Origin of the sequence: Lactobacillus sp. (genome assembly GCF_051893255.1) — a bacterium.
Lineage (GTDB): Bacteria > Bacillota > Bacilli > Lactobacillales > Lactobacillaceae > Lactobacillus.
Map to the genome: position 1 here is coordinate 1 of NZ_JBJFHB010000028.1, position 41,362 is coordinate 41,362.

A 41,362-nucleotide genomic window follows, 5' to 3' on the forward strand; every position below is an offset into this window, starting at 1 on the left:
ATCTTCCGTCTTAGCGGCTTCACTAGTGGCCGTGCTAGTCTTGTTTTCCGTGCTGCTCGTTGCATTAGCGGTGCTAGTTGACGTAGTCGCAGTAGTAGTAGCAGTACTTGTCTCTTCACTCTTAGTAGCCGCACTGCTTGCCGTGCTGGTCTTTGCATCCCCGGCCTCGCTAGTCGCAGTTGCCGCACTAGTCTTGTCCACCGTACTGCCGGCCTCACTGGTGGCGGTAGCCGCAGATGCACTAGCCTCAGTCGCACTTGCCACCGACTTATCCTCGGTCGACGACGTCGTTGCCGTTACCGCAGCCTCCTTAGTTGCGCTGTCCGTGGTATCCGCAGAAACGTTGCCCGCGCCAGTGAACATCAAGAAGGACATCCCCAGCAAAACGGACGTCATCCCAAAGCTGTACTTTCTAAAGCCAAAGCGTTGCTTGGCGTCTTGCATCTTTTCTTCCCGAAGGCGACGATTGTTCTTTGACACCATTACTTTTCCTCCTAATCCTCTATTTAACACATTAACTTATAAAAAACTGCTTCTCTACTTACAAGCATATGTGATGCCTGTAAAATCCATATACTAGCTTCTGTTAATTTCCTATTCCACTTTATTTATCTCAGTAAAGAAAAAGCCAACTCACTCTTTCAAGTAAGTTGGCTGTCTCTCTATTCTTGAGGCTTTCTCCATTCACCGCCTTGTGCAAGTTGGTTCTTGCCCAATTCGCTAACGATCACTGAGATATGTTCCTTTGGTGCGCCAGTATCTTCAGAGATGACTCTGGTCACGTCCTTCATCATCTTCTCCAGTTGTTCTGGACTGCGCCCAGCCAACAATTCAATATGTACAAATGGCATGAGTTATTTACCTCCCTTTTGTCAAAAAGCTATACAGCGTTTACATACCCTTATTATAAACCTTTTGGTATGGTCTTGCCTATACCTTTTTTCAGAGTTTCATATTTTTACTATTTAGGTTACACGTGAAACTAGTGGTTCAATTTTTCTTTTAAAAAATCAATCAGCTCTGACTTGCAGTTTTTCTTGAGCAGCAGCATCCCCTTATCCTGCTCCACCATCAAAACCAGCTCATCCTCGCTTTCGATAAAGTACTTGATATCACTGTAGCGAATCTTCCCCTCACTTTTGTTGGTGATGACTGATACGTAATTTGGATAAAACTCATAGCGGATATCCTGCTCTTGCTGGTGGGTTGGCATCTCCGCGTAAATCTTCTTCAGCTTAGACTTATAAAGGTAGACGATCACCGATGGATAAGCTACGATGACGATCGCCATCAGGGCGGTCAGGTAGTATTGTTTCATGAGAAACGTTATCACCCCCGCCACGATCCAAACGGCTTCGGCGATCATTACGATCCTTCTTCTGCTCTTTTCCGTCACCTTCATCGACATCCGAATGTACTCATCCAGGTTCATGTGCAACTCACTTACATATAACAACTTGTCCACGATTTCTCCTTCACTTTTTTCATTAAAAAAGCGTGCCAGCTGACACGCCCTTGTTCTCATTTTTTCTATTTATTAGTCTTCCCGACCGGCCTTGGCCTCTGCGTAAAACTCCGCGTTAGCCAATGACTTGTATGGTTGCAGCCAGATTCCCAGAATGCCCAGGGTAAATGGCATCAAAATGAACCAGCCAATAAAGGACAGGTTCAGGCAAAATAGTTGCCAGCAGCGGCCCTTCATCAATTGCCAGCTGTCCAAGATCTCGCTCCACACGCTTCGCTGCCGGTTCAAGCGGACATCTTCATCGATTTCATACACGACAAAGGACAAGCGCAGCTCAACCCAGATAATCACTACGGTAATAGCGACTGCCAGCAGCCACATGAATACCGATGAGGAGTTGACTAGCAAGCTGCCCAAGGCAAGAATCAGCAAGATGGCTAAAAGTCCTGCTTCAATCATTCCGTAAATCAGCAGCTTCCACAGGTGCTGACTGGATAGTCCGCACCAGGCATCTGGCTCCTCGCTGCCTTCATGAATGGCCATCCGCCAGCGGTTAAAAAAGATTTGACCGTTTGACGTTAAGAATGAGGCAATTACTGATAAGATAAAAGAGATCCACCAGTCTCTGCTGTTTTGCGTGGACATCTTGTCTGTCGCATGCGTCAGGACTGTGGCTAAGACCATGACCAGTCCCATTAACAAGTAGGTTTTCTTCGGTATGGCTGCTAGGTCACCCCGAGCGCGGGCACGATAATCTTTTGCTTTCATTTTTACCACTCTTTCTACTCCGTAAATCCCATGTTTTTCCTTTAATTATAGCATTCCCTTTTGGAGGCAACTCAATGAATCCCACTTTTTCTGAGCCACATCTTTTAACCAACCGCCAAGCCAAGATCTGGCAGTCTCTCCGCCAGGAGCTCTATGCCTGCCGGTCTTTTACCTGGGCTGTTGCCTTTATCTCTGCCGACATCCTCCCTCCTTTTAAACTGGTGATGGAGGAATTAGCTGATAAAAAAGTTTCCGGCACCATCATCACCGGGACCTACTTAGCTTTCAACCAGCCCCGGGTCTTTCAAGAGCTGCTGAAGATTCCGAATCTAAATGTCTTGATTGCGCCCGGTCCCCTCCACGCCAAGGGCTACCTGTTTGACCACGGCGACTATCAAACGGCCATCGTCGGCAGTGCCAACTTTACCCGCAGTGCCCTCCTGGCCAACCAGGAATGGTGCCTCAAGGTTGATTCAGAAACGAATTCTTCCTTAGTAAAGCAGCTGCAGACAGAATTTGCAGATTTGCAAAAAGACTCCGTTCCCTTAACCCCGGCTTGGCTAGCGGACTACGAGGCTAGTTGGGTCCCTGCACCTAAAATCAATCAGCGTGTTACACGTGAAACAGAAAAGATTGTACCCAACGCCATGCAGACCGAGGCTCTGGCCAGCCTGGATCGCCTAGTTAAAAATGGCGCCAAGAAAGCACTGGTGGTTTCTGCCACTGGGACTGGCAAGACCTACCTAGCTGCTTTTGCAGTGAAGGCCTACCAGCCAAAACGTTTCCTTTATTTAGTCCACCGGGAAGAGATTGCCCGCAAGGCCCTAGAGAGTTTTTATCGAGTAATTGGTGGTGACAAAAAGGACTTTGCCCTCTTAACTGGGAACTCCCATCAAGAAGCCCGCTATACCTTCGCTACCATCCAAACAGTTAGTCAAGACTCATTTTTAGCCGGGAAAAAGGCTGACGCTTACGACTACATCCTGATCGATGAAGCCCACCGGAGTGCGGCCAAGAGCTACCAGAAGATTTTTGACCATTTTAAGCCTGATTTTTACTTAGGCCTGACTGCTACACCAGAGCGGATGGACCAGCAGGACGTCTTTGCCCTCTTTGACTACAACCTGGCCTATGAGATCCGCCTGCCCGATGCCTTGAGAAACAACATGCTGACGCCCTTCCACTATATCGGGATCCGGGACTATGAAGTTGACGGTGAAGTGATCGATGACGCTAGTCAATTGTCCCAGCTGACTGCCAGCGACCGGGTTCACTACATCTTAAAGGAAATGGACTACTACGGCTATGACGGGGACCACCCATGTGGTTTGGTCTTTTGCAGCCGGCAGGACGAGGCAAAAGAACTAGCAGAGGAATTTACCAAGCTGGGTCAGCCTGCCCAGGCCTTGACCAACCAGGACTCTCCTGCTAAAAGGCAGGCAGCCATCAAGCAGCTGGAGGCTGGCAAGCTCCACTACCTGATCACGGTTGACCTCTTCAACGAAGGCGTCGACATTCCCGCTTTAAACCAGATCGTCATGCTCCGCAACACGCAGTCAGCCACGGTCTTCATCCAGCAGCTGGGCCGGGGCTTGCGCCTTTTTCCAGGGCAAGATTTTGTAACGGTCCTCGACTTTATCGGGAACTACCAAAACAACTACCTGATCCCTCTCGCCCTGTCCGGCAAGCGGGTTTCACGTGACCAATTGAAGTACCAGCTCCGCAGCGTCAGCTTTGCTGGCCTATCCACGATCAACTTTAGTCAGATTGCCGCCGAAGAAATCCTGCATTCACTTGACCAGGTCAAGCTAGACTCCTTAAAAGAGCTCCGCGAAGCTTATGAGGAAAAGAAAAAGCAACTTGGGAGAACGCCGCTCCTCTACGACTACCGGGACAAGTACTCGCCCCTCTTGTGGATCGAAAACGGGCGACTGCCGCACTACGGCGCCTTTTTGACCAAGATGGGAGAAAAAGTTACACTCAGCCCACTTGAGAGCAAGATTCTTTCCTTCGTTACTAAGGAACTGGCACCAGGACAAAGGCCGCATGAACTGTTGCTACTCAAGGCTTTACTGACCAGTGAAGATGGTAGTGTCTCAGATTCTGACTTTCATAGGCTCTTGAGAGACCACGACTGCTACGATTCAGCTGAGCTAGAAGAGTCGCTCGAGAAAATCCTAAACTTAGACTTCTTCGATGTTAAAGTCGGCAAGACAACCCAGAAGGAAAAGTATGGTAACACGCCTTTGGTTTCACATGAAACATCCTGGAAATTAGCACCAGAAATTTTGTTAGGCAGTCCTGATTTTAAAAAGCTGCTTTTTGACGCGATCCATACTGGCCTCTATCTAGCAAAAGACACCAATCCTCAAGAGCAGTTTACCCTTTACCACTACTACGACCGCAAGGATGTCTGCCGCTTGCTCAACTGGCCCCTAGACGTCAGCCGGCCAATGTACGGCTACCGCCTCTCTGGCGATGTCTGTCCAATTTTTATCACCTATAAAAAGGAAGATACTGACCAAAAAAACAGCCGCTACGACAACCAGGCATCTGGACAAGTCCTTACCTGGTACACCCGGTCGCCGCGTCACTTAACTTCGCCAGAAGTAGTCGGCCTCTTGCGGGGCGTTGAAGCAGGTGCGCAAGTAACTAGGCTGCCGATTTTTGTCAAAAGAAGCGATGCCTATGGGAAGAAGTTCTGCTACCTAGGCCTGGCCAAGATTTTGCCTAACTCAGTTGCGGAAGTTACTTTAAAGGGCAAAAGCACCGTCAAGATGGACCTGCAACTAGTCACTCCCCTACCAGCTGAGCAGGTTGAACAGTTATTTGGTAGTTAAAAAGAAAAAACACCCTAGAAGCACTGTTAAATCACGTTCTAGGGCGTTAGTACTGGACTAAGATTCTATTTTGGCAACCTAGCCAAGAATTGACGAAGACGAGATGTATCTTCATCGCTTAACTTACCAATATAATCAATTCTAGTTGATTTTTTAATTAGAGAATATCTATTATAGGTATCTATCCATGAATGTTTCTTAAGGCCAGTTGACTCGTAATCTTTGATTTCAAAGTACCACTTTTTGATATAGTCTGATTTATTTACATATTTTGTCGTAATGTTATAAAAAGTAATTTCCCTGTCGGTTTCAGAAACTATAAAAATTGGTCTTCTCTTGCCACCAGCAATTTGGACAAAGCGTACATATGCTGTTGCAATATTTCTACTCATCCTCGTCCATCCATTTCTGTATTTTTTCAGGAGTATCAAGCGCAATAAGTGGCCGTTTTTCACTTAACTGTCTAATTGCCAGTTCGTCTTTCTCTCTTTGAGTTAATTGAAGTGAAAATGGCAATCCTCCTTCTGCGACTAGTCGCTTGTAGAACATTGTAATTGCACTTGTAGGTGTAAGCCCCAATTCATCGAGAACTGCATCACCTTCTTTAGCCAACTCACTATCCACTTGAACCTGAATTCTCTTTTTAGTTGCTTGTACCATTATGATCATCTCCTTCTTACTTGTACTCATATTATAGTACAAAATGAGCATAATGCTACTGATTAGCACTATTATATATTACTTTTTACTACTTTTTATCAATCTAACATTTACTGCTATACATATTAATACTAAAAAAGGAAGTTCCACGTGGAACTTCCTTTTGCTTTTCTAGATTTGATTTTAAATTTTCCCTTACCGGGCTCTCTTCAAAACGTGGGTCAAGCCATTCTTGAAGGCAAAGTACAGGATCGGAGTAATAATCGCGGTTGAGCAAGAATTGATCACCGTCGCCAGCATACTCATGAAGGCGGCTGTCAAAGCCGGCGCAAAAGCCGTACCCGCCATTAGGGCTTCAACTACCGTAGTCGCGTACGAAGTAAAGATCTTGGTCACCCCAGCCACAATCGCCAAGATGATGATGTTTTTCGTACTGTCATTGTACTTCATAGCCTTGAAGATGGCTGACAAAACGATTGCCACAACCAAAGTTTCCAGCATGGTCAACCAGCTGGTTGCCGCGTAGCCGTTCAAAATGTCAAAACCGCCTAGACCAATCACACCGGCCAGGGCTCCGTTGCGGAAGCCCAACAGCAATATTGCAACTGCCGTTAGGGTGTTGCCAAAGTGGATGAAAGGCCGGCCGACAATGGCTGGCAAAGGAATTCTTAGCAAAACTCCCACATAAATCATGGCTGCAAACAAGGCAGTCAACACAATCGCTCTTAATGAATTCTCGTCATCGCGCATTCTTTCTTTTCCCTCCTTATAGTAGATGCACTATTGATTAAACTGGTCAAGCAGCCACGGCAAGGCCGCCGCATAGTTAGGCCCGAAGCGCTGATCTTGCATGGGCGAAGTTGCCTGAATGGCCTTGGCTACGAACTGGCCGGCTGTATCAGCTGCTTTTTGCAAGTCAAACTCATGCATGAGCCCTGCTAGCAAGACGCTGGCAAACAGATCTCCGGTCCCAAAGTAGTTGTAAGGCAGGCGGTCCTGCACGCTCTCCCAGACTTGCCCGCCCCGGGTCAAGCCAAAGTTGGCAATCCGGTTGTCTGGCAGGTTGACGCCAGTCAAAACTACCTTAGATAAGGCAAATTTCTGCGCCAGGCGCTGGGTAATCACGCAGGCCCGGTGGGCATCAACTGGGCTGTCTGGCGCTTCGCCCAGCAAAAGCAAGGCTTCGGTCAGGTTTGGCGTTAAGATCGTCGCCTGCTTGGCTAGTCGCTGCATCTGCAAGACATAGCTCTCGTCAAAGCCGCGGTAGAAACGGCCGTGGTCAGCCATGGCGGGGTCCAGCAGGATCAGCTTGCCCTGTCTGGCATAATCGCTAAGCCCGCTCTCCCATGCCCGGCTGGCTGCTTGTCCTAAATAGCCCAAGTAGATTGCGTCAAAAGTAATATTTTCCGACCGCCAGTGCTGCCAGATTTTTGGTAGTTCGCTAGACAAGTCTAAAAAAGTATTGTCGCCAAATCCACCCGTGTGGGTCGACAAAAGTGCCGTGGGCAAGGCTGCGGTCGTCAGGCCGCTCGCGCCCAAGATAGGCAGAGCGACCGACATGGACACCTGCCCCACGCAGGATAGATCTTGACTGATTAATACTGACTTCATACGCTGCTCCTTCAGACTTTTAGTAGCTCTATTATAGATTAAATTTAAATAAAAATGAAATACTTACACTTATAATTTTACATTACAAATATTCACTGCTGGCATACTTTTTTTCAATAATGAAAAAAGCAGCTGTAACAGAAAAAACAGGACAAAAAAGAAAGCCAGCTGTTTACTGAAAACAACTGACTTTGGTTAGGAATGTGTTGTGTATGTATAAAATCAATGTAATGCTACATTGAGGAAAGAAAAATAAAAGAAATTTGGATGTTGCAACTTGTGGCTCTCCACAACCTCAAGCTACAAATTGTAATATACTCAATAAGTATGACTAAAATGTGAACTTTTCTTTATAAATCTTAAAATGTCTATTTTCAATTAAGTATTAGTTAATACTATCTTTTAGTTAGACTTGCTAACCAGTAACGAGCTCATAGACATAGCTGGTTTCGTTTGGCCGGTAGACCCCGTGCAGGGTGCCCACGCGCTTGAAGCCACTCTTTTCAATGAGGTGCTGCATTGGCAGATTGTCCTCGTGAGTATCCACCCGGACAGACTTCACGTCGTTGAAGCCGCTGGTGAAGTAGGCAATGACCGCCTGGTAGAGCTTAGAAGCGTAGCCGTGACCGGTGTGGTCGGAGTGGATGGCCACCCGGTGGATAGTAACATAATCGTTGGTTTCCACCTGCCAAGCCCCATCCAGCTGATCATAAGTTGTGTCTGGTGCAGGGACAATGCTCAAAGTGCCCACCGTTTCGCCATCTTCAGACTTGGCCAAGTAGGCATAGCCATGCTCGATATCCTCTTTGACGTGGTCTGGATTTGGGTAGTCGCCCTGCCACTGGTCGATCCCCCGCTCAGCGAGTTGGTTTCTCCCGTCCTTTAAGATGGCCATGACTTGGTCAAAGTCTGCCATTTCTGCTTTTCTAATCTGCATCCCCATGCCCTCTTTCTGTATAACTGTACTCAAAACAATAGATACAATTTTACCTAACTTTGGTCCGCAAAGCAAATAACGCGCTTTTCAAGCAAAAGTTAGACTGACTTCGGAAGCTGAAAGTTATATTACATTTTTTCTAAAAAAGAGAAAAGTTAGTGTCAAGGTTTTGTAATATTTGCGCTATATAATAGGAATTATCAAAAATCTTTCAATGGGAGTATCGCAGATGTCAAAAAACAAACTTTTCGGATTCATCTCAGCCCTGGCCGTTTCTCTGGCCTTCGCCGGCACCGCTAACGCCTCAACTACAAGCGCTAAGAGCCGGTCATACGGCGTGGATGTTTCCAGCTATCAGTCAACCAGTACCACTAAGTACAGCAACGCCAACGCGCAGTTCGTTATCGTTAAGGTCAGCGAAGGTACCAGCTACCGCAACCCGAACGCCAAGGCTCAAGTAGCCAGCGCCAAGGCTAACAACCTCTTGCCAATGGCTTACCACTTCGCCAACTTCAGCTCCAGCACCAGCCGGGCTAAGTCAGAAGCAGCCTACGCCATTGCCAGTGCCAAGGCAGTCAGCGTACCTAAGGGCTCATACTTGGCCCTGGACTGGGAAGCAAGCTCTAACAACGTGACGACTGGCAGCACGAGTGCCAACACCGCTGCAATCCTGGCCTTCATGGCTAAGATCAAGGCAGCTGGCTACCAACCACTGCTTTACTCAGGCGCCTACCTGCTCAACAACAACATCAACACCAGCAGCGTTGTTGCCAAGTATCCAAACTCTCTTTGGGTTGCATCTTACGCAAGCTCTGGCCGGATCGACACGGCAGACTTTTCATACTTCCCTTCAATGAACGGCGTCATCATTTGGCAGTTCACGGAAAACTGGAAGGGTCTGAACGTCGACGGCAACATCTCACTGCTTCCTTTGTCAATCAGCAGCTCATCAACCTCTTCAAGCTCAACTAAGAAGGCTTCCAGCCAGGCCCCAGTAGCCAAGACCAAGAAGACCGTGATGTCAAAAGCCTACGTTTACACGTCAGCTGGCCAAAGAACTGGCAGCTACAAGAGTGCCTACACGACTGTTTACGTAATCGGCGGGATGGTTAAGATCGGCACTAAGAACTACTACAAGATTGCTGACAACCAATACATCCGCGTAAGCAACGTTGACGGGACTGCCAAGAAGCTGTCCCACAATGCCTGGACTTACAACAGCAAGGGCAAGCGGGTTAAGTCAGTTGCAACCCTGAAGAAGGGCAACCAAGTTATCGTTTACGGCGGCAAGCGCACGATTGGTAAGAAGACTTACTACCGGATCAACAAGGGTCGCTACATCAAGGCTACAAACGTTAAATGAAGCAAAAAATAAGCTAGACGAAAGTCTAGCTTATTTTTTCGCAATTTACTTGTTCTGTTTTTCTAGCCAGAAAGTAATTAGGGCAAAAACGATATTGCCTAGGGACCAGTAGTCAAAAAACTTCCCGTACATTCCATTGTAGATGAGCTCGGCTAGCGCCATGATCAAAGTCGCCACCAGTAAAAGGTTGGTCAGCTTGTGGTACTTAGCATTTCCAATCAAAACCATGGCGGCAATGAAGATCAAAATGGTCAACAGGTTGAAGCAGAGAAAAACTTCTGCGGATTTCGCTGCTTCAGTCGCATAGCCAAAGGTATAGGTTGGCCCGAGTGCGACCAGCCAGATGATCAGTAAGATTCGGTAAATCCAGTTTTTGTTCTTTTGTGTTAGCATCATGATTATGCTCCTAGTAACTTGTCACCTTATATACATATGATGGAGTAAAGCTATCTTTAAACCAGTGCCACATACCATGAGGTAAAATTACAGCACTTGGACCAGGAATTGGATACAACGCTTTGGAAGTTGCTCCTCTTTGATATGCAATATAAACATATTTCGAGCAATAACTTGGTGACTTTTGATACATGCTACTTGGGAATAAGTACCAAGGATTATCGTGGATGTACATATGGTGATAGGCATAAGATGCCGCATCATCTGCATACTTAGGATGATTCTTAATTCTAAAAACAGCTACATACTTTTTATTCCCTGAGTTTCGCTTAAAGAATGTTGCTTTTGAGGTATGCTCTGCTCGATGTCCTGGCCCAGTCATTTCCATAATGTATTTACTAGAAGATGCAATTGCCGCATGTCCAACATACTTACTAGTAATATTTCTACCGTAGCAAATTAGGATATCCCCTGCCTTCATTGAATACCCCTTTCGAGCCGAAACAGTTGAGAAAAAGCTAGTAAACAATGATGACGCATTGCTTTTATCCCCTGTAGCACTAACTGTTTCAGGCTCATCTGTCGCTTTCTGAAGCGGAACTTCATAATTATCCTCGGCAATATAATCAGCAAACGTAGTTCCAGGATGATTTGTACTGTATTCTACATATGAAGGAAAAACAGAGTCCTTACATAGGGAAAAAAACTCATCTTTAGTCATATTTTGGTCTGTCAAAATGCCTTTGCTTCTGCCTACTTCATAAGCTTGTTCAAACTCGTTTTGAGTAGTATCAGCCTTAACACTAGTTACCGAACAAGTAAGGCAACTAACGGCTATGCATACGGACACAGCCAACTTATTAATCTTCATGATTTACTTCCCATCTACAAAATTACATTCATACATCAGCATGCAAACAACATATAGTATCCTTTTCTTAGACTAATTATATGTCGTTAGAATTGATGTGGAATTAATTTTACATAAATGAAAATATTTTTGGATATGCGCTATACTTCTATATCAGTTGCTATTTTTTGATATCCCAGCTTTCTCAAGATTTTACTGATATGTTTGCTCTTTGCCTTGTCATGAAGTAGGATGGCTACATAATACTTTTCTAGCAACTTAATCAGGAACAACTTAGGTGTTCTTGGTAATTTATCTAGAAAAATAAATATTTCTTCCATTAAGCGATAATCTCCTCTAAAACTACACTCTCTAGCATAGCTAATAGAAATCATGCCTAGCACATACTGATATTCTGGATCTATTTGTTTTTCTCTTCCACTATATTCAGTCAAAATTTCTTTTATCCTTGCGCTTAAATAAGGCATAGAAAGAATGGGCATAACGTCATAAAAAAGCTTTAGTAAATTGAGATCTTTCACCCAATTGCTATCGCAAAGCACATCCAATTCGTCCATGGATACTGTTGACAAACAATCAAGGTTATTTTTCAATTTAGCAAGAACTATATTTCCGCTTAGCTTTAATTCTTTTGATTTACTCTTCTCTTGAATCACTTGATTAATTATTTCCATATCCTGAATATTGTTTTCGTAGAAAGCACAATCAAGGTGGTAACGCCATTTACCAGCTTCAGTATCTTTTTCATCAAGATCAATATCAAGATCATGTACGAATTGCACCATGGAAATACGGTTTGCATCTAATATTGCAAATAAGTCTCTTGCTTTAATATCTTGTAAATTTCGCTCTACCCTTGAATAACTTGCAATTGAAATTATTCCATTAGTCATTTCTTTTTCTGTCAGATTCAACTTTTTCCGTTCAAACTCCAAAGCTTCCCCTATCGTCATTTTCTTTCTCCTTACACTTACTTATTGTCTTCGCTTTCATCAATCACAAAGCAAGTATACAACTATAATTTTTTGATTTCCAGTTTTTCCAGCTTATTAAACTTTCTCTTATTCTACCGTGTTATTTTCTCAACTACATAGGCCATAATTCCACCACAGAGTCCGGCCACAATTATTCTTAAGGATGCACTCGAAATATACGGAGCAATTAAGTGATTAAAGACCACAGTAACCGCCATATAGCCGATAAAATAGATAAGCAGTCTATACTTTTTTCATAGGATTATTGCCATCCAACTCTATTTACTGATCGAATAAAGGTGATATAGCAATACTCCATTTTATTGCTCCAATTTATACAATACGTAACCGACGGCTCCTCCAAGTAGGCCACTTAGTAGTATATTTACAAATAAGTTTGAAACATGTGGTGATATTACGAAAGAGTAAAATTCACATAACACTGTAAATACTACTACATTTATTGGTATACGATATTTTTTCATAAACTACTGCCACCCCACTCTGTTTACTCGCCTAATAAAGAGATTATAGTCAACCCATACTCCGCTTTTAATACTATCCCCAACATATGATGCCACAGCAGGTGTAATCACTGCTATTGCTACAGTTGCTGCACCTCCAGTTACATATTCGCCAACTAGTGCTCCCAGTCCACCAATGACGCCTGATACGACAGCCTTCGTAAGTTTTTTATCCATATAAATCCGAATATAGTTCCAATGGTATGTTACCTTGTTAACACCATAATGGTACTTTTTCTTCTTCGCTTTTGCTCTGTTAAGAGAAATAACCTTTCTGCCATTTTCAGATACAGTGAATTCATTTGTTGCTTCTTTTGTTTCTTTATTAATTACAGAGCCAGATTTAGTTATCGAGGCATTAGTTTGCACAATTACTTGCTTTGCCGCTTCATATTCCTTTTCTGAGACTACAGACTTTGCCGCTTCATTCAATACATATTGATTATTTTCTACCGTAACATATTTGTCTAATCTATGTTGAGTAGATTCACTCAATATTTCAGGCACTTTTGACGTTACATTTTCAGTAGTAGCCGCACTAACCTCAGTTTTAAATGCTGGTACATTCGCCACTAACAAAAGAGCTGCAATGCTTACAATACCTAAATTTACAACTTTTTTATTTTTCTTCATAAAAGATTTCCTACTACTTCTTATTCTTGAGCCCAATATTACGCTCGCCAACATTAAAAGTCAATAATAAAATTCATCATTTCTTAATAAGAATGAAAAGGCGCACAATACTAGTTGATTGATTATAACCGTTTAGATTCAATTTTATTTTCTTCTTGTGTACTTTTATATTCATTATATACATCATTATCGCAGTTACTATACCATTATTGCATAAGTAAAAGAGATATACTTTCCTATAGAATGTATATCTCTTTTGTTTATTTTTTAGTGTGCTTTCTAATAACCGCTCGAACTGCCGCACAACTGTTGACTACGATTAGTGCAATACCAACAAAAATAATCTCAGTTTTCCAAAAATTATTAGTAGCTTCTTCAAAAGTTTCTTCCCCTGAAAGAAAAAAGCTATATGACTGATCTAGTACCCAAATAGTAATTACTATAATAGTAACAAGATTGATAATTAGCATGTCGCCGAGCCAACTATTACAGATCTTTTTAAATAGTCTTTTCATTAGGGAGAATCATCGTGCCTTTATGCCACATTTTCCAACTACCCATCCTAACGAGGCCCAACCGATTCCTGGAACTAATGAGCTTGCTATTTTTTCTGCTAGTTTTTTTGCGACCTTTTTTCCTAAACGTTTAGCAACTCTTTTAATTATTGCTTCTGATGCTTTTTTCCAGGCATGCGATCGTAGCAATTTCTCGATTTGGCGGCTATATAACGCTTTGGCAGTATTTTTCACTCCAATTATGCCGTATTGATTTAGGAGACATTTTCCAAATTTTTCTGCTGAAAAAAACGAAGATCCGTATAAAGCCTGAAGTTGTAGCTCCTTCTCTGTAGGTAATTCTAATTCTCCAGTCGCATATGAAAGCACCCCTTTTGATAATTCAACTTCGTCCATTCCTCTGTTGGCATCATATGCATCTTCAAAAGCTTGTGCTAACTTATCAATAGCCGAGTCTAACTGCTTTCTTGTCTCCTTAGTTGTATTATTTTTATTCACAGCTTTAGCATATGTAATATTAGTTAATCCACTGAAAAAAGCTGTTCCTAAAGTTACAGCTATAAGTATGCTATAAATAATCTTCTTCATGTATTTTCCTCACACATAATAAAAATATAATTTCAACAATACTTTTATCATACCATAATTAAAGCATAGCATACATTTACACAACAAAAAACCGGCACCTTCCGGTACCGGCTAAATTATGCTGACTAGAGGATTCGAACCTCCGACCCCTTCATTACTAGTGAAGTGCTCTGCCAACTGAGCTAAGTCAGCAACTTGTTGCTTAACACAGTTATTAATTAAACCATAAAAACAGGCCTTTGGCAAGTCTTTTTGCGAAAAAAGTTTCTATTTTGCAAAAAATGCCAGCAAAATCCAAATTACATTAATGCCCAACAAAATCAGACCAATGCAGCCCTTCCAGAAGTTGTACTTTTCCATCGGTGCCTTCTGATTCACCAAGTACTCCATCCCAAAGCCGCCGATCAAGTTTACAGCCACCATAGCCAGTCGATATCCCAGACTACCCCAGCTGCTCAGCAGGTTCAGTAGGGCTAATAGAGTAAAGACTAGCGTTACAAAATATTTTTTCGTAATTTTTTTTTCCATGATACGCCTCCATCACATTCATATCTATAATAATTTTATTTTTTCATTATATCACTCTTAGGAGACATAGAAGCAAAAAGATAACAAAAAACCGGCACCTTCCGGTACCGGCTTGATTATGCTGACTAGAGGATTCGAACCTCCGACCCCTTCATTACTAGTGAAGTGCTCTGCCAACTGAGCTAAGTCAGCAACTTTGTTGCTTAACACAGTTATTAATTAAACCATAAAAACAGGCCTTTGGCAAGCCTTTTTGGCAAAAAAGTTTTCTGCTCTTACACTTTTTCAAAAAAGTCTTACAATAAAGCTATGAAAGGAGCTGATTCCCATGTTTTCCCTATCCATCCAGCTGGGCCTCCTCGGCCGCTTGCTCTTGTCTGGCCTCTTAGGCGCCGGCATCGGCTATGAGCGGTCCAGCCAGCGCAAGAGTGCGGGTCTCAAGACCCACGTCATGGTCGCCATCGCTTCCGCCCTCTTTACCATCGTTTCCAAATATGGCTTCAGCGACGGCCTCCACCCCTCCTACGACCCGTCTCGGATCGCCTCTTTGGTCGTTACCGGGATTTCCTTTATTGGGGCCGGCACCATCATCGTCCATAAGGAGCAGATCTCTGGCTTAAATACGGCGGCTGGCCTCTGGGCAACGGCAGCCGTGGGCGTGGCCATGGGCAGCGGGCTCATCTATCTGGGGATTAGCGGCGCCATCCTTATCCTGCTCATCCAGTACATTTTTCGCGACGACCGCCTGGAGCGCTGGATCAAGAATGTCAGCTTAAACCTGCAGATCGAGGCCAACAACCAGCCCGAGATCCTAGCCCTAATCAAGAGTGAGCTCAACCGCAATCAGGTCCGCAATATTTCTGTTAAAATCATAGATGTAACCGATGAAAAAATCGTTGTTGCCTGCGAGGGAGTCATCGACAGCGCCATTGATGAAAATACCATCATCATGAACCTGCGCAAGTACCCTGACATTAAGAAGATTACCTATTCCCCAGGCAGCAAGTAGCATACAATGGAGGTTTAGATGGCAAACACAATCGACTACCTGCGTTGGCGCGGGGACTTAACTTTTAAGGAAAGAAAATTCAACAGCTTAGACGCATCCCTTTTTTCATCTTTCGCCTACCTGCCCTTTGACCAGAGCACGATCGGCCACTCCCTGGCCGAGGTCTGCCAGTCCATCTTAAAGCAAAAGGAGATCATAGACGATTCCTATGAAAAAAGCGAGCTCCTCTTGATCCCCAAATCCCCCCGCTACCGGGACATCCAGGTCCTGGACTGGGTGGACAAGATGGAAAGTGACCCTGAGCCCGTCCAATTCAGCGCTGGTGCCTTCCGCCTAGATGACCGCACCATCCTCGTTGCCTACCGGGGCACCGACCGCAGCATGATCGGCTGGAGCGAGGACATGGTCATGAACTATACGCCCCAGATCACCGGGCAAAAAATCGCTGCAAGATATTTAGATAAGGTAGGAAAAGCTTTTCCTAACGACCAAATTTTGATCACCGGCCACTCCAAGGGCGGCAACTACGCCCACTACGCCCTGGCCTTCGCCGACCCTAGCATCCAAGCCCGGATCATCCGCTCCTACAGCTTTGATGGGCCGGGCTACCGCCACCAGATTTACGGCACCAAGGGCTTCCAGGCTAACCAGCAGAAGATGAAGACCTACATGCCCGAGAGTTCGATCGTCGGCTGCATGCTTGACCACCCTGAGCGGGTCATGGTGGTCAAGTGCACTGCCCCGGCCACCAGCCAGCACGACCCCCGGGTCTGGAGCGTGGGCAGGGACAGCTATGTCTTGGCTAAGGGCTTAACGGCTACGGCCCGGATCATCCGCCACTCTTTGATCCAGTTCAACCACACCATTCCCGCTGAAAAAAGAGGCGAGATGTGGTCCGCCCTCTTTGATGCCTTTGGCAGCCTGGACATCACCAAGGTCCAGCAGATCAGCGGGCTGGCCGGCACCTACCGCTTTGGCCGGGCTTACTTTGCCATGGAGCCGGAAATGCGGGCCATTTTCCGGCAGATTTTTAACAAGATCATTGAAACGGCCAGCCAGAGCCTGTCCCTAGCCTTTAGCCAAAAAGCTGCCCCTTACCAGAACTTGCCAGAGTACAACGACTCTAAGAAAGGGCCGATCTTCTTTGACGCTTACGACGTCGTCCAGGAGGGAAAGGATGAGGATACTAATAACGGTGAGCAAAACAATAAAGAAAATAAAACTAGCTCAAATGAACTGGAATAAGTCAAAATAAAAGAGTGAAATCTTACGATTCCGCTCTTTTTTGCTTGCTATGAGTTTTCTCTATTTTGGGACAACATACTACCTTGAAGAGATCAAAAAAGCCACCGCACGCGCGGTGGCTTTACTGTTAGCCTTGATTGTTATCGTGGGCCTTATCCAGGTTGGAGAAGCGGTTGTAAGGCTTAGAGAACATCAAATTGGCTGTCCCCCGCCGACCGGATCTGTTCTTTTCGATAATGACTTCAACTTCAACGTTTTCTGGGTCTTCCTTAGGCTCGCTGTCGTCTTCATCTTCATCCCGGTAGTAGTCATCCCGGTACAAAAAGCCAACGATGTCGGCGTCCTGTTCGATTGATCCGGATTCTCTCAAGTCAGACAAAATCGGCCGCTTGTCTTGTCTTTGTTCAACTGACCGAGACAGCTGGGACAGGGAAATGACCGGCACGTGCAATTCCTTAGCCATCTTTTTCAGCTGCCGGGAGATCGCGGAGACTTCTTGCTGCCGGGATTCCGTCTTTGGCCCTTCAATCAGCTGCAAGTAGTCGATCACGACTAAGCCCAGGCCATGCTGCTCTTTTTGCAAGGCGAGACATTCTGACCGGATTTCGCTGATCTTGATGCCGGGCGTGTCGTCGATAAAAATCGGTGCCTGACTTAGGACGTTGGCTGCCATTTCCAGCTGCCCCCATTCCTTTTCTTCCAAAACCCCGGTTCTGAGGTGCTGGGAGTCAATCAGCCCCGTCGAGGCCAGCATTCTCTGCACCAGCTGCTCGCCGGACATTTCTAGAGAGAAGACCGCTACCGGCAGCTTCTCGGTCACACCGACGTTTTTAGCGATGTTCATGGCAAAAGAAGTCTTACCAACGCCGGGCCGGGCCGCCAGGATGATCAATTCGTCTTCATGCAGCCCCGTCGTCATTTCGTCCAGGGTCTTAAAGCCGGTCCGCACCCCCGTAACCACGTCCTGGTTTTGGGCGTTTTGGGAGATCTGGTCCACAGCCCCCTTAACCAGGTCGGCGATGTTGTGGAAGCCGCTGCTGCCGTTTTCGTTAGAGACATTCATGATCTCGCTTTCGGCATTGGTCAGGATGTCTTCTACGCTGTCTGCGCCTTGAACGGCACTAGAGATGATCTTTTGGCTGGCGTTGATCAGGTTGCGCAGGATCGCCTTTTGGTGGACGATTCTGGCATAGTCTTTAGCGTGAAAAGAAGTCGGCGTCGCTGCCAGGATTTCTGACACATAGGCCATGTCGCCTAATTCTTCCAGCTGATTGCGCCGCTTCAGCTCCTCTTGCAGGGTCACCAGGTCAATGGACTTGTTCTCATCGTACAAAGCCAGCAGCGCGTTATAGATCAGCCGGTTAGCATGTTCATAGAAATCATTGGGCTCTAAGACCGAGTTAACGTCATTAATGACTTCTGGGTCAATAAAAATGGCCCCTAAAACTGCTTTTTCAGCAGCAGAATCATGTGGAATCTGCTGCGCAACAAGATTATCCATTAATCACGACTTCTTTGCTAATTTTCTTGAGTAACGTGTACCCGGACCTTGGCTTCAATGCCCTTGAAGAGCTTAACAGGCACGTTGGTGTAGCCTAAAACCTTGATTGGCTCGCGCAGTTCCAGCTTGTGCTTGTCCAGCTTGATGCCGTATTGCTTGTCCAGCCCTTCGATGATCTTCTTGCTAGAGATGGAGCCAAAGAGGCGGGAGTCGCTGCCGGCCTTGGACTTGAGTTCAACGACCGTGCCGTCAGCTTCCAGCTGCTTCTTGATTTCAGCAGCTGCTGCCTTTTGGGCTTCGTATTCAGCCTTTTCGTTGGCTTCTACCCGCTTCAGGGTGTTCAGGTTGCCCTTGTTGGCTTCCTTAGCCAGGCCCCGCTTGATCAGGTAGTTTTGGGCGTAGCCGTCTGGCACGTCCTTCACTTGACCACGCTTGCCTCTACCCTTTACGTCTTGCATAAAAATAACTTTCATATTCGTACTCCTTTTCCGTGTTAAGTCTATTACTAGTATTTTAGCTGTTTTCCGCTAAATACTCATCGATGGCGCTCAATAATTTTTGACAGGCTTCATCGACGCTAATACCCTTCAGCTGGGTGGCCGCATTGGACAGGTGGCCGCCCCCGCCCAGTTTTTCCATAATGACTTGGACATTGATCTTGCCCATGGAGCGGGCAGAAATGCCGATGCTCTCGTTGCTTCGTCTGGTGATGGCAAATGAGGCTGCCACCCCTTCTAAGTCTAGGGCAGTGTCGGCAGCCTGGGCCGTAATGATTGGGTCAATGATCTTGTTTTCTGGCCCCTGCATGATGGCCATCTTCGGCCGCAGCATCTGCAGGCTGGATACCAGGTGAGTTCTGACCAAGAAGCTGGAGATGTCCTCTTTCAGGATCTCGCTGACCAAGGATGAGTCAGCCCCGATCGAGCGCAGGTAGCTGGCCGCATCAAAGGTTCTGGTGCCCGTTCTCAAGGAGAATTCCTTGGAGTCGACCGTGATCCCCGCCAGCATGGCCGTGGCTTCTAAGTTGGTCAAGACCCGGTTGTCTTCTTCAGGCTGCTGATATTCAATCATCTCGGTAACCAGTTCGCTGGCTGAAGAAGCGTATGGCTCAACATAGGTCAGCATTGGGTTTTCAGGGAATTCTTCGCCACGCCGGTGGTGGTCAATGACCACAATCCGATTTTTCAGCCGGTTATACAGGTTCTGGTCATAAGTGATCGAGTATTTGGAGTGGTCGACCAGGACTAAGAGGGAATTCGGCGTTGCCTCCACATTTGCCTCTTCTGGACTGATAAAGAGGTCCAGCTTAGGGTTCTTAGCCTGCATCTTTTTCACTAACCGGTCCACGTCATAGTTGCAGTGCTCGGTATCTAGCAAAAAGTGGGCCTTGACCCCGTGCAGACGGGCGATCTTGACCACCCCAATTCCGGAGCCGACAGAGTCCATATCGGGCCGCTGGTGGCCTTGAACGAAGACTTGGTCAACATCCTTAAAGAGCTCGCCAAGGGCCTGAGAGACCATTCTAGCCCGGACCCGGGTGCGCTTTTCCATTGGGTTGGACTTGCCACCGTAAAAGCGGGCTACTTGCCCTAATTCTCTTAAGACAACTTGGTCCCCGCCCCGGCCAAGAGCTAGGTCCAAGTTGGCCTGAGCCTGATTGGCGATTTTTCTCAAAGACTCCCCGCCGTAGGCAATCCCAACTGACAAAGTCAGCGGCGTATTGTTCCGGCTGGTCTCCAGGCGGATCTTGTCCAAGACAGAGAACTTGTCTTCTTCCATGGCCTCTAGGTCTTGCAGATGGGCCAATAAGAGGAAGTGGTCTTCGTCGATCCGCTTCAAGAAGGAGTTGAACTTTTTAGCATAATCGTTCAAGGTCGTCTGCAGGTAGGTACTGGTTCTAGCCAGCTCCTGGTCGTGCATGCGCTCGCTCAGCTCATCATAGTTGTCGATAAAAATTTGCCCGATCGCCAGGCGCTCAGCCCGGTACTTGTCGGCAATATCGGCATAGCGGGTGATGTCCAAGAGGTAGATGACCCCGATGGAGTCTTGGACCACCATCTCAAACTGCCGCTCGCCCCACTTGACGACCTTGCTTTGGGAGGTCTTGGCCTCCAAAGCTTCGTCAACCAGCTTGCCCAGCTTTTTATCAACAGACTCAATGGTCTTGCCGATCGCGTCCTGGTCGCCCAGGTACAGCTGCAGGTAAGGGTTGACCCACTGCACGTGTCTTGATTCATCATAAAGCAAGATCCCCAAGGGCATCTTAATCATCGCCTCTTGCTCGCCGCGCTTGATGCGGTAAGAGAGGTTGGCTGCGTAATCGTTGGTGTTTTGCGCCAGAATGTAAATGCCAAAAATTGCCCAGAAGATCTCCAAAATGAAGATGAGGAGCATGGCCACGCCGAAAATCGCATTGATAAAGAAGGCAACGACCGTGCTGATCACCGTAAGCAAAAAGACGCTGAGAACGGCAATGAGCAGGCGGGAGTCCTTAACGAATTCCGGCAATTCCAGCTTGCGTAAAAATTTTTTCATACAATTTCTTCCACATTTCAAAGCAGATTAAACTATGTCCATTATAACCTACTCGGCCCAAAAACAGAAAAAATAGCAGAGAAAACAAAAAAGCCAAAGCTAAGCTTTGGCTTTTTGTTTATTGTTTGATCTTAGTCTTCAGCTACGAATGGCAGAAGGCCCATGATACGAGCACGCTTGATAGCGTTAGCAACCTTGCGTTGGTTCTTAGCGCTAGTACCAGTGACACGACGTGGCAAGATTTTACCTCTTTCTGAGATAAAACGTTTCAACAGATCAACATCCTTGTAGTCTACGTAGTCGATGTGGTTAGCTGCGATGAAGTCAACCTTGCGACGACGACGACCACCTCTTCTTTGTTGAGGCATGTCTTCAGATCCTTTCTATCAGTAGTTAATTAAAATGGAAGATCGTCATTGGAGACGTTAACCGGACCTTCAGTATCGCTAAATGGGTTAGCGTTGCTGCCGCCGAATGCGTCTTGCTTGTTATCTTCGTTAAATGCGGCATTACCAGCTGCTGGAGCTTGGTTATTGCCGAAACCGGCGTTGCTATTGTTGTTCGGGGCGTAGTTACCATTGTTGTTGGTATTGTTCTTAGCAGCAAAGTTGTTGTTGCCTCTGGCTGCGAAGTTGTTGCCGCCATTAGCATTATTGTTGCTGTAGCCACCGTTATTATAACCGCCATTTTGTTGACGGGCTTCACGCTCGCGGCGTGATTCAAGGAGTGAGAAGTTATCGACTACAACTTCGGTAACGTAAACCCTCTTCCCGTCCTTGTCATCATAGCTTCTGGTCTGGATGCGGCCTTCGATGCCCACCAAGCTCCCCTTGCTCGTAAAGTTGCTGAAGTTTTCAGCAGGCTTGCGCCAAATGACACAGTTGATGAAATCAGCGTCTCTTTGGCCTGAAGCATTGGAAAACTGCCGATCAACGGCTAAAGTGAACGTAGCAACCGAGATGCCACTCCCAGTGGTACGTAATTCAGGATCACGTGTTAAACGGCCAACAAGTACAACATTATTAATCATACTCATTTCCTTTCTATTCCTGTATTACGGAAAACTACAATTACTTGTCTAACTTAACAGTCATTGAGCGCAGAACTGAGTCATCGATCTTGCTCAAACGAGCAAATTCGTTAACGGCAGCAGCGTCAGTAGCAGTAAAGGTCATGATGTAGTAACTACCTTCACGATACTTTTCGATTTCGTATGCGAAACGACGCTTGCCCCAGTCCTTAGCTTCAACCATTTCACCACCATTGTCAGCGATCACCTTAGTGTACTTGTCAATAATGGCCTTCTTTGCTTCGTCATCAACGTCTGGCTTGATGATGTAAGTAATTTCGTACTTGGTTGTCATGGACTATTGCACCTCCTTTTGGACTAAATGGTTCTTGCTAAAATCAAGAACAAGGAGTAATTTGATCTAATTACTCGCAATGCTTAATTCTAGCACAAAAAACAAAAAATTACCAAACTTTTTTACACGTGATCCGGAGAGTTTTTTCCCTCCACTTATTATTACGCCAAAAAGTCCGATAATTTTTTTATTTCCCGTATATTTTTGTATTTCATCCGGGTTTCAAGATCTGTAAAAACTAGTTTTCGCTGTTTTCAGTGCTTTCTGCTTCAGTTTCAGAATTTTCAGCATCACTTGCACTGTCATCTTCTTCAGCAGGCACCACTGCCAGACTAGCCACGGAGTTGCCTTCATCAACCTTGATCAGGCGAACCCCCATCGTGGAGCGGCCCGTTTGGGACACGTCGCTGGTCTTGAAGCGAATCATGATCCCGTCAGTCGTGATCAGCATAATGTCGCTCTTGCCGTCGACTACCGCTACGCCGGCCAAAGGACCGTTCTTTTGACCGATCTTGGCGGTTTGGATCCCCTTGCCGCCCCGGCCCTTGACTGGGTATTCCGTAGCAGGCGTGCGCTTGCCATAGCCCTTTTCGGAGATGGTCAAGACTTCGTCTTCAGCCTTTAAAACGCCTGAGCCGACCACGTAGTCGCCTTCTCTTAAGTTGATGCCGCGAACCCCGGCAGCGCTCCGGCCCATGGACCGGACGTCTTTTTCGTTAAAGGTTACAGCGTAGCCTTGGTGGGTAGCGATAAAGATGTTTTGGCTGCCATCGGTTGCCAAAACGTTGGACAATTCGTCGCCGTCTTTCAGGGTCAAGGCGATCAAGCCGTTGGTTCTGATGTTTTCAAACTCGCTCAGCTTGGTCTTCTTGACCGTGCCCAGCTTGGTGATAAAGAAGGCGTACCCGTCATCGTCATTGTTGCTCTTTGGCACGTTGACCATGGTTTGGATGTGCTCGCCCTTTTCCAGCTGCAAGAGGTTGACGATTGGCAAGCCCTTGGCATTGCGGCCAAATTCTGGGATTTCGTAGGCCTTCTTCATGTAGACCTTGCCCTTGTTGGTGAAGAAGAGCAGGTAGTCGTGGGTGCTGGAGTAGAGCAGGTGCTCGATAAAGTCGCCCTTTTGGACGCCCATCCCCTTGATCCCGCGGCCACCGCGGTTTTGGGTCTTGAAGTCGTCGATCAGCATCCGCTTGATGTAGCCTTGGTGGGTCAAAGTCAGCAAGACATTTTGCTCTTCGATCAAGTCTTCATCTTCCAAAGTAACGACTTCGCTAGCCGTAATCTGGGTCCGGCGCTTGTCGCCAAACCGCTTTTGGATGTCAAGCAGTTCATCGTAGATGATTTGGTCGATTCGTTCTGGCTTAGCCAAGATGTCCTTGTAGTCTGCAATCTTGACCAAAAGGTCTTGGTATTCAGCCTCAACCTTGTCTCTTTCCAAGCCTGTCAGGCGAACCAGCCGCATGTCCAAGATGGCTTGGGCTTGGCGGTCGTCTAACTTGAAGCGGCTGATCAAGCCAGCTTTAGCGATATCGCTTGATTCAGAATTTCTGATCAAGTTGACGATTTCGTCAATGTGGTCAAGGGCAATCCGCAAGCCTTCCAGGATGTGGGCCCGGGCTTCAGCCTTGTCCAAGTCAAACTTGGTCCGGCGAGTGATGACGTCTTCTTGGTGGGCCAGGTAGTGCTGCAGCATTTCCTTCAAGGTCAAAAACTTCGGTGCACCATCGACGATGGCCACCATGTTCATGGCGAAGTTGGACTGCATCTGGGTTTCCTTGAAGAGGTTGTTCAAGACCACGCTGGCGCTGGCATCCCGGCGCACGTCGATGGTGATCCGCATCCCGCTTTGGTCAGATTCGTCCCGAATGCCGGTAATCCCGTCGATCACCTTGTCACGGGCCAGTTCAGCAATCTTTTGAACCAGTTCTGCCTTGTTGACCAGGAATGGAATTTCGGTCACGACGATTCTTTCCCGGCCGCTCTTTTCGGTTTCAATTTCAGTCTTGGCCCGAACGACGATGTTGCCCTTGCCCGTTTCATAGGCATGCAAAACGCCGCTTCGGCCCATCAAGATCCCGCCAGTTGGGAAGTCAGGACCAGGAATAGCCTTCATCAATTCCCGGGTCGTCACGTCTGGATCCTTCATCAGCATGTGGATGCCAGAAATAACTTCCTTCAGGTTGTGCGGCGGAATATTGGTAGTCATCCCGACCGCGATCCCGCTAGAACCGTTGACCAAAAGGTTAGGAATCCGGGCTGGCAAAACGGTTGGCTCGTTTTCCGTGTCATCGTAGTTTCTTTGCCAGTCGATGGTGTTCTTGTTGATGTCCCGCAGCATTTCCACTGCGATCCGGCTCATTCTGGCTTCGGTATAACGCATGGCGGCTGGCCGGTCCCCATCGACGGAACCGAAGTTGCCGTGCCCGTCAACCAGCATGTAGCGGTAGGCAAAGTCTTGAGCCATGTGGGCCATGGCCAGGTAAATTGAGGAGTCGCCGTGTGGGTGGTATTTACCCATAACGTCCCCGACGATTCTGGCACTCTTTTTATACGGCTTGTCTGGGGTCACGCCCAGTTCGTTCATCCCGTACAAGATCCGGCGCTGAACAGGCTTTAAGCCGTCACGGACGTCCGGCAGAGCCCGGGCGACGATGACGGACATCGCGTAGTCCAAGAAGGAGCTGCGCATGGTTTGCGTCAGATCGACATTTCTAATTCGGCGATCTTGTCCTTGATTATCCATTTACACTCTCCTTTACGCATCCAAGTTTTCAACGTACTTGGCGTTGTCTTCGATGAACTTCCGTCTAGGGCCAACTTCGTTGCCCATCAGCATTTCAAACACAGCATCTGCGTCTTTAGCGTATTCTGGGTCAACCCGATCCAGGCGCCGGTTTTCTGGGTCCATCGTGGTTTCCCACAATTGAGAAGCGTCCATTTCCCCCAGCCCCTTGTAGCGCTGCACGATTGGCTTTGGACTTGGCTGCAGGGTTCCCAAGTAGTCATGGAGTTCTTCGTCAGTATCCAGGTACTTGATGATCTTGCCCTGCCGCACTTGGTACAGAGGCGGACGAGCGATGTAAACGTAGCCCTTGTCGATCATTGGCCGCATGTAGCGGTAGAACAGAGTTAGCAGCAAGGTTCTGATGTGGGCCCCGTCGACATCGGCGTCAGTCATGATGATCAGCTTGTGGTAGCGGGCTTTGTTAACGTCGAAGTCCGCCCCAAAGCCGGTTCCCAGGGCCGTAAACAGGGTTCTGATTTCTTGGTTGGCTAAAATCCGGTCCATTGAAGCCTTTTCCACGTTCAAGATCTTCCCCCGGATTGGCAAAATTGCTTGCGTCAAGCGGCTCCGCCCTTGCTTGGCACTACCACCGGCGGAGTCCCCTTCGACGATGAAGAGCTCAGAAATGTTCGGGTCATTGCTGGTGTTATCAGCTAGTTTCCCTGGCAGGTTGGCGATTTCCAGACCTGACTTCTTTCTGGTAACTTCTCTGGCTCTCTTGGCCGCCACTCTGGCTCTTTCGGCCAATTGCCCCTTTTCCACGATCTTGCGGGCTTCTTGCGGATTTTCCATCAAGAAGGTCGCAAAGGTTTCAGAAAAGGCCCGGTCAACGGCGGTTCTTGCATCTGAGTTGCCCAGCTTGGTCTTGGTCTGCCCTTCAAATTGCGGGTTTGGGTGCTTGACTGAGACAACTGCCGTCATCCCTTCCCGGATGTCTTCCCCGGAGAGGTTGTCGTCGCCATCTTTCAAGATCTTGGCCTTGTGGGCGTAGTCGTTGACCACTCTAGTCAAGGCCGTCTTAAAGCCGGCTTCGTGCATCCCGCCTTCGTAGGTGTGGATGTTGTTGGCAAAAGTCATCAAGGTCGTCTTGTAGCCGGTCGTGTATTGAAGAGCCACTTCCACGTCGATGCCTTCGTACTTGCCTTCAACGTAGATTGGGTCGTTAAAGAGGACTTCTTGGCCCTTGTTTAAAAAGGCTACGTATTCCTTGATCCCGCCTTCGAAGTGGTAGACATCGGTTTCTGCCGTGTCCTTTCTCAGGTCGGTAAAGGTCAATTTCAAGCCCTTGTTCAAAAAGGCCAGTTCCCGAATCCGGTTCTTCAAGATCTTGTCGTCAAAGACCGTCGTTTCGGTAAAGATGTCTGGGTCTGGCCAAAAGTGCACAATAGTGCCGTGTTCCGTCAATGGAACGGTGCCAACTTCGTGCAATTCTTCTACAACCTGGCCGTGGTCAAAGGCAATGTGGTACTTCTTGCCGTCCCGCATAACCGTGACGTTCAGCTTAGTAGACAAGGCGTTGACAACTGAGGCCCCAACCCCGTGCAGACCACCGGAAACCTTGTATCCGCCACCGCCAAACTTACCACCGGCGTGCAAAACGGTATAAACAGTTTCTACGGCTGGCCGGCCCGTCTTCTTTTCGATGTCGACTGGGATCCCCCGGCCGTCGTCTTGAACGGTCACGCTGTTGTCTTCGTTAACGGTAACTTCAATCTTGGTCGCAAAACCGGCCAAGGCTTCGTCGATCCCGTTGTCGATGATTTCCCAAACCAGGTGGTGCAGGCCTTGGGAACTGGTTGAGCCAATGTACATCCCTGGACGCTTACGTACGGCTTCCAGGCCGCCAAGGACTTGAATCTGGCTGGCATTGTACTTGTCAGCTTCTTGTTCAAACTTCTTGGCATTTGTTAATTTGTTATCTTCGTCTGCCATTTAACCCTTCCTCTTTTTCTAAAATGCGGCCGGCATGGATGTAATAAATCCGCGGCTGTTTGACTATTTCCTGGGAAATACCTTCCAGATCTGTTGTCGTAATAAAGGTTTGCGTCTTGCCATGAATGAAGTTAAGCAAGGCAGCCTGCCGATGCTGGTCGAGTTCGCTCATCACGTCGTCGAGCAAAAGAATCGGTTCATCCCCTGTCAACTCCTTGATCAGCTGAATTTCGGCTAGTTTCAAGCTTAAGGCAATGGAACGCTGCTGGCCTTGAGAGGCAAAGAGATGAGCATTCTTCCCATCCAGTTGAAACTCCAGGTCATCCCGGTGCGGCCCCAAGAGGGTCGTCGCCCGGCGCAATTCATCGTCCTCAATTTCCGCAAAGCGCGCAAGCAGCTTGGCCTTGATGGTCTGAGCATCATCGCCAGGCTCAATGGTCTTAGCCGAAGGCCGGTAGATGACGGTTAAGTCCTCTCTAGCCCCGCTAATCGCCTGGTAGGCACTAGCGGCGTGGCGGTTGAGGCCAGCCAGGTAGCGGTAGCGCCGGGAAATGATTTCACTGGCGCTAGTCGCCACTTGCTCAGTTAAAACGCTCAACAACACTTTGTCGCTAGCCTCTCTTTTGGCCAGCTGCTTTAAGTAATTGTTTCTCTGCTGCAGAGATTGACGGTATTGACTGGCAAAGTAGAGATATTCGGGATTAACCTGCCCAAATTCCAGGTCCATGAAGCGCCGACGCAAGGCCGGTGCCCCCTTGACCAGTTCCAAGTCTTCTGGTGAAAACAAGATCGCCTGCAAGTGGCCCACGTACTTGGATAGCCGCGGCTGCTCAATCCGGTTGACCCAGGCGCTTTTGCCCTTTTTAGAAATTACCAGGCGCAAGTCGATGTCCACCTGCTTTTGGTGGACCCGGCCAGCCAAGCTGGCAAAATCCTGGTCAAAGTTGATCAGCTCCCGGTCGTTATTGGTCCGGTGCGAGCGACTTAAGGCCAAAAAATAAATAGCCTCAAGTAAATTGGTCTTGCCTTGAGCATTTTCACCTAAAAAAATATTGACATGGGGGTCAAAAGTTAAATCTAGCGGCTCCAGATTCCGGAAGCCGCTTTGCACAAACCGCCCCAGGTACATTAAAGTCCCTGAACCAGCTCGTAAGTTTCTCCTGCAACCTGCAGCCGGTCGCCAGGATAGAGCTTCTTGCCCCGGCGGTCTTCGCTTTCACCATTGAGCACCACGGGATTTTCCCGCAGGTACCACTTGGCTTGACCGCCAGAGGAAACAATACATTCATCTTTGAGAAATTGACCGAGGGTGATGAATTCACCGTTAATCGCAAAAGTTTTGATAAGCCTTCACCTTCAACAATAAAAAACTAGTATTCCATCTATAAATTATAGTCGTTTTTCGGGAAAAACTCAATCAAAAAAGCCATTTTTAGGGCCTCTACGGCCCGATTTCCCTTTTTAGTATCATGCCACATATTGGCGGTAAAAACTTATACAAGCCAAAATAAGCCCTTATAGGCGTTTTTTGCATAAAAAAAGCCACTCAGAATGAGTGGCTTTTCCTAATTTTAAAATTAGAAGGTTCTGATTGGGGTAATCAGCTGAATAAAATCAATCTCGTTATCATTTGGCACAACCGTGAATGGGCGCAGGGCTTCGGTGAAGTTGATGACCACAATGTCAGTTACAGAAGCTCTTAAAGCGGCACTCATGTAATCAGGGTTAAAGGAAATAGTCAAGCTCTTCCCTTCAATGCCCAGGTTTTCTACAGTTTCTTCCACCTTGCCCAGGTCTGGAGAATTACCAGTCAGGTTAACTTGGTTATTTTCAGCATCAATTTCCATTTGCACGGCATTGGTCCGGTTAACGTGGGTCACCAGGCTGGCCCGGCTCAAGGCACTGAGGAGGTCAGATACGTGGAACTGCACGCTGGTCGATGACGTTGCTGGAAGCAGGCGGTCCACGTTTGGATAAGCCCCTTCAAGCAGGCGGGTGTAAAAGGACAGGTTGTCAAAGTCAAAGCGGACTTGGCTGTCGCCCAAGAAGACCTTCAAGTCTTCGTCTGCATCCGCGATCAGCTGGGCCAGTTCTTGCAGATTTTTGCCAGGGATAATCAAGGACAAGTCTTCGCTTGGACCATTATCAACGCCAACTACCCGTTGAGACAGACGGTGAGAGTCAGTTGCCACCGCCTTGATTTGCTTTTGGCTAAAAGTAAAGCTGACCCCAGTCAAGGTTGGACGGCTATTATCAGTGGCCACGGCGAAAACAGTCTGGGTAATCAGTTCTCTTAAGGTCTTGGCAGAAATTGCGAAGGATTGGTCATCGCTGATTTCTGGCAGGCGCGGGTAAGCACTTGGATCTAAGCCGTTGATCATGTATTCAGCGTGCTCTGACGTGATCTTGATCTGGTTCCCTTCTTGGACGTCAAAGGTAAAGTCCTTGCCTGGCAACTTGCGGACAATGTCGCTAAAGAGGTGGGCCCGAACGACGATTTCACCAGTTGACGCGATTTGCAGGTCATCAGACTTTGGAACTAAGAGTTCGATTGAGATGTCGGTGTTGCTCCCAGTCATGACTAAGCCTTCATCAGTCAAGACCATCTTGATCCCTTCCAAAATTGGAATGGTGCTGCGAGATGAGGTGGCTTTTAAAACAGAATTTAAATTGTTAATAAAATAACTGCGGTTGACAGTAAACTTCATCGTTTCCTCCTTGAGCAGGTTTCTTTATTATTCTTATTATTATATTTAAGTAGATGTAGTAGTAGGGCCTGTGAATTCTGTGGAAAAGTCCAAGCGGACTTGCTAAAGCAAGATTTCGCTTGTTATCAACATGTGGATAAATCTAAGACCTGTCCACACTTTTTCAACTGGGCCCATTTTCCTATCTTTCCAGCATTTGCCGCAGGTCAGACACGGCAGATTTGATTTCCGTATCAGTTTTGATCTGGCGGGCAATCTTGTCGCAGGCGTGCATGACGGTCGTGTGGTCCTTGCCGCCAAATTCCTGGCCGATCTTAGGCAAGCTGGCATCGGTTAGTTCCCGGGACAGGTACATCGCGATTTGGCGCGGAATGACGATCTGCCGGACGCGCTTTTTCCCCTTAATATCGGCGACCGTGGTTTGGAAGTAGTTGGCTACGACCTCTTGGATCTTGGAGATCTGCAGGCCGCGGCTTTTTTGAACCAGTTTTAAGTCGGCTAGAGCCGAGCGGGCTAAACCGATATTGATGTCCTGCTTTTGAATGGTGGCTTGCGCCTGGACCTTGACCAGGGCCCCTTCCAGCTCCCGGATGTTGGTGTCAACCTGGCTTGCAACATAGTCCAGCGTGCTTTCATCGACGTCGAGGCCTTCAGATTCGGCTTTTTTCCGCAAAATGGCGATCCGAGTTTCTAGGTCTGGCGGCGTAATTTCAACTTGCAAGCCCCAGGCAAAGCGGGAAACCAGCCGCTCTGACAGGTCCGGAATTTCGGCTGGCAGGCGGTCACTGGTCATGACGATCTGCTTTTTATCATTATAGAGAGTTTCAAAAGTATGGAAGAATTCTTCCTGAATCCCCTCTTTCTTAGCGAAGAACTGGATGTCGTCCACCAAGAGCAGGTCGGCTGTCCGGTATTTCTCGCGGAACTTTTCCTGGGTCTTGTTCTTGATGGAATTGATGAAGTCGTTGACAAAAGTCTCACTTTGAATGTAGACGACCTTGGCATCCGGGTTCTCAGCCAGCATCTGGTGGCCGATGGCCTGCATCAAGTGGGTCTTACCCAGCCCCACGCCCCCAAAGATGAACAAGGGGTTGTAAAAAGTGCCGGGGTCATCGGCAACGGCCATGGCGGCCCCAGCGGCCAACTTATTGCCCTCACCTTGAATAAAGTTGTCGAAGGTATACTTCTCGTTTAAGCGCAGGTCTTTGGTAAATTCTCTTGAACTCGCAGCCGGCGCCGCTTTTGGCGCTGGCGCTTCTCTTTTCTGCGGCTGCACCATTCTTTCACTATTATTTGTGTCTTCATCGACGACGAAGACTGGATAGATGTCGATGCCAGCGTAGGCGTAGGCGGCTTGCAGCAGTCTAGCGGAGATGTTTTGCTCCCAATACCCCTTTGCCACGGGGGTTTGGACGGAGATTACCAATTCATGCGTGCCTTTGTTAAAGGAAACGGGCCTAGTATTTTTAAACCAAGCGTTGTAGGAGACTTCATTAAATTCGGAGCGCATTTCTGCGTTGAAGCTCTCCCAGAATTTTGCTAAATCGAACAAATACATTCCCTCCAAAAAAATTTTTTGCAAAATAATTTTAGCATTATCTGAAGCAGTTTTCCACAGGTGGGAAAAAGAAATCCAGAATCCACAGCTTGTGGACAAAGCTAAAATTGAATTGTGTTGATACTGGTGATAATTTTATCAAAAATCATCCTTGTGGAGTAAATTTGTGGATAAAGTTGCCTAGAGGGCGTAAGGACCGAGTCCAGTATACCAGAAGTTGTCCACAGGCTGTCTAAAAAGTTTTGAACATGGTGTGGACTGTGGATAAGTGGGTTCAAAAGCCTGTTGACAGACTCAGAAAAAATTTTTTCGATTGGGAAAACTGTCCACAAGTGGGGAGAAAAAATAGGCAGGATTTTGGACCCTTAAAAGGAAAAAGGCGCAAACTTTTGCATTTAGGGCTTGGCTTTTTTTCATTTCCGTGATATTCTAGATAAGAAATTGTGCACGTAGCACTAAAAAATGGAGGTGCAAATATATGTCAACTAAGAGAACTTACCAACCTAAGAAGCGTCACCGTTCACGCGTACACGGCTTCATGAAGCGTATGGCTACGAGCAACGGCCGCAAGGTATTGGCTAGACGCCGTGCAAAGGGTAGAAAAGTATTATCTGCTTAAGCCACTGAATCCCAGTGGTTTTTTTAATATCTGAGAGTGGACTGAGCTTTGAGGAAGTCATATCGAGTTAAATCTGAACAGGATTTTCAGAAGGTCTTTGAGCAGGGGACTTCAATCGCCAACCGTGCCTTTGTGATCTACACGCTGCCTAACGAAGAAAACCGGCACTTCCGCGTCGGCATTTCCGTAGGCAAGAAGGTCGGTCATACGGCAGTGGTTCGCAATCGCCTCAAGCGCTACATTAGGGCGGTCTTGACCGAAAACAAGGGGCTAATTGACCCCCACATGGATTTTTTGGTGATTGCCAGACCCTACGCTCGCGATTTTGATTGGGAACAGGCGCGGAAGAACCTGCTTCACGCGCTGACTTTGGCCCATGTCATTGAAGAAGTGCCAAATAAAGAGGAACAATAGTGAAGGACATCTTATCGAAGAAAAGTACTAAGAAGCTTTTGGCTTTGCTAGCACTGACCGCGGTGTTTGCCCTGATGCTTACTGGCTGTGCAAATCAAACAACGCAAAAGCCAACGCCGATTTCGCATAACTCCAGCAATTGGTGGGATGCTTGGGTAGTTTACTACCTATCTCAATTCGTCCTATGGATTGCCAAGGTATGCGGGGGCAGCTATGGCTGGGCCATTGTGATCTTCACGGTCATCATCAGGGTGATCTTGCTGCCGCTGAATGCGATGCAAATCAACTCAACCAAGAAGATGCAAGACGTTCAGCCGGAATTGAAGGCTCTGCAAGAAAAGTATTCTGGCAGCGACCTGGAAACCAAGACAAAGCTGAACGAAGAAACCCAAAAGCTTTATAAAGAAGCTGGGGTTAACCCGTACGCAGGCTGCTTGCCAATGCTGATCCAGCTGCCAGTTATGTGGGCGCTGTACCAAGCCATTTGGCGGACGCCAGAACTGCAAAACGGTAAATTCTTGTGGATGGACCTGGGCAAGCCAGACCCATACTACGTCTTGCCAATTTTAGCAGCGGGCTTTACCTTCTTGTCCTCTTATATCATGACCTTGTCTACGCCGAAGTCTTCCCAGACGACGATGACCAAGGCAATGAGCTACATCATGGCCATCATGGTCGGTGTCTGGGCAGTGGTCTTCCAATCAGCCATCTCCCTTTACTGGGTAATTTCCAACCTCTTCCAGGTTGTTCAAACCCTGGTCTTGCAAAATCCGTTTAAGTACAAGCGGGAGCAAGAGGAAAAGGCTGAGGCTGAAAGAGAGCGCAAGCGCAAGATCAGAAAGGCCTACAAGCGCGCCGGCAAGAAGCGCAAGTAATCAAATTGAACATTCATCTAAAACTTTTTAGATAAAGTAGTGAAAGTGCTTTATCCATCATTTCATATGGTGGAAATTGCACTTTTTTTATTGAAAAAAATGAGGTACTAGTGATGGTGCAAAGATTAACTGAATTTGATACAATCGCCGCAATCTCAACTCCCTTGGGCGAAGGCGGCATCTCCATCGTCAGAGTTTCCGGTGAAGATGCAGTTGAGATTGCCAATAAAGTTTTTAAGGGCAAGGACTTGACCCAGGTGGCCAGCCATACCATCAACTATGGCCACATTGTGGATCCTGCCAGCGGCCAGGTGATCGACGAAGTCATGGCTTCCGTAATGCTGGCGCCGAAGACTTTTACCAAAGAAGACACGGTGGAAATCAACTGTCACGGCGGGATTGTGGTTACTAACGACATCTTGCAGCTGCTTTTGGCTAACGGGGCCAGAATGGCGGATCCCGGTGAATTCACCAAGCGGGCCTTTGTCAACGGCCGGATCGACTTGACCCAGGCTGAAAGCGTGATGGACATCATCCGGGCCAAGACCGACAAGGCCCGGCAAGTGGCCGTTAAGCAGCTGGAAGGGGGCCTGCTCACCGAAATTCGCGCCCTGCGGCAGGAAATCCTGGACGTTTTGGCCAATGTCGAAGTCAACATCGACTACCCAGAATACGACGAAGAAGAAGTAACTGGGCAAAAGATGCTGGGCTGCGTGCACAGCGTTGGCGAAAAGATTGACAAGTTGCTGGAGACCGCCCAAGAGGGTCAGATCCTCAGAAACGGGCTAAAAACGGCCATTGTCGGCCGGCCAAACGTCGGCAAGTCATCTTTGCTTAACTACCTGACCCAAAGCGACAAGGCCATTGTGACGGACGTAGCGGGCACGACCCGGGACACCCTGGAAGAATACGTGTCAGTGAAGGGCGTACCGCTAGAATTGATCGACACGGCCGGCATCCACCATACTGAAGACACGGTGGAAAAGATCGGGGTGGAGCGGTCTAAAAAGGCGATTGAAAAGGCCGACTTGATCTTGCTTTTGCTAGACTCCAGCCAGGACCTGACCAAGGAAGACCGGGATCTTTTGGAATATACTGCTGGCAAAAAGCGGATCATCGTCTTGAACAAGACCGACTTAGGGGCTAAGCTGTCGGCAGACCAAATTGCGAAAGAGACTGGTAGCGACGTGATCACGACCTCTATTTTGCAAAAAGAAAACCTGGACGGGCTGGAAAACTTGATCAAGAAGCTCTTTTTCAAGGGGATTGAAAATTCTAATGACCAAGTTCTGGTGACCAACCAGCGGCAAGCAGGCCTTCTGGCCAAGGCCAAGCAGCAGCTGGCAGACGTGGAAACTGGCCTTGAGTCAGGGATGCCGCTGGACCTCGTCCAGATCGACTTTACCGGCGCTTGGGAGACCTTAGGCGAGATCACCGGGGAAAGTGCACCGGATGAATTAATCAACGACCTCTTCAGTCAATTCTGCTTGGGTAAGTAAGGGTTAGAGACAGAAACAGTAAAGAAGGATTTTTTCACATGAAGACTTATGTTTCAAATGAATATGACGTTATCGTGGTTGGTGCCGGCCACGCGGGCAGCGAAGCCGCGCTGGCTAGCGCCCGGATGGGGCAAAAGACGCTTCTTTTGACCATTGGCCTGGACATGGTGGCCTTTATGCCATGCAACCCCTCAGTTGGGGGGCCAGCCAAGGGGACGGTAGTCCGGGAAATTGACGCTCTTGGCGGGGAAATGGGCAAAAACATCGACAAGACCTACATCCAGATGCGGATGCTGAATACGGGCAAGGGCCCAGCTGTCCGTGCCTTAAGAGCGCAAGCCGACAAGTGGGACTACCACGAAGAAATGAAGAAGACCATCGAAAATACGCCAAACCTGACCCTGCGCCAGGCGATCGTGGACGACCTGATCGTGGAAGATGGCGTCTGCAAGGGCGTCATCACCAACACCGGGGCCAGCTACCATGCTAAGAGCGTGGTCTTGACCACGGGGACGGCTGCTCGCGGGCGGATTTTTATCGGGGAACTCAACTACTCTTCTGGTCCTAATAACACGATTCCGGCGGTCAAATTGTCAGAAAACCTGGAAAGACTGGGCTTTAAGCTCCGCCGCTTCAAGACTGGGACGCCGCCTCGGGTTAACAAGAACACGATCGACTACTCTAAGACTGAAGAAGAACCAGGCGACAAGGAGCCGCGCCACTTCTCCTTTACCAGCAAGGACGAAGACTACTTGACCAACCAGATTTCCTGCTGGATGACCTACACTAACCCTAAGACTCACGCCATCATCAACGCCAACTTGGACAGATCGCCAATGTTCTCAGGCGACATCGTCGGCGTTGGGCCCCGCTACTGCCCATCCATTGAAACCAAGGTTGTGCGTTTTGCGGACAAGGATCGCCACCAGATCTTCCTAGAACCAGAAGGCAAGAATACGGAAGAAATCTACGTTGGGGACTTTTCGACTTCGATGCCAGAAGAAGTGCAGCTGGACATGCTGCACACGGTGGAAGGCCTAGAAAACGTAGAAATGATGCGGCCGGGCTATGCCATTGAATACGACGTGATCGACCCATGGCAATTAACTCACACCCTGGAAACCAAGACCATCAAGCACCTGTTTACGGCCGGGCAGATGAATGGGACGTCCGGCTATGAAGAAGCTGCCGGCCAGGGCCTGATTGCCGGGATTAACGCTGCACTCAGTGCCCAAGACAAGCCAGGCTTCACCCTGGGCCGGGACGAAGCCTACATCGGCGTTTTGATCGATGACCTGGTAACCAAGGGGACGGAAGAGCCTTACCGGCTCTTGACCAGTAGAGCTGAATACCGCTTGCTGCTGCGCCACGACAACGCCGACCTCCGCTTGACAGAAAAAGGGCATGATTTGGGCCTGATCGATGACGACCGCTATGCCGCTTTTGAAGAAAAGAAAAAGCTGATCCAGGAAGACCTGGATCAGTTAAAGGAAATCACGGTGCACCCAACCATGGCGGTAAACGAATTTTTGTCAGGGCTGGGCGAAAGCCAGCTAAATGGCGGCGTTAAGGCAGAAGCCTTCTTGCGCCGGCCAAAGGTGATGGTAGAAGACGTGGAAAGACTGACTGGCCACAAGCTGGCAGGCGACCGCTACGTCAAGGAACAGGTGGAAATTGACACCAAGTATGCCGGCTACATCAAGAAACAGGAAATTCAAGTTGCCCGCCTGCGCCGGCAAGAAGCCAAGAAGATCCCGAAGGATCTGGACTATGATCAAATCGAAGGCCTAGCAACGGAAGCCCGCGAAAAGTTTGCCAAGATTCGGCCAGAAACCCTGGCGCAAGCTGAGCGGATCTCTGGGGTTAACCCAGCCGACCTGGCCATTTTGAGCGTCTACGTGCAAAACGGCAAGTTTGCTAGAGTGAAGAAGTAAGTTAAAAGGCGAACCCGGTGGGGTTCGCCTTTTTTGCTGTGGGGGATGCATATCGCTTTTTTAAGTAGATAAAAAATGAGAGTAATCTCTCAATTGTTTTTGTGCTTTCTAGTGAGCTTAGTTCCGATAGCAATAAGCAAGACAACTACGGTGTAGCTACCGCCAAGCAGCAACTCTGCGAACCAGAATTGGCTGCTGGCACTAGCGAGGTGCTCACCAAAAATCATGGGACCGAAGCAGTAGTAGGCATTGTAGAGGGTGATTAAGACTAGACCAAATAGAATGATCAAGACTAATCCACCAAGCCAACTGACTAACTTTTTAATGGAATTCAAGCAATCTACCTTCTTTTTAGAAAATTTAGGGAAATAGAACTTTATAATTAAAAAATTATATCACCATCTTGATTTGCTTGCTATTCCAGAATAAAATTAGGGTCAAAAAGGAGAGTACGATGTCAACACTAGATTACTTCTTTACAATAATTGTTATCTTCATTGTCGCTATAGCCGTAATCATGACCATTGCTGCCAGAGCTGGTCACCGGCGGACAGCGCGGAACATCGGTATCGCCGGAGCAGTGATCATTATTATTGCCTTTTGCGGCATGAATTACTTTATCACGTCCATGTAGTCAAGCGGTCAAGTCCCTAGGGGCTTAACCGCTTTTTTTACTTAAAATAATCGACTGTCTTTATACTTTTTCAAAAAATAATAAAAAATTTACCTAAAAAGAAATTTCTAAAGTTAGCTAATAATTCACAATGTTAAATCCAAGCATTTTATAGCTTTTTTTCACAAAGTCCTCAAGTTTGTGAATTCACTAGCTTTAAAAATGCTTAATTCCCGTCATATCGGGAATTGGTAGCACTTGCAAAAGTGAAAAAATGTGATTTAATAAAAGAGTGTAAGTAATATTTTTTAAGGAGATTTCACTTATGGCAAAAATTAAGGGCGCTAACGCCGTTTTAGATGTTATGTACAAGTGGGGCATTGACCACCTTTACGGTTTCCCAGGTGGTTCATTTGACTCAACGATGAACGCTATCTACGAAATGCAAGACAAGGTTAAGTTCATCGAAGTTCGTCACGAAGAAGCTGGCGCTTTGGCTGCTTCAGCTGAATACAAGCTGACTGGCAAATTGGGTGTCTGCATGGGTTCAGCTGGCCCTGGTGCAATTCACTTGATGAACGGTTTGTACGACGCAAAGTACGACAAGACTCCAATGGTTGCTTTGGTAGCCAACGTTCCAACTCCTCGTCAAGACATCAACTTCTTCCAAGCCTTTGACGAAATGCCTTGGTTCCGTGATGTTGCAGTTTGGGTACACCAAGCTAAGACTAAGGAAGCTTTGCCAGTATTGATGGACACTGCTATTCGTCAAGCTTACGCTAAGAAGGGTCCAGCTGTTTTGGTAATTCCTAAGGACTTTGGTTGGCAAGAAATCGAAGACAACTACCGCGTATCAGCTTCAAACCACACTGCTGACAACTACGCAGCACCAACTGCTGAATCAATCGAAGCAGCTACTAAGTTGATCAAGGAAGCTAAGAACCCAGTTGTTTACTTCGGTTTGGGCGCTGAAAAGGCTGCTGACGAATTGAAGGAATTCTCAGACAAGTTCAAGATGCCAATGATGTCATCATACCTTGGTAAGGGTATCGTTGAAGACTCATTCAAGGCTTACCTTGGTACTATCGGCCGTATCGGTGCTAAGGCTCCTAACGAAGTTCAAGGCCACACTGACTTGGTAGTTTGGGTTGGTAACAACTCACCATTCTCAGTATTGTGGTTCCCTAAGAACGCTAAGGTTATCCAAATCGACGTTGACCCAGAAAAGCAAGGCAAGCGTCACTCAGTAGACGTTTCAATCTTGGCAGACGCTAAGAAGAGCTTGCGTGCTTTGATCGACGCTGGTGAAGCTCGTGAAGAATCACCACTTTACAAGGCTGCTTTGGCTGACCGTGAAGAATGGGATGCATGGCTTGACAGCTTCAAGGATGACCACTTGAAGGACGAAGGCCGTGTACGTCAAGAACCAATCTGGGACGTAATCAACAAGGAAGCTGCAGACAACGCTGTCTTCGCTATTGACGTTGGTAACGTCAACATGGACCACGTACGTCTGCTCAACATGAACGGCAAGCAACGCTGGACTACTTCTGGCCTTCACGCAACTATGGGTTATGGCGCACCTGCTGCTTTGGCAGCCGCAACTGCTTACCCAGACCGTGAAGTATGGCACCTTGCTGGTGACGGTGGCTTCGCAATGATGAGCGAAGAATTGTTGACTATCGCTCGTTACAACATGCACGTTTTGACTGTAGTCTTCACTAACGAAACTTTGGGCTACATCGAAGCTGAACAACGCGACGAATCAAACCAACCACTTTCAGGCGTTATCCTTCCAGACAACGACTGGGCTAAGGTTGCTGAAGGTATGAACATGAAGGCCTTCACTGTTCGCGACAAGGCTGAATTCGAAGCCGCTGTTAAGGAATGGAAGAAGATGGATGGCCCAGCCTTCATCGACGTTAAGTACACTAAGCACATGGCTTACTCAACTGAACTTAACACTCTGGACGACCCAGAATTCGTGAAGTACTACCACGCAGAAGCTCTTCACCCATTCTCATACTTTGCTGAAAAGTTTGGCTTGGAAGTAGACGCAGCTTCAGCAGCTTCTGGCCACGCTGAAGACAAGGCAGAAGCTTTGAACGTTCAAGCAACTTCAAGTGCTTCAGTTCCAGAAAACGCTCCTGACACTACTTCAGGCGCTTCTCACTAATTTTTGCCTACATAAATAAAAAAGCGAGACCTAAGGTTTCGCTTTTTTTGTGCTTAAAAGTATAATAAGTATGTTAGACATACTAGGAGGTAGACTCATGCAACAATTTGGTGTGATCGGCTTATCGGTCATGGGCAAGAACTTGGCCCTCAACGTTAGAAATCACGGCTTCTCAGTTTCCGGCTTTAGTATCGACAAGCCAGAAGTCGACGCTTTGGCAAAGTACGAAGATGACAAGCTGAAGCCTTGCTATACTTGGGAAGAATTCGTCAACTCTTTGGAAAAGCCGCGTAAGATCTTAGTTCAGATCATGGCCGGCGATCCTGTTGACCAAACCATTCAAAAATTGATCCCGCTTTTGGACAAGGGCGACATCATCATCGACGGTGGCAACTCCAACTACAACGACACCAACCGCCGCTACCACGAATTGGCTAAGCACGGCTTGCATTTCATCGGCATGGGTGTTTCTGGCGGTGAAGAAGGCGCCTTGAACGGCCCAGCCTTGATGCCAGGCGGCGATAAGGAAGCTTACGATGAAGTAGCCCCAATCTTGACGGAAATGGCTGCCAAGACCAAGGATGGCCGGGCTTGCGTTTCCTACATTGGGCCAGAAGGTGCCGGCCACTATGTCAAGATGGTCCACAACGGCATGGAATATGCCATCATGCAAGAAATTTCTGAAGTTTACGACATCATGCGCAAGGCAGCTCATTTTTCTAATGAAAAGATGGCTGACATCTTCGCTGAATGGGACAAGGGCGACTTGAACGCCTACTTGATCGAAATCGCTTCTAAGGTCTTGCGGCAAAAAGATGACCTGACTGATGACGATGTGATCGACCACATCCTGAATGTAGCTTCTTACAAGGGGACTGGCAACTGGATGCTGGAAGATGCCATCAAGTTGGGTGCGCCAATTACGGTGGTAGCTGAAGCCGTATTGGCCCGCTTCATGTCCAAGGCAACTACCCGGGAAGGCAAGGAAGTTGCTTACGAAGGCAGCGTGCCAAGCGACTTGGTTGACAACTTGGGTAAGGCTCTTTACCTGGCTCAAATCGTGGCTTACGCTCAAGGCTTCCAGCAAATGACCATGGCGGCCAAGGCCTACAACTGGACCTTGCAATACCCAGCCATCGCCCAAAACTGGGAAGCTGGCTGCATCATCCACGCCAAGACCCTGTACCATATTGAAGATGCCTACGCTGACGGCAAGGAACTGGACAACCTCTTCCAAGACCCATACTTCAAGGGCGTGATGGAAGCCAACCTGCCAGCCTTGAAGCAAGTAGTGGAACTGGCTAGCCAAGCCGGCATTCCTACTCCAAGCTTGAGTGCGGCAGTCAACTACCTGGAATCCATCTTCAACCCAAGCCTGCCAGCTAACATGATCCAGGCACAAAGAGACTACTTCGGTGCCCACACTTACCTGAGAAACGACCGCGAGGGCGTTTACCACACTGAATGGTACGAAGAAAAATAACAAACAGTATTGATAAAAAGAGTGAAACTTCGTTGGAAAGTTTCACTCTTTTTGCATTTCATCGGAAAAATGGTGCATATTTTAACAAATATTGTTATTTGTCTTGGTCAATTCGGTTTGGATCAGAAACCGGACAAGATCGAAGCCGTAAGGTGGATTTTACATGTTTGACGAAAAAGTTTATCCTTAATTTATATTCAAAAATAAGGTGGGCAAACATTTTATGGAGAGTGAAGACAAACAAACGCGCAAATCCAACTTGCGCTTATTATTTGAAGCCTTGGTCGTGGGCGTAGTGGCCGGCATCGTCGTTGGCAGTTTCCGCTGGCTGATCGGGCAGATCCTGGCCATGTGGCAAAAAGGCTACCAGGCGGCGCATGCCAATCCAGCCCTCTTGTGGCTGTTGGCCGCGGGAGTTTTAGCCAGCGTGATCGTG

At 47.6% G+C, this 41,362-nt stretch carries 39 protein-coding genes, 2 tRNA genes and 1 pseudogene; 13 read left to right on the forward strand and 29 right to left on the reverse strand.

Annotated elements, in window-relative coordinates; genetic code table 11:
* From ACI4WN_RS02555 to ACI4WN_RS02570, 4 genes are all read right to left on the reverse strand, one after another.
* Positions 1–483: YSIRK-type signal peptide-containing protein (locus ACI4WN_RS02555; protein WP_439776844.1), on the reverse strand; the 483-nt coding region annotated here is incomplete at its 3' end.
* A gap of 179 nt (positions 484–662) precedes the next feature.
* Positions 663–851: a 2-hydroxymuconate tautomerase gene (locus ACI4WN_RS02560; protein ID WP_008461616.1), complete on the reverse strand. Its 189-nt coding sequence runs from the start codon at positions 849–851 to the stop codon at positions 663–665.
* A gap of 131 nt (positions 852–982) precedes the next feature.
* Positions 983–1,465 carry a YcxB family protein gene (locus ACI4WN_RS02565; RefSeq protein WP_439776845.1) on the reverse strand — a complete coding sequence of 161 codons (483 nt, stop codon included), beginning with the start codon at positions 1,463–1,465 and terminating at the stop codon, positions 983–985.
* A 72-nt stretch (positions 1,466–1,537) separates the two neighbouring features.
* Positions 1,538–2,233, reverse strand: a complete 696-nt coding sequence (locus ACI4WN_RS02570; protein WP_439776846.1) for a DUF975 family protein — start codon at positions 2,231–2,233, stop codon at positions 1,538–1,540.
* A 74-nt stretch (positions 2,234–2,307) separates the two neighbouring features.
* Between ACI4WN_RS02570 and ACI4WN_RS02575 the strand changes: the two genes are divergently transcribed.
* A complete protein-coding gene (locus ACI4WN_RS02575; RefSeq protein WP_439776847.1) occupies positions 2,308–5,073 on the forward strand; it encodes a DEAD/DEAH box helicase in 2,766 nt (921 codons plus the stop codon).
* Between the two features lie 65 nt (positions 5,074–5,138).
* On the opposite strand, the gene ACI4WN_RS02580 is transcribed toward ACI4WN_RS02575, so the two are convergent.
* The 5 genes from ACI4WN_RS02580 to ACI4WN_RS02600 all read right to left on the reverse strand — a co-directional run bounded on the left by ACI4WN_RS02580 (position 5,139) and on the right by ACI4WN_RS02600 (position 8,281).
* Positions 5,139–5,465: a type II toxin-antitoxin system PemK/MazF family toxin gene (locus tag ACI4WN_RS02580; protein WP_439776848.1), complete on the reverse strand. Its 327-nt coding sequence runs from the start codon at positions 5,463–5,465 to the stop codon at positions 5,139–5,141.
* Positions 5,458–5,733 (reverse strand): type II toxin-antitoxin system RelB/DinJ family antitoxin, encoded by a 276-nt coding sequence (locus ACI4WN_RS02585; protein ID WP_439776849.1) that lies wholly within the window; start codon positions 5,731–5,733, stop codon positions 5,458–5,460. Before ACI4WN_RS02585 ends, ACI4WN_RS02580 begins: the two co-directional genes overlap by 8 nt.
* A 195-nt stretch (positions 5,734–5,928) precedes the next feature.
* Positions 5,929–6,483 (reverse strand): ECF transporter S component, encoded by a 555-nt coding sequence (locus ACI4WN_RS02590; protein WP_439776850.1) that lies wholly within the window; start codon positions 6,481–6,483, stop codon positions 5,929–5,931.
* A 30-nt stretch (positions 6,484–6,513) separates the two neighbouring features.
* The gene (locus ACI4WN_RS02595) at positions 6,514–7,344 is read right to left on the reverse strand and encodes a pyridoxamine kinase (RefSeq protein ID WP_439776851.1); all 831 of its coding nucleotides are present in this window, start codon (positions 7,342–7,344) and stop codon (positions 6,514–6,516) included.
* A gap of 415 nt (positions 7,345–7,759) precedes the next feature.
* A complete protein-coding gene (locus ACI4WN_RS02600; protein WP_439776852.1) occupies positions 7,760–8,281 on the reverse strand; it encodes a GNAT family N-acetyltransferase in 522 nt (173 codons plus the stop codon).
* 229 nt (positions 8,282–8,510) lie between these two features.
* Here ACI4WN_RS02600 and ACI4WN_RS02605 point away from each other — a divergent pair, with 229 nt between their 5' ends.
* Positions 8,511–9,644: an SLAP domain-containing protein gene (locus ACI4WN_RS02605; protein ID WP_439776853.1), complete on the forward strand. Its 1,134-nt coding sequence runs from the start codon at positions 8,511–8,513 to the stop codon at positions 9,642–9,644.
* Between the two features lie 45 nt (positions 9,645–9,689).
* On the opposite strand, the gene ACI4WN_RS02610 is transcribed toward ACI4WN_RS02605, so the two are convergent.
* From ACI4WN_RS02610 to ACI4WN_RS02645, 8 genes are all read right to left on the reverse strand, one after another.
* Positions 9,690–10,040 carry a hypothetical protein gene (locus ACI4WN_RS02610; protein ID WP_008460356.1) on the reverse strand — a complete coding sequence of 117 codons (351 nt, stop codon included), beginning with the start codon at positions 10,038–10,040 and terminating at the stop codon, positions 9,690–9,692.
* A 10-nt stretch (positions 10,041–10,050) separates the two neighbouring features.
* Positions 10,051–10,911 carry a hypothetical protein gene (locus ACI4WN_RS02615; protein ID WP_008460355.1) on the reverse strand — a complete coding sequence of 287 codons (861 nt, stop codon included), beginning with the start codon at positions 10,909–10,911 and terminating at the stop codon, positions 10,051–10,053.
* 140 nt (positions 10,912–11,051) lie between these two features.
* Positions 11,052–11,864 carry a helix-turn-helix domain-containing protein gene (locus ACI4WN_RS02620; RefSeq protein WP_008460354.1) on the reverse strand — a complete coding sequence of 271 codons (813 nt, stop codon included), beginning with the start codon at positions 11,862–11,864 and terminating at the stop codon, positions 11,052–11,054.
* A 509-nt stretch (positions 11,865–12,373) separates the two neighbouring features.
* Positions 12,374–13,042: a hypothetical protein gene (locus ACI4WN_RS02625; RefSeq protein WP_008460353.1), complete on the reverse strand. Its 669-nt coding sequence runs from the start codon at positions 13,040–13,042 to the stop codon at positions 12,374–12,376.
* Between the two features lie 524 nt (positions 13,043–13,566).
* Complete coding sequence (locus tag ACI4WN_RS02630; RefSeq protein WP_008460351.1) at positions 13,567–14,145, reverse strand: hypothetical protein; 579 nt, start codon at positions 14,143–14,145, stop codon at positions 13,567–13,569.
* A gap of 119 nt (positions 14,146–14,264) precedes the next feature.
* Positions 14,265–14,337, reverse strand: a tRNA-Thr gene (locus tag ACI4WN_RS02635).
* A gap of 75 nt (positions 14,338–14,412) precedes the next feature.
* Positions 14,413–14,673: a hypothetical protein gene (locus tag ACI4WN_RS02640; RefSeq protein WP_439776854.1), complete on the reverse strand. Its 261-nt coding sequence runs from the start codon at positions 14,671–14,673 to the stop codon at positions 14,413–14,415.
* A 119-nt stretch (positions 14,674–14,792) separates the two neighbouring features.
* Positions 14,793–14,865: transfer RNA gene (locus tag ACI4WN_RS02645), tRNA-Thr, on the reverse strand.
* A gap of 136 nt (positions 14,866–15,001) precedes the next feature.
* Between ACI4WN_RS02645 and ACI4WN_RS02650 the strand changes: the two genes are divergently transcribed.
* Both ACI4WN_RS02650 and ACI4WN_RS02655 read left to right on the forward strand, forming a co-directional pair.
* The gene (locus ACI4WN_RS02650) at positions 15,002–15,682 is read left to right on the forward strand and encodes an MgtC/SapB family protein (RefSeq protein WP_439776855.1); all 681 of its coding nucleotides are present in this window, start codon (positions 15,002–15,004) and stop codon (positions 15,680–15,682) included.
* A gap of 18 nt (positions 15,683–15,700) precedes the next feature.
* On the forward strand, positions 15,701–16,927 hold the full coding sequence (locus ACI4WN_RS02655; protein WP_439776856.1) for a DUF2974 domain-containing protein: 1,227 nt from the start codon (positions 15,701–15,703) through the stop codon (positions 16,925–16,927).
* A 127-nt stretch (positions 16,928–17,054) separates the two neighbouring features.
* Here the strand turns inward: ACI4WN_RS02655 and dnaB are convergent, their stop codons facing one another.
* From dnaB to dnaA, 12 genes are all read right to left on the reverse strand, one after another.
* The gene (gene dnaB / locus ACI4WN_RS02660) at positions 17,055–18,428 is read right to left on the reverse strand and encodes a replicative DNA helicase (protein ID WP_009557442.1); all 1,374 of its coding nucleotides are present in this window, start codon (positions 18,426–18,428) and stop codon (positions 17,055–17,057) included.
* A gap of 17 nt (positions 18,429–18,445) precedes the next feature.
* Positions 18,446–18,901 carry a 50S ribosomal protein L9 gene (rplI, locus tag ACI4WN_RS02665; protein WP_008459551.1) on the reverse strand — a complete coding sequence of 152 codons (456 nt, stop codon included), beginning with the start codon at positions 18,899–18,901 and terminating at the stop codon, positions 18,446–18,448.
* A gap of 40 nt (positions 18,902–18,941) precedes the next feature.
* Positions 18,942–20,963, reverse strand: a complete 2,022-nt coding sequence (locus tag ACI4WN_RS02670; protein WP_439776857.1) for a DHH family phosphoesterase — start codon at positions 20,961–20,963, stop codon at positions 18,942–18,944.
* Between the two features lie 131 nt (positions 20,964–21,094).
* Positions 21,095–21,331, reverse strand: coding sequence for a 30S ribosomal protein S18 (rpsR, locus tag ACI4WN_RS02675; RefSeq protein WP_003612635.1), 237 nt, complete (start codon positions 21,329–21,331; stop codon positions 21,095–21,097).
* A gap of 29 nt (positions 21,332–21,360) precedes the next feature.
* On the reverse strand, positions 21,361–21,993 hold the full coding sequence (ssb, locus tag ACI4WN_RS02680; RefSeq protein WP_439776858.1) for a single-stranded DNA-binding protein: 633 nt from the start codon (positions 21,991–21,993) through the stop codon (positions 21,361–21,363).
* Between the two features lie 40 nt (positions 21,994–22,033).
* Positions 22,034–22,327, reverse strand: a complete 294-nt coding sequence (gene rpsF, locus ACI4WN_RS02685) for a 30S ribosomal protein S6 (protein WP_008459560.1) — start codon at positions 22,325–22,327, stop codon at positions 22,034–22,036.
* A 238-nt stretch (positions 22,328–22,565) separates the two neighbouring features.
* On the reverse strand, positions 22,566–25,073 hold the full coding sequence (gene gyrA, locus ACI4WN_RS02690) for a DNA gyrase subunit A (protein ID WP_439776859.1): 2,508 nt from the start codon (positions 25,071–25,073) through the stop codon (positions 22,566–22,568).
* Between the two features lie 12 nt (positions 25,074–25,085).
* A complete protein-coding gene (gene gyrB, locus ACI4WN_RS02695; RefSeq protein ID WP_008459565.1) occupies positions 25,086–27,047 on the reverse strand; it encodes a DNA topoisomerase (ATP-hydrolyzing) subunit B in 1,962 nt (653 codons plus the stop codon).
* Positions 27,031–28,176 (reverse strand): DNA replication/repair protein RecF, encoded by a 1,146-nt coding sequence (gene recF, locus ACI4WN_RS02700; protein ID WP_439776860.1) that lies wholly within the window; start codon positions 28,174–28,176, stop codon positions 27,031–27,033. Before recF ends, gyrB begins: the two co-directional genes overlap by 17 nt.
* Positions 28,176–28,391 (reverse strand): S4 domain-containing protein YaaA, encoded by a 216-nt coding sequence (gene yaaA, locus ACI4WN_RS02705; protein ID WP_081586474.1) that lies wholly within the window; start codon positions 28,389–28,391, stop codon positions 28,176–28,178. Before yaaA ends, recF begins: the two co-directional genes overlap by 1 nt.
* A gap of 233 nt (positions 28,392–28,624) precedes the next feature.
* The gene (gene dnaN / locus ACI4WN_RS02710; RefSeq protein ID WP_439776861.1) at positions 28,625–29,755 is read right to left on the reverse strand and encodes a DNA polymerase III subunit beta; all 1,131 of its coding nucleotides are present in this window, start codon (positions 29,753–29,755) and stop codon (positions 28,625–28,627) included.
* Positions 29,756–29,936: 181 nt separating this feature from the next.
* Positions 29,937–31,307: a chromosomal replication initiator protein DnaA gene (gene dnaA, locus ACI4WN_RS02715; RefSeq protein WP_439776862.1), complete on the reverse strand. Its 1,371-nt coding sequence runs from the start codon at positions 31,305–31,307 to the stop codon at positions 29,937–29,939.
* A gap of 484 nt (positions 31,308–31,791) precedes the next feature.
* On the opposite strand from dnaA, the gene rpmH reads away from it, so the two are divergent.
* From rpmH to ACI4WN_RS02760, 9 genes and pseudogenes are all read left to right on the forward strand, one after another.
* Complete coding sequence (gene rpmH, locus ACI4WN_RS02720) at positions 31,792–31,932, forward strand: 50S ribosomal protein L34 (protein ID WP_008459582.1); 141 nt, start codon at positions 31,792–31,794, stop codon at positions 31,930–31,932.
* A 48-nt stretch (positions 31,933–31,980) separates the two neighbouring features.
* The gene (rnpA, locus tag ACI4WN_RS02725; protein ID WP_008459583.1) at positions 31,981–32,346 is read left to right on the forward strand and encodes a ribonuclease P protein component; all 366 of its coding nucleotides are present in this window, start codon (positions 31,981–31,983) and stop codon (positions 32,344–32,346) included.
* On the forward strand, positions 32,346–33,221 hold the full coding sequence (locus tag ACI4WN_RS02730) for a YidC/Oxa1 family membrane protein insertase (RefSeq protein ID WP_439776863.1): 876 nt from the start codon (positions 32,346–32,348) through the stop codon (positions 33,219–33,221). Before rnpA ends, ACI4WN_RS02730 begins: the two co-directional genes overlap by 1 nt.
* Before the next feature lie 113 nt (positions 33,222–33,334).
* Positions 33,335–34,720 (forward strand): tRNA uridine-5-carboxymethylaminomethyl(34) synthesis GTPase MnmE, encoded by a 1,386-nt coding sequence (gene mnmE, locus ACI4WN_RS02735; protein ID WP_439776864.1) that lies wholly within the window; start codon positions 33,335–33,337, stop codon positions 34,718–34,720.
* Between the two features lie 38 nt (positions 34,721–34,758).
* The gene (mnmG, locus tag ACI4WN_RS02740) at positions 34,759–36,654 is read left to right on the forward strand and encodes a tRNA uridine-5-carboxymethylaminomethyl(34) synthesis enzyme MnmG (protein ID WP_439776865.1); all 1,896 of its coding nucleotides are present in this window, start codon (positions 34,759–34,761) and stop codon (positions 36,652–36,654) included.
* Positions 36,655–37,108: 454 nt separating this feature from the next.
* Entirely contained in the window at positions 37,109–37,288 is a 180-nt protein-coding gene (locus ACI4WN_RS02745) for a hypothetical protein (RefSeq protein WP_439776866.1), read from the forward strand.
* 304 nt (positions 37,289–37,592) lie between these two features.
* Entirely contained in the window at positions 37,593–39,443 is a 1,851-nt protein-coding gene (spxB, locus tag ACI4WN_RS02750; protein WP_439776867.1) for a pyruvate oxidase, read from the forward strand.
* Positions 39,444–39,540: 97 nt separating this feature from the next.
* Positions 39,541–40,926, forward strand: coding sequence for an NADP-dependent phosphogluconate dehydrogenase (gene gndA / locus ACI4WN_RS02755; RefSeq protein ID WP_154487168.1), 1,386 nt, complete (start codon positions 39,541–39,543; stop codon positions 40,924–40,926).
* Between the two features lie 223 nt (positions 40,927–41,149).
* Positions 41,150–41,362: pseudogene (locus ACI4WN_RS02760) on the forward strand (ClC family H(+)/Cl(-) exchange transporter); the annotation flags it as partial.

Coding starts and splice junctions, on each gene's coding strand:
- ACI4WN_RS02655 (WP_439776856.1), top strand. CDS start 15,701: ATGGCAAACACAATCGACTACCTGCGTTGGCGCGGGGACTTAACTTTT.
- ACI4WN_RS02630 (WP_008460351.1), bottom strand. CDS start 14,145: ATGAAGAAGATTATTTATAGCATACTTATAGCTGTAACTTTAGGAACA.
- dnaN (WP_439776861.1), bottom strand. CDS start 29,755: ATGAAGTTTACTGTCAACCGCAGTTATTTTATTAACAATTTAAATTCT.
- dnaB (WP_009557442.1), bottom strand. CDS start 18,428: ATGGATAATCTTGTTGCGCAGCAGATTCCACATGATTCTGCTGCTGAA.
- rpmH (WP_008459582.1), top strand. CDS start 31,792: ATGTCAACTAAGAGAACTTACCAACCTAAGAAGCGTCACCGTTCACGC.
- rpsR (WP_003612635.1), bottom strand. CDS start 21,331: ATGCCTCAACAAAGAAGAGGTGGTCGTCGTCGTCGCAAGGTTGACTTC.
- ACI4WN_RS02595 (WP_439776851.1), bottom strand. CDS start 7,344: ATGAAGTCAGTATTAATCAGTCAAGATCTATCCTGCGTGGGGCAGGTG.
- rplI (WP_008459551.1), bottom strand. CDS start 18,901: ATGAAAGTTATTTTTATGCAAGACGTAAAGGGTAGAGGCAAGCGTGGT.
- ACI4WN_RS02600 (WP_439776852.1), bottom strand. CDS start 8,281: ATGCAGATTAGAAAAGCAGAAATGGCAGACTTTGACCAAGTCATGGCC.
- ACI4WN_RS02615 (WP_008460355.1), bottom strand. CDS start 10,911: ATGAAGATTAATAAGTTGGCTGTGTCCGTATGCATAGCCGTTAGTTGC.
- ACI4WN_RS02580 (WP_439776848.1), bottom strand. CDS start 5,465: ATGAGTAGAAATATTGCAACAGCATATGTACGCTTTGTCCAAATTGCT.
- ACI4WN_RS02640 (WP_439776854.1), bottom strand. CDS start 14,673: ATGGAAAAAAAAATTACGAAAAAATATTTTGTAACGCTAGTCTTTACT.
- ACI4WN_RS02625 (WP_008460353.1), bottom strand. CDS start 13,042: ATGAAGAAAAATAAAAAAGTTGTAAATTTAGGTATTGTAAGCATTGCA.
- gyrB (WP_008459565.1), bottom strand. CDS start 27,047: ATGGCAGACGAAGATAACAAATTAACAAATGCCAAGAAGTTTGAACAA.
- ACI4WN_RS02585 (WP_439776849.1), bottom strand. CDS start 5,733: ATGGTACAAGCAACTAAAAAGAGAATTCAGGTTCAAGTGGATAGTGAG.
- rpsF (WP_008459560.1), bottom strand. CDS start 22,327: ATGACAACCAAGTACGAAATTACTTACATCATCAAGCCAGACGTTGAT.
- ACI4WN_RS02650 (WP_439776855.1), top strand. CDS start 15,002: ATGTTTTCCCTATCCATCCAGCTGGGCCTCCTCGGCCGCTTGCTCTTG.
- ssb (WP_439776858.1), bottom strand. CDS start 21,993: ATGATTAATAATGTTGTACTTGTTGGCCGTTTAACACGTGATCCTGAA.
- ACI4WN_RS02590 (WP_439776850.1), bottom strand. CDS start 6,483: ATGCGCGATGACGAGAATTCATTAAGAGCGATTGTGTTGACTGCCTTG.
- recF (WP_439776860.1), bottom strand. CDS start 28,176: ATGTACCTGGGGCGGTTTGTGCAAAGCGGCTTCCGGAATCTGGAGCCG.
- spxB (WP_439776867.1), top strand. CDS start 37,593: ATGGCAAAAATTAAGGGCGCTAACGCCGTTTTAGATGTTATGTACAAG.
- ACI4WN_RS02670 (WP_439776857.1), bottom strand. CDS start 20,963: ATGAAAAAATTTTTACGCAAGCTGGAATTGCCGGAATTCGTTAAGGAC.
- ACI4WN_RS02610 (WP_008460356.1), bottom strand. CDS start 10,040: ATGATGCTAACACAAAAGAACAAAAACTGGATTTACCGAATCTTACTG.
- ACI4WN_RS02605 (WP_439776853.1), top strand. CDS start 8,511: ATGTCAAAAAACAAACTTTTCGGATTCATCTCAGCCCTGGCCGTTTCT.
- mnmE (WP_439776864.1), top strand. CDS start 33,335: ATGGTGCAAAGATTAACTGAATTTGATACAATCGCCGCAATCTCAACT.
- mnmG (WP_439776865.1), top strand. CDS start 34,759: ATGAAGACTTATGTTTCAAATGAATATGACGTTATCGTGGTTGGTGCC.
- gndA (WP_154487168.1), top strand. CDS start 39,541: ATGCAACAATTTGGTGTGATCGGCTTATCGGTCATGGGCAAGAACTTG.
- gyrA (WP_439776859.1), bottom strand. CDS start 25,073: ATGGATAATCAAGGACAAGATCGCCGAATTAGAAATGTCGATCTGACG.
- ACI4WN_RS02575 (WP_439776847.1), top strand. CDS start 2,308: ATGAATCCCACTTTTTCTGAGCCACATCTTTTAACCAACCGCCAAGCC.
- ACI4WN_RS02745 (WP_439776866.1), top strand. CDS start 37,109: ATGTCAACACTAGATTACTTCTTTACAATAATTGTTATCTTCATTGTC.
- ACI4WN_RS02570 (WP_439776846.1), bottom strand. CDS start 2,233: ATGAAAGCAAAAGATTATCGTGCCCGCGCTCGGGGTGACCTAGCAGCC.
- ACI4WN_RS02620 (WP_008460354.1), bottom strand. CDS start 11,864: ATGACGATAGGGGAAGCTTTGGAGTTTGAACGGAAAAAGTTGAATCTG.
- ACI4WN_RS02560 (WP_008461616.1), bottom strand. CDS start 851: ATGCCATTTGTACATATTGAATTGTTGGCTGGGCGCAGTCCAGAACAA.